Source organism: Streptomyces typhae, from assembly GCF_009755605.1.
Classification (GTDB): domain Bacteria; phylum Actinomycetota; class Actinomycetes; order Streptomycetales; family Streptomycetaceae; genus Streptomyces; species Streptomyces typhae.
Genome location: NZ_WPNZ01000001.1, coordinates 739636 through 797306, shown reverse-complemented (window position 1 = coordinate 797306; position 57671 = coordinate 739636). Strand labels below are relative to the sequence as shown.

The 57671-nt window shown below is 70.8% G+C and carries 48 protein-coding genes (2 of these 48 only partly in view); 42 read left to right on the top strand and 6 right to left on the bottom strand.

The window, feature by feature from the left end:
- Both GPA10_RS03510 and GPA10_RS03505 read right to left on the bottom strand, forming a co-directional pair.
- Window positions 1-1858 carry the start of a type VII secretion EssC family protein gene (locus tag GPA10_RS03510; protein WP_157164064.1) on the bottom strand. Its footprint begins 2648 nt before the window's first position, so 1858 of the gene's 4506 nt are visible here — the first part of the coding sequence; its start codon is at window positions 1856-1858; its stop codon lies off the left edge, out of view.
- 172 nt (window positions 1859-2030) lie between these two features.
- Window positions 2031-2246: a hypothetical protein gene (locus tag GPA10_RS03505; RefSeq protein WP_157164063.1), complete on the bottom strand. Its 216-nt coding sequence runs from the start codon at window positions 2244-2246 to the stop codon at window positions 2031-2033.
- A gap of 516 nt (window positions 2247-2762) precedes the next feature.
- On the opposite strand from GPA10_RS03505, the gene GPA10_RS03500 reads away from it, so the two are divergent.
- From GPA10_RS03500 to GPA10_RS03475, 6 genes are all read left to right on the top strand, one after another.
- On the top strand, window positions 2763-3170 hold the full coding sequence (locus GPA10_RS03500) for a hypothetical protein (RefSeq protein WP_246258642.1): 408 nt from the start codon (window positions 2763-2765) through the stop codon (window positions 3168-3170).
- 20 nt (window positions 3171-3190) lie between these two features.
- Window positions 3191-3994 carry a hypothetical protein gene (locus GPA10_RS03495; protein ID WP_157164061.1) on the top strand — a complete coding sequence of 268 codons (804 nt, stop codon included), beginning with the start codon at window positions 3191-3193 and terminating at the stop codon, window positions 3992-3994.
- A 71-nt stretch (window positions 3995-4065) separates the two neighbouring features.
- On the top strand, window positions 4066-5304 hold the full coding sequence (locus tag GPA10_RS03490) for a mucin-2 (protein ID WP_343040253.1): 1239 nt from the start codon (window positions 4066-4068) through the stop codon (window positions 5302-5304).
- Window positions 5305-5439: 135 nt separating this feature from the next.
- Complete coding sequence (locus tag GPA10_RS03485) at window positions 5440-5922, top strand: hypothetical protein (RefSeq protein ID WP_343040251.1); 483 nt, start codon at window positions 5440-5442, stop codon at window positions 5920-5922.
- 129 nt (window positions 5923-6051) lie between these two features.
- A complete protein-coding gene (locus GPA10_RS03480) occupies window positions 6052-6897 on the top strand; it encodes a hypothetical protein (RefSeq protein ID WP_157164059.1) in 846 nt (281 codons plus the stop codon).
- Window positions 6898-6919: 22 nt separating this feature from the next.
- Window positions 6920-8215 carry a PE-PGRS family protein gene (locus GPA10_RS03475; RefSeq protein ID WP_157164058.1) on the top strand — a complete coding sequence of 432 codons (1296 nt, stop codon included), beginning with the start codon at window positions 6920-6922 and terminating at the stop codon, window positions 8213-8215.
- A 96-nt stretch (window positions 8216-8311) separates the two neighbouring features.
- Here the strand turns inward: GPA10_RS03475 and GPA10_RS03470 are convergent, their stop codons facing one another.
- Window positions 8312-8896: a hypothetical protein gene (locus GPA10_RS03470; RefSeq protein ID WP_157164057.1), complete on the bottom strand. Its 585-nt coding sequence runs from the start codon at window positions 8894-8896 to the stop codon at window positions 8312-8314.
- Between the two features lie 194 nt (window positions 8897-9090).
- Here GPA10_RS03470 and GPA10_RS03465 point away from each other — a divergent pair, with 194 nt between their 5' ends.
- From GPA10_RS03465 to GPA10_RS41590, 21 genes are all read left to right on the top strand, one after another.
- The gene (locus GPA10_RS03465) at window positions 9091-9630 is read left to right on the top strand and encodes a DinB family protein (protein WP_246258639.1); all 540 of its coding nucleotides are present in this window, start codon (window positions 9091-9093) and stop codon (window positions 9628-9630) included.
- A gap of 706 nt (window positions 9631-10336) precedes the next feature.
- Window positions 10337-15934, top strand: a complete 5598-nt coding sequence (locus tag GPA10_RS03460) for a DUF6531 domain-containing protein (RefSeq protein ID WP_157164056.1) — start codon at window positions 10337-10339, stop codon at window positions 15932-15934.
- Between the two features lie 173 nt (window positions 15935-16107).
- Complete coding sequence (locus GPA10_RS03455) at window positions 16108-16434, top strand: hypothetical protein (RefSeq protein WP_157164055.1); 327 nt, start codon at window positions 16108-16110, stop codon at window positions 16432-16434.
- 82 nt (window positions 16435-16516) lie between these two features.
- On the top strand, window positions 16517-16903 hold the full coding sequence (locus GPA10_RS03450; protein ID WP_157164054.1) for a hypothetical protein: 387 nt from the start codon (window positions 16517-16519) through the stop codon (window positions 16901-16903).
- 85 nt (window positions 16904-16988) lie between these two features.
- Window positions 16989-17678, top strand: a complete 690-nt coding sequence (locus GPA10_RS03445) for an ABC transporter ATP-binding protein (protein ID WP_343040249.1) — start codon at window positions 16989-16991, stop codon at window positions 17676-17678.
- 47 nt (window positions 17679-17725) lie between these two features.
- Window positions 17726-19963: a hypothetical protein gene (locus GPA10_RS03440; RefSeq protein ID WP_157164053.1), complete on the top strand. Its 2238-nt coding sequence runs from the start codon at window positions 17726-17728 to the stop codon at window positions 19961-19963.
- A 616-nt stretch (window positions 19964-20579) separates the two neighbouring features.
- Window positions 20580-21305, top strand: a complete 726-nt coding sequence (locus GPA10_RS03435; protein ID WP_343040248.1) for a hypothetical protein — start codon at window positions 20580-20582, stop codon at window positions 21303-21305.
- A 17-nt stretch (window positions 21306-21322) separates the two neighbouring features.
- On the top strand, window positions 21323-22150 hold the full coding sequence (locus GPA10_RS03430; RefSeq protein ID WP_157164052.1) for a hypothetical protein: 828 nt from the start codon (window positions 21323-21325) through the stop codon (window positions 22148-22150).
- Window positions 22147-23454 (top strand): TadA family conjugal transfer-associated ATPase, encoded by a 1308-nt coding sequence (locus GPA10_RS03425; RefSeq protein WP_058848027.1) that lies wholly within the window; start codon window positions 22147-22149, stop codon window positions 23452-23454. Before GPA10_RS03430 ends, GPA10_RS03425 begins: the two co-directional genes overlap by 4 nt.
- Window positions 23455-23462: 8 nt before the next feature.
- On the top strand, window positions 23463-24506 hold the full coding sequence (locus tag GPA10_RS03420) for a type II secretion system F family protein (RefSeq protein WP_425505651.1): 1044 nt from the start codon (window positions 23463-23465) through the stop codon (window positions 24504-24506).
- On the top strand, window positions 24503-25432 hold the full coding sequence (locus tag GPA10_RS03415; RefSeq protein ID WP_058848028.1) for a type II secretion system F family protein: 930 nt from the start codon (window positions 24503-24505) through the stop codon (window positions 25430-25432). Before GPA10_RS03420 ends, GPA10_RS03415 begins: the two co-directional genes overlap by 4 nt.
- 41 nt (window positions 25433-25473) lie before the next feature.
- Window positions 25474-25725 carry a hypothetical protein gene (locus tag GPA10_RS03410; protein ID WP_030565356.1) on the top strand — a complete coding sequence of 84 codons (252 nt, stop codon included), beginning with the start codon at window positions 25474-25476 and terminating at the stop codon, window positions 25723-25725.
- 160 nt (window positions 25726-25885) lie between these two features.
- Window positions 25886-26263 carry a TadE family protein gene (locus tag GPA10_RS03405; RefSeq protein WP_241845019.1) on the top strand — a complete coding sequence of 126 codons (378 nt, stop codon included), beginning with the start codon at window positions 25886-25888 and terminating at the stop codon, window positions 26261-26263.
- A gap of 80 nt (window positions 26264-26343) precedes the next feature.
- A complete protein-coding gene (locus tag GPA10_RS03400; protein ID WP_425505662.1) occupies window positions 26344-26748 on the top strand; it encodes a TadE/TadG family type IV pilus assembly protein in 405 nt (134 codons plus the stop codon).
- Window positions 26745-27212, top strand: coding sequence for a pilus assembly protein TadG-related protein (locus GPA10_RS03395; RefSeq protein WP_343040246.1), 468 nt, complete (start codon window positions 26745-26747; stop codon window positions 27210-27212). Before GPA10_RS03400 ends, GPA10_RS03395 begins: the two co-directional genes overlap by 4 nt.
- Before the next feature lie 214 nt (window positions 27213-27426).
- Window positions 27427-30519, top strand: a complete 3093-nt coding sequence (locus GPA10_RS03390; protein ID WP_157164051.1) for an AfsR/SARP family transcriptional regulator — start codon at window positions 27427-27429, stop codon at window positions 30517-30519.
- Window positions 30520-30727: 208 nt separating this feature from the next.
- Window positions 30728-31459 carry a prepilin peptidase gene (locus GPA10_RS03385; protein WP_157164050.1) on the top strand — a complete coding sequence of 244 codons (732 nt, stop codon included), beginning with the start codon at window positions 30728-30730 and terminating at the stop codon, window positions 31457-31459.
- A 157-nt stretch (window positions 31460-31616) separates the two neighbouring features.
- Window positions 31617-32816: a cyclic dehypoxanthinyl futalosine synthase gene (gene mqnC, locus GPA10_RS03380; protein ID WP_343040245.1), complete on the top strand. Its 1200-nt coding sequence runs from the start codon at window positions 31617-31619 to the stop codon at window positions 32814-32816.
- Window positions 32817-32822: 6 nt separating this feature from the next.
- The gene (locus tag GPA10_RS03375) at window positions 32823-33401 is read left to right on the top strand and encodes an imidazolonepropionase-like domain-containing protein (RefSeq protein WP_157164049.1); all 579 of its coding nucleotides are present in this window, start codon (window positions 32823-32825) and stop codon (window positions 33399-33401) included.
- A gap of 183 nt (window positions 33402-33584) precedes the next feature.
- Complete coding sequence (locus tag GPA10_RS03370; protein WP_058848035.1) at window positions 33585-34280, top strand: demethylmenaquinone methyltransferase; 696 nt, start codon at window positions 33585-33587, stop codon at window positions 34278-34280.
- Window positions 34281-34452: 172 nt separating this feature from the next.
- Complete coding sequence (locus tag GPA10_RS41590; protein ID WP_198351488.1) at window positions 34453-37416, top strand: zinc ribbon domain-containing protein; 2964 nt, start codon at window positions 34453-34455, stop codon at window positions 37414-37416.
- A gap of 51 nt (window positions 37417-37467) precedes the next feature.
- Here GPA10_RS41590 and GPA10_RS03360 read toward each other — a convergent pair whose 3' ends face one another.
- Window positions 37468-37836: a PASTA domain-containing protein gene (locus GPA10_RS03360; RefSeq protein ID WP_343040244.1), complete on the bottom strand. Its 369-nt coding sequence runs from the start codon at window positions 37834-37836 to the stop codon at window positions 37468-37470.
- A 205-nt stretch (window positions 37837-38041) separates the two neighbouring features.
- On the bottom strand, window positions 38042-38563 hold the full coding sequence (locus GPA10_RS03355) for a GNAT family N-acetyltransferase (RefSeq protein WP_343040289.1): 522 nt from the start codon (window positions 38561-38563) through the stop codon (window positions 38042-38044).
- A gap of 175 nt (window positions 38564-38738) precedes the next feature.
- Between GPA10_RS03355 and GPA10_RS03350 the strand changes: the two genes are divergently transcribed.
- Window positions 38739-40022 (top strand): geranylgeranyl reductase family protein, encoded by a 1284-nt coding sequence (locus GPA10_RS03350; RefSeq protein ID WP_058848039.1) that lies wholly within the window; start codon window positions 38739-38741, stop codon window positions 40020-40022.
- Between the two features lie 152 nt (window positions 40023-40174).
- On the opposite strand, the gene GPA10_RS03345 is transcribed toward GPA10_RS03350, so the two are convergent.
- Window positions 40175-41029: a C40 family peptidase gene (locus tag GPA10_RS03345; RefSeq protein WP_058848040.1), complete on the bottom strand. Its 855-nt coding sequence runs from the start codon at window positions 41027-41029 to the stop codon at window positions 40175-40177.
- A gap of 780 nt (window positions 41030-41809) precedes the next feature.
- Between GPA10_RS03345 and GPA10_RS03340 the strand changes: the two genes are divergently transcribed.
- The 14 genes from GPA10_RS03340 to nuoN form a co-directional block, all read left to right on the top strand.
- Complete coding sequence (locus GPA10_RS03340) at window positions 41810-42169, top strand: NADH-quinone oxidoreductase subunit A (protein ID WP_003992243.1); 360 nt, start codon at window positions 41810-41812, stop codon at window positions 42167-42169.
- A 13-nt stretch (window positions 42170-42182) separates the two neighbouring features.
- Complete coding sequence (locus GPA10_RS03335) at window positions 42183-42737, top strand: NuoB/complex I 20 kDa subunit family protein (protein ID WP_058848041.1); 555 nt, start codon at window positions 42183-42185, stop codon at window positions 42735-42737.
- 86 nt (window positions 42738-42823) lie between these two features.
- The gene (locus tag GPA10_RS03330; RefSeq protein ID WP_157164246.1) at window positions 42824-43522 is read left to right on the top strand and encodes an NADH-quinone oxidoreductase subunit C; all 699 of its coding nucleotides are present in this window, start codon (window positions 42824-42826) and stop codon (window positions 43520-43522) included.
- Window positions 43522-44850, top strand: coding sequence for an NADH-quinone oxidoreductase subunit D (locus tag GPA10_RS03325; RefSeq protein WP_058848042.1), 1329 nt, complete (start codon window positions 43522-43524; stop codon window positions 44848-44850). The genes GPA10_RS03330 and GPA10_RS03325 overlap by 1 nt, the downstream gene beginning before the upstream one ends.
- Window positions 44847-45704 (top strand): NADH-quinone oxidoreductase subunit NuoE, encoded by an 858-nt coding sequence (gene nuoE / locus GPA10_RS03320; RefSeq protein WP_343040242.1) that lies wholly within the window; start codon window positions 44847-44849, stop codon window positions 45702-45704. The genes GPA10_RS03325 and nuoE overlap by 4 nt, the downstream gene beginning before the upstream one ends.
- Entirely contained in the window at window positions 45704-47092 is a 1389-nt protein-coding gene (gene nuoF / locus GPA10_RS03315) for an NADH-quinone oxidoreductase subunit NuoF (protein ID WP_157164048.1), read from the top strand. The genes nuoE and nuoF overlap by 1 nt, the downstream gene beginning before the upstream one ends.
- Complete coding sequence (locus GPA10_RS03310; protein ID WP_157164047.1) at window positions 47089-49602, top strand: NADH-quinone oxidoreductase subunit G; 2514 nt, start codon at window positions 47089-47091, stop codon at window positions 49600-49602. The genes nuoF and GPA10_RS03310 overlap by 4 nt, the downstream gene beginning before the upstream one ends.
- Complete coding sequence (nuoH, locus tag GPA10_RS03305) at window positions 49602-50990, top strand: NADH-quinone oxidoreductase subunit NuoH (protein WP_157164244.1); 1389 nt, start codon at window positions 49602-49604, stop codon at window positions 50988-50990. The genes GPA10_RS03310 and nuoH overlap by 1 nt, the downstream gene beginning before the upstream one ends.
- Window positions 50983-51681, top strand: a complete 699-nt coding sequence (gene nuoI, locus GPA10_RS03300; protein WP_157164046.1) for an NADH-quinone oxidoreductase subunit NuoI — start codon at window positions 50983-50985, stop codon at window positions 51679-51681. Before nuoH ends, nuoI begins: the two co-directional genes overlap by 8 nt.
- Entirely contained in the window at window positions 51678-52571 is an 894-nt protein-coding gene (locus GPA10_RS03295) for an NADH-quinone oxidoreductase subunit J (RefSeq protein WP_058848047.1), read from the top strand. The genes nuoI and GPA10_RS03295 overlap by 4 nt, the downstream gene beginning before the upstream one ends.
- Entirely contained in the window at window positions 52568-52867 is a 300-nt protein-coding gene (gene nuoK, locus GPA10_RS03290) for an NADH-quinone oxidoreductase subunit NuoK (RefSeq protein ID WP_016640174.1), read from the top strand. The genes GPA10_RS03295 and nuoK overlap by 4 nt, the downstream gene beginning before the upstream one ends.
- A 15-nt stretch (window positions 52868-52882) precedes the next feature.
- Complete coding sequence (gene nuoL / locus GPA10_RS03285; protein WP_058848049.1) at window positions 52883-54784, top strand: NADH-quinone oxidoreductase subunit L; 1902 nt, start codon at window positions 52883-52885, stop codon at window positions 54782-54784.
- A gap of 5 nt (window positions 54785-54789) precedes the next feature.
- Window positions 54790-56361: an NADH-quinone oxidoreductase subunit M gene (locus GPA10_RS03280; RefSeq protein ID WP_157164045.1), complete on the top strand. Its 1572-nt coding sequence runs from the start codon at window positions 54790-54792 to the stop codon at window positions 56359-56361.
- On the top strand, window positions 56358-57671 hold the 5' portion of the coding sequence (gene nuoN, locus GPA10_RS03275) for an NADH-quinone oxidoreductase subunit NuoN (RefSeq protein WP_058848051.1). It continues 336 nt past the right edge of the window; only the first 1314 of its 1650 coding nucleotides appear in the window; the start codon lies at window positions 56358-56360; its stop codon lies off the right edge, out of view. The genes GPA10_RS03280 and nuoN overlap by 4 nt, the downstream gene beginning before the upstream one ends.

Below are 57671 nucleotides of genomic sequence, written 5' to 3'. Positions count from 1 at the left end.
ACCGGGTCAGAAGCTCGCACCAGGCGCCGGACACCTGGTCGGCGAGGACGTCACCGACGTGTTCGAGGCCGCCGCCGCTGACGCGTACGTGGTGCGGCTGCTCGTGCAGTCCGATGACGGCGGCCTTGCACTCCTCGGGGAGCAGCCGGTCGTCCTCGTCGACGCACACCGCGAAGATGCCGTGCTGCGGGCCCTCCTGGAGCAGCTGCGGAACGCCCGGCATGCGCCGGAGCAGCCGCGCGCCGTCGAGGAGTACGAGTACGAACGGGTCGGGGCGCAGCCGGTTCGCGGCGCCGAAGTCGTTGGCGCTCGCCTTGCGGCGCTCCAGCTCGGCGAGGAGCTCCTGGATGCGGCGGCCCACGACCTCGGGCTCGGAGCCGACCAGGGACATGCAGTCCTGGCCCTGCTGCGGCGCGGTGTGCGGCAGCCAGTGCGCCCAGTCCCAGGCGTCCCGGGCGTCGGCGGCCGCGGAGAGCACGACGAGGGAGAGGTCGCGCGGGCTGTGCAGCCCGGTGGCCTGGGCGAGCAGCCAGCGGGACACGGCGAGGCCGAGGTCGCGCCGTCCCGCCACACCGATGACGCCAAGGTCGGGCAGCGGCAGGGTGACGGGGACGTCGGCGACGACGGGGGGTTCCGGCGGTTCGTCGAAGCTGCTGCTCTTGGCGGCCCGCAGCTCGATCTCCGCGGGCAGCGTGGCGAGGCCCACCCGCAGCTGGAGGACGTCGGGGTCGACGATCCTGCGCTCCCAGAGGCGTCGGCGCGGCCCGGTCGCGTACAGCAGGAGCTCGGCGGGGTCGGGGTGGGCGGCGCGGCGGGCCTGCTGGTCGGCCTTGCCCAACTCGGTGACCTGCGCCTCGTACGCGACGCACGCCCGCTTGTACTCCTTGACGTCCTGCTTGTACTTCTTGCGCTGGTGGCGGGCCTCGCTGAACCAGTACCCGAGCATCATCAGCGGGCTCATCGCGCAGAAGAGCAGCGTGTAGACCTGCCGGGTCATGAAGTACATGCTCAGACCGAACAGGGCCGGTATGAACGACGTGATCAGCTGGAGCCGGGGGCCCTCGCCCTTCACGGGCTCCGCGGGCACCGTCACCCGCGGGCGCTGCCGCAGCGGGGAGAAGCGGGGCGGGCGGTTGTAGGCGTAGCCGCCGTCGTCGGTGGGCGCGAGGTGGGCGTCGGGCGCCTGCGTCTCGGCGAGGATCACCCGGGTGTCGCCGACCGCGAGCAGCAGGCCCGCGGGCCAGGGGCAGTCGGCGGTCACGGGCGTGTCGTCCAGGGTCAGCGGCACGCCGTCCTGGGGGCGGAGCGTGACACTGCCGTCGACGCCCACGGCGAGGCGGAAGGCGAGGCCGGGGACGGTCGGGTCGGCGACGGGCAGCGTGCAGGAGGCGTCGGTGCCGACGCTCACGGTGCCCGCCTGGACGCGGGTGACGCGGCCGGTGTCCGGGCCGCCGCACACGCGCAGCTCGAAGCGGCCGACCGGTTCGCCCGCCCGCAGGAAGGGGCCGATGGAGTCGTCCGCGGTGACGCGGACACCGTCGCGCAGGGCCGTGGAGGCGAGGGCGGCGGGGTCGTGCAGGGTCCCGTCCACCCACAGCCCGGAGGCCTTGGGCCCCAGCGGGTCCTCATGGCCCTTGCCGCCAGGGCCCTTGTCGCCGTGGCACTTGTCGCCGTGGCCCTTACCGCCGTGGCCCTTACCGCCGAGGGAGGCGGGGAAGCGTCCCGTGACCACGTTGCTCGTGTCGGCCGCGACGGTGAGACAGGCCGCCGCGTCGGCGACCGTCGCGTCGTCCTCCACGGTCAGCAGGACGTCCTGCGGGGCGACGCCCTCCCGTACGGCGGTCACCATGACCTGCATGCTGCGTGTTCCTCTCGGCCCTCGACGCGGCGACGCCCGGCCCCCCGGCCCGCTCGCCCCTTGCTGCTCCGCTTGCGCTGCTCCGCTTGCGCTGGTCCGACTGCGCTGCTCCGCTTGCGCTGCTCCGACTGCGCTGCTCCGCTTGCGCTGCGTCGCCTTCGCTGTTGCGTCGCTACTTCTTGTCCTTCTTCGCGTCCTTGACCGCCTGGTCGCAGCTGCGGGCGACATCGCGCAGCGCCTCCGCGACGTTCTCGCATTTGGTCTTCCAGCTCTTCAGGTCGCCGCGCACATCGTCGGCGTGCGGCCCGGCCCATGACTTCATCTGCTGGGTCGAGAAGTCGCGCGTGGCCTTCGGCAGATCCTCGATGTGGTCCGCGAGGCTCCGCAACTGGGAAGCCCTTTTCGTCTGTTCCGCAAGCTCTGGATCCGCCACCTCGACTACCTCCCCGTTGAACTGTCGTCGCCGGCCCGCCTGGCGCGGCGGGGGCCTGCCCCCGGACGCCCGCGTTCGTGGCCAGTCCTGGGACGAGAGTACTCAGGGGCGCTCGGGGGTGTCGAAGTGCGGGACGGTGGCGGGACGGCGGAAGAAAGAATTCCCGTCCCGCTCCGATTCAATTGCTCCCGCAATGCCCGGTGCGTCGGTATCGAGTAGGCATTCTCACGCTGGCACCCGCAGTGAGTTGCCTGCTATGGGGCACTTGACCGCATATCACCATTGGCGGAACTGCGGGACGCATGGATAGCGTCAACCACTCGGACACGCCCCATAACCAGCGGCGAGAACAAGCGGCGAGAACCAACGGTGAGAACCAGCGGTGAGAACCAGCGGTGAGGATGCATGTATTACGTGGAGAGGCCCGCGAAAACGTGGTCGGTCATATGCGTGGTGACCTACCTTGCCGGTATGGCGTACATGGGCGTGGGCGCGCTGCCCGACGACCTCGGTGTCTGGCTCGGCCTGGGCGCGCTGTTCTTGCTGCCTCTCGGGGGCTGCCTCGCCGTCCCGTTGTCGAAGCTGGTCCACCACCGCATCGACCTGGACGCGCGGACCCTGCGGGTGGGCCGTGAACGCCTCCCGCTGGACACGCTCGACCCCGGCTCCGTGCGGGCGGCCCTGACCGGGACCGCGCCGGACCCTGGCCGCCCCGCGCGGCTCGTCGGCGGGGCCTGGGGTGTGCCGCTGGGCATGGACGGCGTGGTGCTCGCCACCCGCGGCGGCGAACACCTCACCATCGCCACCCGCGACCGGACCGCCTTCCTCACCGCCCTGTCCCGGGCGACCGCCGCCGCCCCCCACCACCACCACCTCTAGGGAGTACGAAGATGCCTGCCATGGATCCGACCCGGCGACGGCTGCGGCTGTCGGACGCGCACATCAGTGTGCTGGGGCTGCTGGTGGAGGAGGGGGAGGTGCCGGGGGAGTTGGGGGAGGCGCGCTCGCAACTGCGGTCCGCAGGAATCCTCGACGACGACGACAAGATCGCCTCCGAACTCTTCCCGCTTGTCTCCACCTTGCTGGAGCCGCATGTCATCGCCCGCGTGGAACTGACAGGGCGGCATGGCGTGTCCACCAGTGGTGCCGTCGTCGGTAATGAGTTCGTCTTCGCCCACGAGGCATGGCCGGGGGAGGCGGAGTCGGAGTACGTCCCGGTCCAACCCGAGATGCTGGTCTTCGAGCTGTCCCGAATGGTGGACCTGCATCAGGACGACACCGACGCCGAGGCCGTCGGCGAGGAGATCGTCTCGACGATGGGCGTCCTCGACGCGATCGTCGACCGCATGGAGTCCGAGGGCGCCGAGGAAACCGACGCCATCACCGAAGCAGTGAACGCACCGCCCCGCTTGACGGAGATCTTGGCGCAACTCAACTGCATGTGGCGGATGACCGTGGTCTGGCCCAGGAATGAGGCGCGGCCGGACGACCTCGGCTTGGCCGGCCTCGCTGTCTGGGACTGCGGCCTGGAGGGCTACTGGGTACGGGAGCTTCCGGCTGAGCCGATCCAGGAGGGTCAGGTCGATGCGAGCAGTGAGCTCAAAGTACGCCGTGTCACGGCCAAGGAGATCTGGGGGCGCATCACGGACCTTCTGCCCGATCAGGACCAGCTCCTCGTCGACGCGCCCGCATCGGCTTCCTAGAACCCGGCAGCCATCCGAGTGGGAGCCGAACCAGCAACCGCGATCAAGTCGAGTCGGACTCAGGGGGACAAGTGACCGACGACTCCATGCGCCTCGCCAAACCGACGGACCTCGAGCAGCTCGCCAAGCTGATCGATGGCAGAGGTAATTTGCAGGACCGCCTGGACGAGGCGTTCACACGCGCCTCGAACCTGGGTGTACGGGACAAGCTCGCACCCATCAGCCCGATGACGTCATGGGTGACGAAGACGGCGCCGGACCTGCGGAAGCGGGCAGCCATCATCCGGGCGGGCGACGGCGACCCGCTGGCAGCCGCGTTGTATGCGGGTTTTACGCCCGAGCAGCTGAAGGGCGTGGACCTGCCACCGGACACGATGCTCATCGCGAACGCTTCCGTGGCCAACGGCGACAAATTCGATCCTGGCTGGCTGAAACGACAGGACGGCGAGACGCTCAATGACTGGTTGACCAGGATCAAGGGTGAGGCCGTCGCTAAGGTCACGAACAACAAGAACGCGGGCGAAGTAGTCAGCGACTACATCGAGTTGACGGCGCTGGCCTCGACCATGCCGCAAGTGTTCAAGATGTCGGTTCTCGGCACGATGAAACTCATCAAGCATTTCAAGCATGGAGAATTTCTCAAGGCGCCCGGCACCACGCTTTCGCAGCTTCTCCGCGGGCAGTCACCGTCCAAGTTCACTCCGGCGAGTGTCGTCAGGATGGGAGCCAGGATCGGGGCCAGGATTCCCGCGCCGATTCTCGATGCGCTTGCGGGCAAGAACAGCCTCGCGATCCTGGACGGCAAGCGGTGGGCTTGGGAGGCCAACCTTCTCAAGGTGGGCAAGAACGCGTCCAATCTGCAGCGGATCGGTGGCGCAGGAAGGCTTGCCGCCTTCACGACCGGAGCCGGCACCGCTCTCCGTACGGGTGGCTTCTGGCGGGTCGCCGGTGTCGGCGGCGGTGTGGTGTCGACGGCCATGGGCGCGTTCGACGTCGTACAGCAAGGAAATCCCGTCGAGGCATTCAAGCGGGACAAGGCCGGATACGTGTCCGACGTGTCCGGCACGCTCTTCAATGCCTCGCTGACCGCTGCGATGGTCGCGCCCACTCCTTGGACCCTCGGAGCAGCCGCGGTGACAGGAGCCGTTTACGGGGTGTCCTCCATCATCGACAACTGGGACAAGGTGAAGAAGTTCCCCGGCAAGGTCGCCGATGCCGGACGCTGGGCGGGCAAGAAGGTCGGGGAGGGTGTGGACAAGCTCAAGGAGGGCGGCAAGAAATTGGTAAGCGGGCTGAACCCCTTCGACTGACCGCGGCACGGGAAAGGCGAGCAGGCAGGTATGGGCGCATCTTCGTTTGAACTACGGCACAGGTATTCCACCGGACACGCGAGTCCGCGGGAGCGTATTTCTTTCTGGGGCGGTGAGGTGAGCGGCCTTGGGGCCGTGGAACTTGTTGTCCCGGCGCTGGAGCTGGTCCATGTCCAGGATCGGACGACGCATATCGGTGCGCTGGTGACGGGCGACAGCATCCCACCGTCGTCATTCGTCGGGTGGCCGTACTCCGGAAGGCCGAGGCTCGCCCGTGGGAAGTTGCGCGTCGCCGGACGTGACGCCGCCTTCTCCAGGAAGTCCTGGGGGACGGGCAAGGAGGAACGGGGGCTTCGCATCTGGGCCGTCGGGCGTGAGTACACCTATGTGGAGAAGCAGGACAAGCGGCATCACGCGCTGATGCGTGATGAAGCAAGGGTCGATATGGAGCGCTCCAGTTGGAGGGATCCCAACGTGATCTCGGGCAGCGTCCAGGGTGCGGCCGACTCGGTGGACATCAGTATCGCCATCCTGTTCGAGGGCGTGTACGCGCGAAACCTCTCATTGCGCGGCGCGTTGGTCTCGGCGCCGGGAAGGTTCATGGACAGGCTGTCGTAGCGTCGAGGGCTGCGGGCGCCCTAGGTCGAGGCTGAGGCCGCGCGCACGCCGGTCGCCCATCGCGGGGATGGCCGCTCCCCCTGCTCCCCCCTGCGCGATAGCGAATCAGTGTAGGCGACACTGATCCGCATGCCTTCCTTCGACAGCTCCCGCGGCCGTTTCAAGTTCGCCGAACGCCACCTCGCCGTCTTCGCCCACCTCCTGGACAAGGAGACCCCGCCCGCCGAGCTGTACCACTCGCTCGGTGAGTTGCAGCAGATCGGCCTGGTGGGGCCGGAGGGGGAGCTGTCCCCGCTTCTCCGGGAGTTCCTGACGGCCCTGGCGCGGCCGCTCGTGATGATCCAGGCGGAGGTGACCGGGCAGCACGGGTCCCTCGCCCACGGCCTGGTCGTGGGGCAGGACGCCGTGTTCTCGCACGACGCCTGGCCGGGCGAGGAGGAGTCGGAGTACGTGCCGATCGAGCCGGGGACCCTGGTGTGGGAGATGGCCCGCAAGGTCAAGCTGCGGCGGGAGGAGCGGGCGGCCGCCGAGAACTCCGCAAGCGTCTCGGTCACGTCCATCACCTCGACCATGGGCGCGCTCGACGCCCTCTTCGCCGCCCTGGAAGACGTCACCGACGAGCACGCGGACCTGCGGGACGTGGCCCGTACCGCACTCTCCGCGGCAGCCGGCGACCTCGCCGAGCCCGAGCTGACCGCGCTCGTCGACCTGACGCTGAACCTCGACGCCACGTGGCGCATGACCACGGCATGGGGCGCGGAGAACGCCCAGTCGGTGCGCTCCATAGCGGTGTGGGACTGCGGGGTCCACGGGTACTGGCTGCGGGTTCAGCCCGAGGAGCCGATCCAGGAGGGCCAGGTCGGTCCCGGGAGCACGCTGCGGCTCGTCCGCTCCAGCGCGGGCGAGGTCTGGGACAAGCTCGCGGACCTCCTGCCGGAGAAGGACGAACTGCTCGCAGCCGCGGCGTCGGCGTAGCACCCGCGGTAGGGGGAACGACATGCGGAACGTCAATCCGGACGACCTCGACCAGCTCGCCAAGCTCATCGACGGCAAGGGCGGCCTGGAGGACAAACTTGACGAGGCCTTCACCCGGGCGTCCAACCTCGGGGTCACCGACAAGCTGGGCCCCATCAAGCCGATGCGTTCCTGGGTCACCACCACGGCGCCGGACCTGCGCAAGCGGGCGACGCTCGTACGCGGCGACCAGCTCTTCGAACGCGGTGACCGGGAGACGTACAGCGACTGGCTGGCGCGTATCGAGGCGCATTACCTGGCGAAGGTGCCGGGGCTGAAGGGAGTCGGCGAGAAGAACATCGAGGAGGGGCTCAAGGACTTCAGCGAGGTTCTTGGGATGATCAAGGTCGGTGGTGTGACCACCGTGGCGGCCACGGCCATGACCACCGTCTTCGCCCAGAACTCCTGGCACAGCGGACTCCTCAGGAAGGCCGTCAACGCCGAGTGGTGGGCGCGCGGAGGGAGCGTGCGCGCCTGGGCGGGCGCCCGCCTGCTGGGCCTCCCCGCGGGGGAGCTGCGCTCGCTGGCCGCCCCGGGCAGCTGGCTCCCCGGCCAGCTGGGCAACCTGTTCGCCCGGAACAGGCTCTACCAGCAGGCCACGCGGATCCCGTTCACCACCACGCTCCGGGGCACCTTGCTGGGGCGGGCCTGGGACGGCTTCCGGACGTTGCCGGTCGTGCGTTCCCCGCTGGTGACCAGAGGTGTCAACTTCCTCGTCGGATCCGACGCGCTGGCGGCACGGTACGGAGGCCTCACGCACTCGGGGGCGCTGGTCGCCCGCGCCGGGCAGGCGAACCTGTTCAAGGTCGGACGTACGGCGGCCTACTTCCAGAAGCTCAACAACGCGCGGCCCGGCGTCATCGCCGCGGGCAAGACGGCCTCCCCGTTCCTCAAGGGCCTCGGCGCGGCGTCCAAGACGGGAGGCTTCCTGCGCGTCGCCGGCATCGGCGGGAGCGCCCTGTCCACGGGCGTCAGCGCCGCCAACGTGTGGGCGCAGGGAAATCCGAAGGAAGCCTTCAAGAAGAAGGGCGCCGGATACGTCGCGGACGTGGCGGAGGTCGGCTTCAACGCGTCCTTGACGTCCGCGATGATCGCGCCGAATCCCTTCACCATCGGCGCCACCGTGGTCACCGGCGCCGTGTACGGCGGGGCCAAGGTGGTCGAGCACTGGGACGACATCAAGCACGGTGCCGGAAAGGCCAAGGACTGGGTCGGGAACAAAGCGCGCGATCTGGGGAAGGGCGTCGCCAAATCCAAACTCAATCCGATGAATTGGTGAATGAGTCGCCGTCCGGTGCATGAATCGACGGACAGTAGGCAAGCCTGTGATCGGTAGGGAAGGTAGGCAAGCCCGCGGCCGGAGGCGAGCCGGCAGCTACTCCGCGCCGCCCTCGTTCCGCCCCGGGAACAGCAGCCGATTGACGGTGCTGGAGATCGCCCCACCGGCGGTGAGTTCGCCCGTGTCGATTTCCTCGAAGGCCACGGCAAGGGCGAGATCGACGGCGTCCGCCTCTCCGGTCACGCTGCCGAAACTGCTCATGCCCTTCTTCGCCGGGCTCGGGCCCCGGGTCAGGGAAACCGTCACGCCGGGACGGCTCAGCGAGGCCGACTTCCTGGCGCGCGTCACCACGTACTCGTACGAACGGTCCTGGTAGTCGAGGTGCAGCGCCCGCGCGGTGGTGCGGTAGGCCTTGTCGTCGAAGTGGAGCCGGACGGGTTGACCGGCGAGGGTGAGGCGTGCGTTCTTCAGCGTCGGCTCGCCGGGGCCCACCGTCTGGTAAAGGAGGTCGGGCATCTTCTCGCCGTACACGCGCACGTCCATGTGGACGCCGGTGGTCCGGGCGAACCCTTTACGGCGCTCCGCCTCCACCGTCACTTCTTCGAAGGCGCCCACGAAGCCTTTGCGGCCCCGGATCTTCTTCTGGAAGTAGGGCCGCAGCTCGAACTGGTAATCCGTCATCTGTACGCCGAGTCCTTCTCTCGCCCGTTTCCTTGCGGCCGGGTGTTTTCCGGCTCGGCCGCGACCGTGGCATCGCCTCTTCGACCCTAACCGCAGGCGATCGCGGTTCCGGCGGCGGGCCTCGGGTGGAGGAGGCTCCGGGAAGGCGCGTTCGGGTACTGGTGGGGCGGCTGTGCCCTCGGCATCATGGGGCGATGTCGACGCCGATGCCGATGCCGAGTGATGACCGTCACGGAGACACCCGGACCGAACCCCCGGGCGAGGCCGACGAGCGCACCATGCTCACCGCCTTCCTCGATTTCCAGCGCGAGACGCTCGCGGTCAAGTGCGCGGGGCTGACGCCGATTCAGCTCCGGCAGTGGGCGGTGCCGCCCTCCTCGCTGAGTCTGCTCGGCCTGGTCCGGCACCTCGCCGAGGTCGAGCGGGGCTGGTTCCGGTGCGTGCTGCTCGGGGAGGCGGACAAGCCCCACTGGGTGGGGCCCCGGGGGGAGGACGACGCGCAGTGGGACGTCGACGACGCCGATGTGGAGGAGGCGTTCCGGGTGTGGCGGGCGGAGTGCGACCGCTCCCGCGCGATCGTCGCGGCCGCTGCCTCCCTCGACGCCGCCGGATCCCACGACGGCACGACGTACTCCCTGCGGCACATCCTCACGCACATGATCGAGGAGTACGCCCGCCACAACGGCCACGCCGATCTGCTGCGGGAGCGGATCGACGGGGTGACGGGGGAGTAGCCGGGGCGGGAGCGCCCCGGCGAACAGGGCAGGACCCGCCCCGGCGAACAGGGCAGGACCCGCCCCGGCGAACAGAGCAGGACCCGCCCCGGCGAACAGAGCAGGACCCGCCCCGGCCGACCCGCCCCGGCCCACGGGCGGCTCTGCAACCGCCTGCACGCGACCGGGGCGGACCCACCCTCAGGCCAGAGTTCCTCAGCGCCGTCCCAGCCGCTGCTTCACGCGCTTCGCTTCGCCTCAGCCGAACCCCCCAGCGTCTTCCCCAGCTTGTCCGAGCTGGTGGACGGTGTCCGTAGGCGTCGTTCGGTGCACGGGTGCCGCCGATGACGGCGTTGGCGGCGGGGGCGTTGGCGGCTACGAGCGCGAGCGCCGTGGTGTCCGTGACGGCGGCGAGCACGGCGCGCACCGCGCGGGGCGGCGGTAGGGAAAGGAAAGCCTCATGGGGGTCGAACTTCTCTTTCGTCGGTCGGAGTTGCTCCGGCGCGCTGTCCGACGGTGCGTGGGGCGCGGGGGTTCATCCCCGGTTTGCTGCTAGTTCGCCCGTTGTTGCGGATCGGTAAAGACTGCTGGACGTATCTGGCGCGAGACATGGCAAACCCCCTCTTTGCGCCCTTGCCTTTCGATGGCCCATGCATCAAAGATCCTCACGACCTGTACACAACTGACCACGGTTGTGCAGGTATTCGGGGGGTGGGTCGTGCTGGCGATGGCGTCTGCGCGCTTGCGCGTGCTGATGGTCGTACTCGTGCTGTCCGTGGTGGCGGGCGGCGGGTGGCTGGTCGAGGTGCCGGTCGACGACACCGGGCCCGTCATGCGGCCGGCCGGGAGTGCGGGACGCATGCCCGAACCCGCGGCGGTGCAGAAGCCCGTGACGCCCGCGGAGCGGCGCGCGCAGACGGCGATCCGCGGTGCGGGTGCGAAGCCGCACGGCCTGCCGACGACGAAGAGCCGTCCCGCGACCGCCCGGCAGATGGAGCTTCTCGAACGCGATCAGCGTGCGGTGAAGCCGGGCGCCCGCGGTCAGCGTGCGGTGAAGCCGGGCGCCCGCAAACGGCGTGCGGTCGAGCCGGACGCCCGCCAACGGCATGCGGTGACATCAGGTGCCCCCGACCGGCGGGCCGCCGGGCCGCCGGTCGGCCGGGCGGGGGCAGTTGCGGCCGCGCCCTCGTACTCCAGCGGATCGCTCTACCAGTACACCGTGGACCCGTTCGGGAACACGGCCGCCCAGCAGGGCGGCTGGCTGATGGCGCTCGGCAACCACGTCGGCGCCGCGGTGCCGGGCGAACCGCTCCAGGTGTCGGCGGCGATCTGGCAGACCGGGGGCGCGGACGACGAGGTGCACCCCGTCAAGGTGCGCTGGCAGATCACGGACTACTGCGCGGGCACGCCGGACAGGTTCCTGGACTTCGGGCAGACCGTGCAGGCACCGACGCTCAACACGGGCCGGACGTTCCCCGTCGTGAACGCGTCCATCACGCTGCCGACGACCGCGTGCACCACCTCGAACCCGTCGTACTTCGTCTATGTCTGCACGACCGTGGCCGACGACCCCACGGACAAGGAGTCGTGCGGGTCGTACAACCTCTTCCACATGGTCCCGGCCCTGCCGGAAGGGGCTGCCTGCGCCGCGCTGTGCGGTGACGCGAGCGGCGCGGTGGGAACGACGGTGCAGCGCGCGGATCCGGTGAACACCGCGACGGGCGCGTTCACGGAACCCTTCACCGACGCCCACGTGGCAGCTCCGGGCGTGCCCCTGAGCGTGCGGCGCGTGTACTCCTCGGACCACACGGGTTCCGGAGCGCTCGGCAAGGGCTGGCAGTTGCCGTGGGAGACGCGGCTCGCCGTCCAGGCCGACGGTGATGTCACGCTCATCGGCGAGGGCGGCGCCCGGCATACCTACGCGAAGAAGAGCGGGGGAGCGTACGCGGCCCCGGGCCAGGCCCGTTCCACGCTGTCCGCCGACGGCAGCGGCTACAGGCTGACCACGGCCGACCACCGGGTCTACTCCTACACCGCCGAGGGCCGCCTCTCCGCGCTGAAGGACCGGACCGGACGCGGTCTGACACTGGAGTACACCGGCGGCAGGCCCACGAAGATCACGGACGCTGCCGGGCGCGCTGCCACGCTCTCCTACTCCGGTGACCGCCTGGACCGGTTGACGCTGGCCGACGGGCGCTTCGTCGACTACGACCACACCGACGGCCGGCTCACCGCGGTGCGGGCCCTCGACGGCACCACCGAGAGGTACGGCTACGACGCAGGCGGCTTCCTGGACGAGGTCACCGCAGCCGACGGCAAGGTCGTCACGGAGAACGTGTACGACGACAAGGGGCGGGTGACGGCCCAGACCGACGGGGTCAAGGAGGAGACCCGCTTCGCGTACCGCAGGAACGGCGAGTTCGACCAGACGGACACGACGGCTCCCGACGGGGGTGTCTGGACGGACATCTACTACAAGAACGTCCTGTTCACCCAGATCGACCCGCTCGGGAACAAGAGCTACTACCGCTACGACCAGCGCTTCAACCGCACCAGCGCCGTGGACGCGGAGATCCGCGAGACGCAGTGGGACTTCGACACGTCGGGTCGGATGAAGCGGCGTTCGTCCGGTGCCTCCGACGAGTCGTGGACCTACGACAAGGCCGGGAACGTCGAGTCGTACACGGACGGCGAGTCGAACAAGACGGTCTTCGGGTACAACGCGAAGAACCAGCTGACCTCGGTCGACGGACCGCTGACCAAGCCGGTGACGTACGGGTACGACGCCACGACGGGCCTCATCGAGTCGGCCACGTCCGCGCGCGGGAAGATCACGCACTACGGGCACGACGGCGACGGCAACCTGAAGTCCGTCACCGCGCCCGAGGGCGGCAGCAGCACCTTCACCCACGACGCCTCCGGACGCCTGCGGACGGCCGTCGACCCGCGGGGCAACGAGACCGGCGCCGATCCGGCGAAGTACACCACCGCCTACACCTACGACGCGGCCGACCGCGTCGAGACGGTCACGGACGCGCGCGGAAACGTCACGGCGTACGGCTACGACCAGGCAGGACGCCTCTACACCCGCACCGACGCGAAGAAGCGCGTCACGACGTACGGGTACGACGACGCGGGCCGCCCGACGACGGTCACCGACCCCGTGGGGAAGAAGCGGGTCACCGGCTACGACAAGGTGGGCCGCGTCGCGTCGGTCACCGACCGCACCGGTGGCACCACCTCGTACGTGTACGACAAGGCGGGCCGCCAGTCGGAGCTGGTGACCGCGCGCGGCAACGTCGAGGGCGCCAAGAAGTCCGAGCACACCTGGAAGTTCGGCTACGACAAGGTCGGCAACCGTAAGTCGGTCACCGACCCGCAGGGCAGGACCAGCGGCTTCGCCTGGGACGCCGACGACCGCCCGCTGTCGACGACCGACCCGCTCGGCCACACCCGCTCGGTCACGTACGACGACAACGGCTCCGTCACCAGCACGTCCGACGGCCTCGGCCACGGCACGACGCTCGCCTACGACGACGAGGGCCGCCTGGAGTCCGCCAAGACGTGGTCGAAGCACGTCACCCGGTACGAGTACGACGACGACAGCAATCTGACCGCGGAGATCTCCCCGGCCAAGGAACGCACCACCCACACCTACGACGGTGACGGCCGCCTCGCCACGTCGGTGGACCCGCGCGGCAACGCCGTCGGCGCCGACCCCGCCAAGTACACGTGGACGTACGGCTACGACACGGCGGGCCACACCACGTCCGTCACCGACCCGCTCGGACACAGAGCGACGACGGAGTACGACGCCGTCGGCAATGTCACCGCGGTGGCCGAGCCCGGCGGCAAGCCCACGGTGTACGCCCACGACGAGCTGAACCGCGTCGACCTCGTCACCCACCCCGACGGCGGCACGACGGAACCGACCTACGACAAGGCCGGGTTCCTGGACACCAGCAAGGACGCGAACTCCCGCGTCACGCGCTACGGCTACGACGCCGAAGGCCGGATGACGTCCGTCGCGAACCCGCGGGGCGAGACCGTCGGCTACGCCTACGACGCCGAGGGCAACCGCACCACGGTCACCAACGCGCGCCGCCAGACCATCACCACGACGGTGGACGCCCGGCTCCTGCCGACCAAGGTCACCTACTCCGACGGCACGCCGACGCAGTCGTACACCTACGACGACGCGGGCCGTCCCGTCACGGTCAAGGACGCCACCGGCTCCCGCACACTCACCTACGACAACGACGACAAGGTCGAGACGATCACGTCGCCGGGCGCGGCCAAGCCCTTCACCTACCGGTGGAACACCGACGACACCCTCAAGTCCCGCACCTATCCGGACGGCAGGGCCACCTCCTACGCCTACGACGACAACGGCCGGGTCAGGACCCAGACGACCGACGGCAAGGACACCGGCTACGCGTACGACGCCGCGGGCAACCTCACCTCGGTGACGCTGCCGACGACGACGGCGCGCACCGAGAGCCGCACCTACGACGAGGCGGGCCGCCCGGCCTCCCTGACGACACCGTCGGGGAGCAACTCCTTCGCGTACGACGACGCGGGCCGGATCATCACGGACACGCCCAAGGGCGGCAAGCCCACGCGGTACGCGTACGACGCCGCGGGCCGGATGAAGCGGGCGTGCACCGACACGGGCACCGCGTCCTGCCTGCCGGGCACCGGCGGCGACACGTACACGTACGACAAGGTCGGCAACCTCAAGTCGGCGAAGGCGTCGGGCACCACCACGACGTACGAGCACGACGAGGCCGACCGGCTCAGCTCCGAGACGAAGGGGACGGCGACCACCAAGTACGGCTACGACGCGGACGGCAACCAGACCAAGGACGGCGCGGACACCTACGCGTACGATCCGCTGGGCCGGGTCAAGACGGCCACGATCGGCTCCGACGCCTACGCGTTCCTGTACGACGCGGACGGCAACCGCACCGGCAGCAACAAGAACGGCAAGCTCGCCCGCACCTCCCGCTGGGACATCAACAACCCGCTGCCGCAGATAGCCACCGACACCGACAGTGCCGGCGCGCTGATGGCGGACTACCGCTACGACCCCGACGGCACGGCGCGGTCCATGGACCGCACGAAGGGCACGTTCCACTTCACCCAGGACCGGCAGAACTCCGTCAGCACGGTCTTCGACGCGGCGGGCAAGGACAACTACCGCTACACCTACGGCCCCTGGGGCAAGTCCACCGGCAAGGCCACCATCAGCGGCGGCCAGACGAGCATCTTCGGGTACACCGGGCAGTACAAGGACCAGTACCTGCCGGACCGCCTTCTGCTGCGGGCCCGCTCCTACGACACCGAGCAGAGCCGCTTCACGACCGTGGACCCGGTCCCGGCGGCCCTCGACAACTCCAGCAAGTCCTCGTACGCGTACGTCAACGACGACCCGGCGAACCTCGCCGACCCGTCGGGCGCGTGCCCGTGGTGCATCGGCGGCGCCATCGGGGGTGTCATCGGCGGGGGCGTCTACGCCCTGACACACCGGGACGACTTCGACTGGGGGGACTTCGCGGGGGCCACCGCCAAGGGCGCGGTGATCGGCGCGGGCGCCGGGTTCCTCGCCCCCGCGGGGATGGGATTCGCCACCTCGCTCGGTCTTTCCGGGGGGCGGGCCCTGGCGACCGCGGCGGTCACGGACGCCGCCATCGGCGCGGCCTACACGTACGCCGTCAACTCGGTGCAGTGCCAGCCGACCAGCCCGTCCGACCTGCTCCTCGGGGCCGCGGGCGGGGCGCTCGCCCCGCTCCTCGGACCGGCGCTGCGCTACGGCAAGGGGCTCTTCGGGAAGTCGGGCGCCTCGGCCGACGACCTGTCGCAGTTCTCGCTCCAGCTTCCGGGAAACCGGGGCTGGGCGGGTCAGAAGAAGCCACCGGCCGCACTGGAGGTGCACTCCCCACCGGCCAACTGGACCATCGAGGGGCAGCTCGCGCAGGCCGACAGCATGGTCGACGACTTCGCGCTGAAGAACCACACGCGCAAGGGGTCCGGCCGTGCCTACGTGGGCGGAGTCAACACGGAGACCGGTGAGATCGCCCTCGGGTCCTCCGGCGGCAGATACCCGGGCGCGAGTTTCTGCGCGGAGGGCAATGTGTGCTTCGCCCTCGGGGGCGACGCCTCGAAGATCAAGTTCACGAACGCCAAGCACGTCGTCAAGGACGGCGCCGCCAAGGTCACCAAGAACAAGCCGGTCTGCGTGAACTGCCAGCACGACTACGATCCACCTCAGTTCATCGATGGTGTGCGGCACGTCAAGGGTGGCCGTTGGGACAGGTTGGGATGACGGCAGTGAATTCTTTTGATCTCTTGCGGCTGGAAATCTCGCGGCATCATTGGGCGGGTATGACGTGCGGGTGCCTCAGGTCGGCCGAGCACATTCCCCGGGACTTCCTCCGCTCCCTGGGCGGTCCGCCTCCGGAGGACCCGGGGGAGGGCTGGGCGGACCAGCACGCCTTGGTGCAGTCGAACCTCATGCGGCCCGCCGTGGCCACGGCCTCCATGGTCATGGCGGCGCTCGCGGCGGGCGCCCCGCACGCGCACCGGCACCAGCTCATGTGGGTCCTGCACGCTCTGGTCCACGGCGAGCAGGACGACATCGCCGAGGAGTGCCTCGACGTGGTCCGCGGCGGCTCCTGGATCCTCTACGAGGAAATCTGCTCGGGCCGTTCCATCGAGGCGGCGTCCTACGCCTACGAAATGCTCGAACTCTTCCCGGAAGAGGACGCCAGGCTCAAAAGCGTCCAGCGGGTGGCACGCGAAAACCTTTCGTACGACCTCCGCTGACGGAATCCCACCCCATCGGGGGTGCGGACGATTTGCTACACATGATGATTTGCTACACATGATGATGGGGGAATTGAACGCAATGTCGATACGCAGCAGGTCCGTCTCGCGGATCGCCGTGGTGGCTGCCGGTATGGCGATAGCGGCGGGGTCGACCCTGGCCGTCGCGCAGGACATCTCCGTGGAGTCCTCGAACGGCGGTTACGCCGCCGCGTGGAGCTACGGCACCAACAGCAAGATCGGTCTGGCCGACCGCAAGGCCGACGGGCGGTCCGTGAAGGCGGAGTACAACCGCGCGGCCCACGGCACCAAGAAGTTCACCCTCTGGAACAAGAAGGGGGCCGGGAAGAAGACCTACAGCGGCGTCGGCAGCAAGGTCTGGGACGCCCGCGCCTGCGTCGTCATCAACAACTGGCCCGACGACTGCGGGCGCTGGTGGAGCGACGACCACATCGTCACCGGCGACTGACCGAGCCGGTCGGTCCGATGTGACCTGCCCGGGGCGCACGAGAGCCCCGGGCAGCTCTGTATCCCAAGAAGGCAGACAAGAATCCGTGACACCCCCCTCCTCGACACTCTCCTCCCCGCCGCTGGACATCGCAGGTCTCACCTACGAGATCGACAACAGAACGCTCCTGGACCGCGTGGACCTGGCGGTGCCGGCCGGTGAGTCCGTCGCCGTCACCGGGCCCTCCGGATCGGGCAAGAGTTCCCTGTTGTCCCTCGTGCTCGGACTGCTCCCGCCGACAGCGGGAAAGGTCCTGGTGGCGGGCGAGGACATGGCCGGGATGAGAGGCCGACGGCTCTCCCGGCACCGCCGGCAGAACATCGGAATGGTCTTCCAGTTCGGTGAGCTGCTGCCGGAGCTGTCCCCGGTGGAGAACGTCGCGATCGCCGCGCTCCTCGACGGCGTCCCGCGCGAGGACGCCTACCGGCGCGGCGGTGAACTCCTCGCGCAGCTCGGCGTGCGGGCCGATGGCGTGCTCACCGGTGAACTGTCCGGCGGTGAACGCCAGCGCGTCGCGGTCGCCCGTGCGCTGATCGGCGAACCGGCGCTGCTCCTTGCCGACGAACCGACCGGAGCACTGGACGCAGGGAACCGGGACCACGTCGCAGACCTCCTCTTCGACCTGCCCAGGGCCCGGAACTGCGCCCTGCTCGTCGTCACCCACGACCCCGAGACGGCCCGGCGCGCGGACCGCACGCTGAAGCTGGCCGACGGCAGCCTGACGGCGGCGCCGTGACGGGCGGCAGCACGGGAACGCGCGGCGGGGACGCGGGAACGCACGGCATGGACGCGGGAACGCGCGATCAGGGCTCGGGAGCGCGCGGCGCGGTGCCGGGCGGGCGGCGTCTCGCCTGGCAGTTGCTGCGCCTGGGGCACGCGTCCCACAAGGGCGCCGAGGCGGGACGTACGCGCTTCGGCGCGCTGCTGCTCGCCTCCGCGGTACTCGCTCTCACCTTCTGCTCGTTCGTCCTCGCGTCGGCGGCCTGGGACGGCCGCGAGGCACGCGGCGCCGCCCGGACCCCGGCCCTCGCCGAGCGGGGTGAGCAGGCGAAAGCCCTGTGGAGCCGCTACTGGGACTCCTACGGGGGCCGTCAGTTCACCGTGGTGGTGATCGCACCGCTGACGGACGACGCGCCGCTGCCGCCGGGCGTCGGCCACTGGCCCGCTCCCGGCGAGGTCCTGCTGTCCCCTGCGCTGGCCGAGGCGCCGCGTGCCGAGGACCTCGCCCACCGGTACGGGAAGGTGGCCGGGAGGATCGACGGCGCGGGCCTGGCGTCCCCCGGCGAGCGCCTCGCGTACGTCAGGCCCACGGCCGACCTGCTCCGGACGGCGGACCTGGAGAGGATCACCGGCTACGGCGGGCACTGGATCCCCTTCGGCGACCTGCGGGTCGTCGGTGAGAGGACGGCGATGTGGGCCCTGCTCGCCGTGCTGCTCGGGCTGCCCGCGCTGGCCCTGGTCGTCGCGGCCGCCCGTACCGGCGCCGCGGGCAGGGACCGCAGGGACGCCCTCCTCGACGCACTGGGAGCAGGCCGCGGCGCCCGGCTGTGCGTGGATCTCGGGGGCGCCGCGCTTCCCGTCGCGCTCGGGACGCTGCTCGCCGGAGCAGCACTCGTACCGGCGCTCCTGTACGACGTCCGACTGCCGTGGATCGGCTACACCTTGGCCGCGGCGGACGCCCGTGCGGGAACCGCGGCCCTCTCCGCGGCCATGGGGCTCGCGGCGCTGACGGCACTCGGCCTGGTCCTGCTGCTGCGGCCCGCCCCCACCCGCCGCTCCGGGGCGCGGTCGAACCGACCCACGAGCGCGCAGGCGGGCCCGCTGCGGCTCCTCGCCCTCGGCGCGTTCCCCGTCTTCGTGCTCCTGGCGATGTTCTCGGGTCCGCTCCTCGGCGGGGCGCAGCGCTCGGCCGTCGCCTACCTCTTCGCGGTGGCAGGAGTGTGGGCGACGCTCCCGTGGGTCCTCGGCTGGGGCGCGGGGCGGTGGAGCAGGAAGGCCGCGGGCTCCGCGCGGCACCAGGGCAACCCCGCCCTCCTGATCGCCGTGCGGACCATGGCCGCGCGACCGGCCGCCGTGGTCCGTCTGGTGGCGGTGCTCGTGGTCGCCGTCGGCGTCCTCGGGCAGGCGCAGATCCTGTCCAGCCTGCTGTCCGTCATGCCCGGTCACGAGCGGACGCCGGGCACGGCCGCCGAGAGCGCGGCCCTCGTCCAGTCGACCCACGCGGGCGAACTGCCCCCGGCGTTCCGGTCCTCGCTGCCCCGGACGGCGCGGGTCGTCGCCCTGGGGCAGGAGGGCGAGGGGCCGGAGACGGTGCGTGTCATGCAGGCGCCGTGCCGTGACCTGGCCCTCCTCGACCTGCCGTGTCCGCCGCGGGGCAAGCAGCGGCAGGTGGCCCTCGGCGATCTCGAACGGCGGGTGCGCGGCGCGGGTCCGGGGCCCGCCGGGGAGCCCGTCCTCGTGCGGTCCGGGCCCGTTCAGCCGCTCACCCGGGGCGAAGGGCTGCGGGCGCTGGTCTTCGCACCCGGTGGCTCCCGCCTCGACCTGCCGGCCGTCAAGCGCGCCGCACACCTGCACCTGTCCGCGAAGGCCGCCGTGCAAGGGCTGCGCGAGAGTACGGAACAGCCCTCCGAACTCAGCCACCAGTCACGGTGGATCCCGTTCCTCGGAGCCCTCGGTGCCGCGGTCCTGCTCCTGGCCATGGCGGTCGCGGCCACCGCGCAGTTCCTGCGGCTGGCCCGGACACTGGCGCCGCTGAACGTCCTCACCGGGGACCGGCGGGTGTTCCACCGGACCGCGGTGTGGGCCGTGGGCGCACCGCTCTGCGCGGCGGGCACCGTCGGCGTCGGCGTCCATCTCGTCCTGGTCCAGCCGGTGACGGGCGGAGCCTACGGCGGTGAGGTGTCCTGGCCGCTGCTGGCGGCCATGTCGGCGGGCACGGTACTGACCGCCCTGATCGCCACGCTCGTCGGCGGGGCCGTCGCCGCCGGACGCGCGGCCTCGTGGGTGCCGCGACCCGATTGAGAAGGGTGGGGCGCCCTGTCGGAAGAGGGGGCCGCCGCCCGATCGGCAAGGGCCCCGCTCCCTGATCGGCAAGGGCCTCGCTCCCCGATCGGCAAGGCCACCGCTCCCCGATTGGGAAGGCGCAAATTTGTGCGGAGATTCTGCGAAGGTGTGGCGTTCCCGCGGTGTACCTCCCGGTGCGTGGGCCCCTTCCCTCCCGGCGCACCCGGGGCGCGACTCCCGTCACGGGAACCACCCGCGCCCCGTCTGACGTCGTCCTGATGTCCGACGGATCGCCGTACGGGGTCGCGGTCCGGGACGACACGGGGGAGAGGATGGCGTGAAGTCGTCGCATGGCGTGTTGCACGCAAAGGCAGTTGGTTCGCTAGTGCACACGCAGAGGTGGAGTGGGGTGCTCTCGGTGACGTGGGAACCGAGGGCCTCGTATTGCGTGTGAGTAACGATGAAGCGGCTGTGCTTCGCGATCCATAACGCGCCTTGAGGGCCTTATGTGCTGCTGATACGGTGCGATGGCTTGACACTGCGCCTGGGGCCGACGGGCCGATGGAACCCCGGCCGAGGCGGATTCATGTGTCTCAAATGACGGATTTTTCTTGGTCGTACGGGGAGCGGTTGCGTGAAGATCCAGGAGCGTACGGGGGCGGGCGCCAACCGTTCCGCCGTGCCGGTTCAGGCCGGGGTCGGTGAACGTCTTCCCACCGCGCCTCGCGAGCGCAAACCCGCGCTGGCGGCACTCGCCGTTCTGCTCATCCTGGTCGGCGCGCTCGGCGCCACCGTGCTCGTGCTGCGCGCGGGGGACCGCATCGAGGTCCTGAAGGTGACGCAGAAGATCTCGGCCGGTGAGTCGGTGACGCGTGACAAGGTCAGCACGGTCATGGTCAACGAGGACTCCGGACTGCACTACATCAAGGAGTCGCAGTTCGGCGCGCTGAAGAAGCTCAAGGCCAAGAGCAGCCTCTACCCGGGCACGGTCATCGTCGGCGAGATGTTCGACGACAAGGGCGGCCTGCCCACCGGCAAGGCCTCCGTGGGCCTCGCCCTGAAGGAGGGCCAGTACCCCTCCACTCTGAAGCAGGGCGACACGGTCGCCCTCTACCGCGTCGCCGCCAACGGCTCCAGCTCCAGCAGCGACAAGGGCAGTGGCACCGGCAGCTCCTCCGGGCGGACCCCGCTGGTCGCGGACGCACGCGTCGGCCTCGTGAACAACAAGGCGGACGCCACCATCAGCACCGGCAACCTGAGCATCACCGTGCTCGTCGACAACGACGACGTCGCCGCGGTCACCAGCTCCGCCTCGCTCGGCGAGGTGGCCGTGGCGATCGTTCCCGGCAACGGCAACTAGAGGCGAGCAGAGCAGACATGGCCCTCATCGCTCTCGCCGCCGACAAAGGCTCCCCCGGCGTCACCACCGCGGCCGTCGCGCTCGCGGCGGTGTGGCCGCGGCGCGTGCTCGTCGCGGAGACCGACCCCGCGGGCGGCGACCTCGTCTACCGCAGCGCCGCCGCGCACGGCGGCCCGCTCAACCCGAACACCGGCATGCTGTCCATCGCCGCGACCGCGCGCCGCGGCCTCGTACCGGATCAGCTGTGGGACCACGCCCAGCCGCTGTCCGGCGGCCTCGAAGTGCTCGTGGGCCTCGGCATGTCCGAGCAGGCCGCGGGGATCGCCGGGATCTGGCCCACCCTCGGCCGCGCCTTCGCGCAGCTCGCCGAGTCCCCGAACGCCCCGGCCGACGTCATAGCCGACTGCGGCCGGATCGCGGGGGACAGCCCGGCCGTCGAACTGTTCCCGCACGCCGCGCTCGTCCTGCTGATCTCGCGTACGGAGCCCGAGGCCATCGCCCGCGTACGGGACCGGGCCGCGGCCCTCGCCACCCGGCTGCACGGCGGCCCGCGTGGCGCCGCCGCCCTCGCGACCCCGCTCGTCGGCGTCGTCCTGATCGCCGACCCGGCGAACTCCGGCAAGCTGATACACCAGGTCGACGAGATGCTCATGGCCGCGCAGACCGGAGCCCGGGTCGTCGGCACGCTCGCCGACGACCCGGCGGGCGCCGACCAGCTCGCGGGCCGTAAGCGCGGCAGGCTCGACAAGTCGATGCTCATCCGCTCCGCGCGCAAGGTCACCGCCGACCTGTACCAGCAGTACGGCGCCGCCTGGGCGAGCCCGACGGCGGGGTCCGGGCGATGAGCGCCGTCGACCACCAGCTGGTGAAGCGGTTCCGGCAGGACGCCGGTGACCGCATCGCCGAGCAGCGCCGCCTCGACCAGGTCTCCGGCGTCACCCCGATGTCCAGCGAGGACGAGCGGCAGTACGCCCGCGCCGTCATCGCCCAGATCCTGGAGGAGTACGCCCGTACGGAGATCAACTCCGGGCGCACCCCGCTGGACGCCGAGACCGAGGAGCAGTACGCGGCCGCCGTGCACGCCGCGCTCTTCGGCGTCGGCCGCCTCCAGCCGCTCCTGGACGACCCCGAGGTCGAGAACATCGACATCAACGGGTGCGACCAGGTCTTCGTGGGCTACGCCGACGGACGCGAGACCAAGGCCGAGCCGGTCGCCGAGACCGACGAGGAACTGATCGAGCTCATCCAGATCCTCGGCGCCTACTCGGGGCTGTCGTCGCGCCCCTTCGACTCCGCCAATCCGCAGCTCGACCTGCGCCTTCCGGACGGGTCCCGGCTCTCCGCCGTCATGGACGTGGCCCGGCGGCCCGCCCTGTCCATCCGCCGCGCGCGCATGGGCAAGGTGTTCATGTCCGACCTGGTCGGCAACGGCACGCTCACCCCGGACGTCGCCCACTTCCTCGCCTGCGCCGTACGGGCCCGCAAGAACATCATGATCGCGGGCGCCACCAACGCCGGGAAGACCACGCTGCTGCGCGCCCTCGCCAACGAGATCCCGCCGCACGAACGCCTCATCACCGTCGAGCGCGCCCTGGAACTCGGCCTCGACACCTTCGCCGACCTGCACCCCAACGTCGTGGCGTTCGAGGAGCGGCTGCCCAACTCCGAGGGCCAGGGCACCATCTCCATGGCGGAACTCGTACGCCGCTCGCTGCGCATGAACCCCTCCCGCGTCATCGTCGGCGAGGTGCTCGGCGACGAGATCGTGACCATGCTGAACGCGATGTCGCAGGGCAACGACGGCTCGCTGTCCACGATCCACGCCAACAGCTCCAGCGAGGTCTTCAACAGGATCTCGACGTACGCGCTCCAGGCCGCCGAACGGCTGCCCATCGAGGCCAGCCAGATGCTGGTCGCGGGCGCGGTGAACTTCGTCGTCTTCATCCAGCGGCGCAACAACTACCAGACCGGCGGCAAGCTCCAGCGCATGGTGACCTCCGTCCGCGAGGTCAACGGCGTCGACGGCCGGGTCCTGTCCAGCGAGGTGTTCGCCGAGGCACCGGACGGCAGCGTCGTCCCGCACGCCCCGATCGCCTGCATGGACGACCTCGCCGCCTTCGGCTACCGGCCCGCCGGGCAGTGGGGGTGACGCACGGCATGAACACACTCAGTGTGCACGCGGACGGCATGCACGCACTCAGCATGGGTTCCCTCGGTTCGATGGGAGGCCTGTTCTCCCTTCCCGTCCTGTACGGGCTCGCCTGCGGCGTCGCCGTCGGCGGCGGCCTCGCGCTGCTCGCGGTCGCCGTACGCGGACTTCCCGCCAGGCCCGCCCACGAGAAGCAGCGCGCCGGCGAGCGGATGAGCGAACTCGTCCGGTTCGTCGGCCGGCGCGGCTCGATCGCCATCGGCGTCGGCCTGGTCGTCCTGCTGCTCACCCGGTGGGCGGTGGCGGGCCTCGCGTCCGGCGTCCTCGTCTTCTTCTGGGACAAGCTGTTCGGCGGCGCCGCCGAGGAGCGCCTCCAGATGAAGCGCGTGGAGGCCCTCGCCGCCTGGACCGAGTCGCTGCGTGACACCATCGCGGGCGCCGTCGGCCTGGAACAGGCCATTCCGGCTTCCGCGCGCGCGGCGGCACCCGTCCTGCGGCCGCACCTCGACGCCCTCGTCGACCGGCTGCGGGCCCGTACGCCGCTGCCCGAGGCCCTGCAGATCCTCGCCGACGAGATCGACGACGCCTCCGCCGACATCATCGTCGCGGCACTGATCCTCAACGCGAAGCTGCGCGGGCCCGGCCTGCGGCAGGTCCTCGGCGCGCTCGCCAAGTCGGCGCGCGAAGAGGTCGACATGCGCCAGCGCGTGATGGCGCAGCGCGCCTCGACCCGGCGCTCCGTGCAGATCGTGGTCGCCGTCTCCATCGCCTTCGTGCTCGGCCTCTCCATCTTCAACCGCGAGTTCGTCTCGCCGTACGGCACACCCGTCGGCCAGCTCGTGCTCGCCTGCGTGTGCGGCCTGTTCGCGCTCGGCTTCTGGTGGCTGCGCAAGCTGTCCACGGTCGAGACGCCGGACCGTTTCCTCGTACGCGACGAGCCCGGGGTCCAGTTCGTACGGCCTCAGGCCCCGGGCACCACGGGCACGCCGGGTGTCCCGGGCGTCTCGGGTGTGCCGGGCGCCCCGGGCGTCACCGAGGGGGTACACCGATGAACCTGACCCTGCCGATAGTCATCGGCGCCACCCTCGGCCTCGGCATCTTCGCCCTCGTACGGGCCCTGATGCCGTCCAGGCGCAGCGCGGTCGCCACGGTCGCCCGCATCGACGCGATGCGCGCACGAGGAGCGGCGTACGAGTCCGCGCACCGCACCGCCGACACGGCGGACACGGGACGGCTCGGCGCGCTGCGCGGCCGGGTGGGCGCGCGGGTCGCCGAGTTCTACCTCCAGCAGGGCTGGGAGCTCAGGTCGCTGCGGGCGGACCTCGCCGTGCTCGACCGGAGCTGGGAGAAGTTCCTCGCCACGAAGGTGCTGCTCGCGGCCGTCGGTGTCTTCTTCGGCCCGTTCCTCTTCGTCGTCATCTACACCCTCAACTTCGGCCGCAGCCCCATCATCCCGGTGTGGCTCGCCCTGATGTTCGGCGTGCTCTTCTTCTTCCTGCCGGACCTGGAGGTGCGGCGTGACGCCCAGGACAAGCGGCGGGACCTGCGCCGCGTCATCGGCGCCTACCTGGACCTGGTCTCCATGAGCCTCGCCGGCGGCCGCGGTCTGCCCGAGGCGCTGATGGCGGCGGCCGAGGTCTCCGACGGCTGGGCGACGCAGCGGATCCGCAACGCGCTCGCGGACGCCCGGATCACCGGCATCAGCCAGTGGCAGGCCCTCGGCGCGCTCGGCGAGCAACTGGGCGTCGAGGAGCTCAAGGACCTCTCCGCGTCCCTCGCGCTCGTCGCGGACGACGGCGCGAAGGTGCGTGAGTCGCTCGCCTCCCGTGCGGAGACGATGCGCCATCGCGAGCTCGCCGAGATCGAGGGCAGCGCGGGCGAGAAGTCACAGTCGATGCTGGTGGCACAGCTGTTGCTGTGTGCGGGATTCCTGGTGTTCCTCATCTTTCCGGCGGCGATGCGCGTGTTCCAGGCCTGAACCTTCCGAGACGCAACACCTTTTTGAAGGGACAACTCACCATGAACGGTCGGAACTTCAGCTCCGGCATCCCGGCAGTCGACTTCCTCGTGACCTTCCTGCAGACCCGGGTGCGGCGCGCCCGCTCCGGCGAGCTCGACCGCGGCGCGTCCGCCGTCGAGTGGGTGATCATCTCGGCGGTCGTGGTGGCGATCGTCGGCGTGGTCGCCGCGATCATCAACAACGCGCTCAAGGGCGGCGCCGACAAGGTCAGCGACTGCATCGAGGGCGCCGACGCCAGCAAGACCTGCTGACCGGGCGGCTGTCGACGTCATGAGGGACAACGGGGGCGAAAGCGGGAGAGGGACCGGCAGCGGGGCGTGCAGCGGGGCGTGCAGCGGGGCGTGCCGTGACCGGTTGCCGGGATTCGTGCGCCGCAGGGTGGAGGCAGCCTCCGCCCGCGGCGAGTCCGGCATGACCGCGATCGAGTTCGTGCTGCTCACCCCGGTGCTCTTCTTCCTGATCTTCGCGACCGTGCAGTTCGCGCTGTACTTCTTCGCGGACCACGTCGCCCAGGCCGCGGCCCAGGCCGGCGCGCGCAAGGCCCGCGCCACGGCCGACGAGAACCCCGGCGGCTGGCGGGGCGGGGCGACCGACGTCGTCGACGCCTACATCCGCCAGCTCGGCCCGAAGCTCGTGCTCCGCCCCGACGTGCAGACCGTCCAGCCGGAGCGGAACACGGTCGGCGTGGAGATCACGGCCGATGTGCCCACGGTGTTCCCCGGGCTCGACTTCAAGGTGCACGCGCAGTCGTCGGGGCCGGTGGAGCGGTTCGTGGAGGAGGGGGAGTGATGCGGACGCCACGGGGGGACCGGGGGCTGTCGGCCGTGGGAGGTGACCCGGGCCTGTCGGCTGTGAAAGGTGACCGGGGTCTGTCGGCCGTGGGAGGTGACCGGGGTCTGTCGACCGTCGAAGTGGTCATCCTGGCGCCGGTGATGATCCTCTTCATCCTGGTCCTTGTGGCCTTCGGGCAGCTCGTCGAGGGCCGGGGCGCCGTCGACGGGGCGGCGCGCGACGCCGCCCGCGCCGGGTCGATCCAGAAGGACCAGGGCACGGCGATGGCTGAGGCGCGCAAGGCGGCCAAGGCGGACCTGGAGGACGTCTGCTCGGGTCCGGTGCACGTCGTGCAGAAGAGCGCGGGCTTCGAGCCGGACACGCTCTTCACGGTAGAGGTGAGCTGCGAGGTGCGCGGCCTGGAGATGCTCGGCCTGGACATCCCGACGACGCTGGAGGCGAGCTTCAGCTCCCCGCTCGATCCGTACCGGAGGTCGGCGTGAGCACCGTGGTGGTGAGAGTGCGTGCGTGGGCGGGCGCCCGCCGGGCGCGTCTGGACGACCGGGGTTCGGGCGCGGGCGCCGTCATCGTCTTCGCGCTCGTCTTCCTCACCCTGTCCGCGTTCGTGATCGACGGCGGCCTGTCCATCTCCAAGCGTGAACGCGCCGCCGACATCGCCGAACAGGCCGCCCGCTACGCCGCCCAGGACCTCGACACGGAGGGTCTGTACGAGGGCGCGAAGGGGGCTCCCATCAATTACGAGAACTGCGGCGCCCGGGTCCAGAAGTTCGCCCGGGAGATGGGGCTCAACGGCCCCGACGTGGCGGCCACGCACTGCGTCACCGCCACCGCCGAACAGGTCGAGGTCGAGGTGCAGATGACGTACAGCCCCGTTTTCACCGGGATGTTCTTCGGCGGTGACGTGACGGTGCACGGCCGGGCGGCGGCGGAGAACGAAGTGGGGTAGCCGGAGGCCGGGGGGTTATCCACAGGCCCCCGTCGGGTGACCCGCATTTCCGTAACATCGCTGAGTACGCACGTGAACGACGCCGAGTACGCACCTGAACGACGCCGAGTACGCACCTACGAACCGCCCCTGCATACGAACCATCCCTGCACACGCACCACCCCTGCGTACGAGACATACGAGCCCACCAAGGATCAGGACCAGGAAACCCGCCATGGCGCGACGTACCACCCCAAGCTCGACGGGTCCGAGGAACCGGACTCCTCAGCCCCTGCCGGGGCGCCGGCGTTCGGCAGGGGACTTCGTCAAGGCGTTCCTCGCCTTCGTCGCCCTCACCGCGCTGCTCGTCGGCGTGCCCGGGGCCCTCGCCTACTTCGTGGGGTGGCCGCTGCCCGGCGGAGCGCCGTCCCTGGACTGGCTTCAGCAGGAGATCACGGTCACCACGTTCGTCAACGTGCTGACCGTCGTGGTCTGGCTGGCCTGGGCCCAGTTCACCGCGTGTGTGCTCGTGGAGGTCAAGGCCGCGCTCTCCGGTGTGGGCATGCCGGGGCGGGTGCCGGGGGCGGGGCCGAGCCAGGTGCTCGCCCGGCAGCTCGTCGCGGCGCTCCTCCTCGTCGGTGCCACGGCGGCCGGCTTCGCGCCGGGCCTTTCGAACTTCGGGCAGGCCGCGGAGGACAACCACAAGCCGACCGCCGCCACCGCCCAGCAGACCCCCGGCGTCCTCGGCCAGGACCAGCGGCATGCCGCGGCGAGCGCCGCGGACGCCCTCGCCGAGCAGGCAGGCCACGCGGCGGACCGTGCGGGCAAGGAGGGGGACACGAAGTTCTACCGCATCCAGCCCCCGGAGGGCCGCCACCACGACTCCCTCTGGGAGATAGCGGAGCGCCACCTCGGCGACGGACGGCGGTACAAGGAGATCTACCAGCTCAACAAGGACCGTGAGCAGCCCGACGGCTCCCGGCTCTCCGAGGCCAGCCTCATCCGGCCGGGCTGGATCATGGAGATGCCCGCCGACGCGCACGGCGGCGACCTGGTGGAGATGCCCGACGAGGCCCCCGAGGTGTCGAAGGAGGTCCGCGAGCAGATCGCCGACTACGCCAAGTCCGGGGACCAGCGGCAGGGCGGCGGCGCCCAGGAGACGGGCGGCGACCGCAAGGGCGGGGGGTCCATCGACCGCGACACGGCCCACATCGCACTGCCCGAGCAGCGGCCGGGCGGCAGCGAGCGGGGCAGCGGACAGGGCACCGACCGCGGACAGGATGACGACCGCGGAAAGGGCACCGACCGCGGCAAGGGCGACGACCGCGGCAAGGGCGACGACCGCGGCAAGGGCGACGACCGCGGAAAGGAGTCCGCATCCACCGCTTCCGATGGCTCCTCCTCGGACTCCTCCTCGGACTCCTCCTTCGGCCTGCCCGAGGCGCTCATCGGCGCGCCCCTGCTCGCCGCCGGACTGCTCGGAGCCCTCGGCCGCCGACGGCGGCAGGCGCTGTGGCAGTCGGCGATGGGCGCCGTCGGCCTGCGCCGCGGCATGGAGCCGCCGACGCCGACGGGCGCCGCGGCCGACGCCCAGGACGCCCTGCTCGTCGGCGCCGACCCCGAGGGCGTGCGGATCCTCGACCGCTCGCTGCGGGGCCTCGCCGCCGCCCTCACCGAGGAGTCCCGCCCCCTGCCCACGGTGTACGCGGCCTGGCTCACCGGCGGCGACCTGCACCTTCAGTTGGCACAGGCCGCCGGACGGCCGCCCGCGCCCTGGCAGTTGGGCCAGGACGACACGTTCTGGACGCTCGCCCGCACGGACGCCGAGCGGTACGGCGACGTGGACGCGGCCGCCCCCTACCCGGGCCTGGTCTGTCTGGGCACCATGGACGACGACTCGCGGCTGCTGCTGAACCTGGAGGCCGTGCCCGGCATCGTGTCGCTCGCCGGTGCGGCGGCCGACCGGACGGCCGTGTTCGCCTCCCTCGCGGCGGAGCTCGCCACCAACGGCTGGTCGGACCGCATGACCATCACCCTCGTCGGCTTCGGCGACGACCTGACGCCGCTCGCCCCGAACCGGCTGCGGCACCTGGAGGACGTCGAGGCGCTCATCGAGACGATGGACGCCGAGACCCGGCAGCGCCGCGGCGCGCTCGGCGCCGCCGGGCACGACTCGGTGCTCACCGGCCGCACAGGACCCGCCCAGCACACCCGCTGGGCTCCGCACCTGGTGCTGCTCGCGGCGCAGCCGAGCCCCGAGGACGCCGTGGCCCTCGCCGAGCTGGCCGCCGACGCGAGCCGCCTCGGCATCGGTTACGTGGTCGGCTCCGACACCGGCGAACTGCCCGGCGCCGCCTGGGAGATGCAGATCACCGGTGAGGGCACGCTGCGCGCCCCGCTCCTCGGCCTCGAACTGGTGGCACAGCAGTTGCCGGAGCCGCTGCGGCGTGCCGTGGTCGAACTGTTCGTCGCCGCCGACCCCCGACCCGGGGGCGGCGACGGCGGCGACGGCTCGGACGGCGGGGCCGCGGTCGCGCCGCCGTTCCTCGTCGACGTCAGCGAGCAGGGCCGCCCCGCGGTGTACGCACGGCTCGTCGGCAGCTACGAGATCATCGGCCTCGACAGCCCGGACGGCGAGCGCAGCCCGCTCCTGCACGAGGCCCTGGCGCTGCTGTTGCTGCACCGCGAGGGCGTGCACCCGCGGGTCCTCGCCTCCGCGCTGTGGCCGCGCGGGGTCACCGACGACGTCCGTGACGCCCTGGTCGACCGGCTTCGGGGCTGGCTCGGCAGCGATCCGGACGGCTCGCCGCGGCTGACCGCCGACGCCGGTGGCCGGCTCACGCTGGCCAAGTCCGTCGTCTCCGACCTGGACGTCCTGCGGTCGCTGTACCACGAGGCGACGCAGGGCCGCGGGTCCGGCAACCGGGCCGTGCGGGGGCGGATGCTCACCGACGCCCTCGTCCTGGTGCGCGGTCCGCTCCTCGCGGACCGACCGCAAGGGCGGTACGGCTGGCTCACCCACGAGATAGTCGACGCGCAACTGCCGCTCCTCGTCGCGGACATCGGGCTCGCGCTGTCCGAGTTCCACCTGGAGAAGGACCGCGCCGAGAAGGCCATCGAGGCGCTGAACGCGGCCCTCGGGTCCGCCCCCACCGACGAGCGCCTGTGGCACGAACTGCTGCGGGCCACCCACGCGACGGGTGACCCGGCGAGGCTGCGGACCCTCGCGGCGGACCTGGTCGGACGGAGCGGGGCGCGGGGGTTGCCTCCGCGTACGGAGGCGTTGCTGGACGAGTTGTCGCCGGGGTGGCGGGCGGGCGCCGCGTAGGGGCACCGCCGGGGGCGGCAACCGCCCACCCCCGCTCCGCGGCGGCTTTCCCCACCCGCCCACCCGTTACTGTCGGCCTCGGCGCACCGCGGCCTGGGCCTGGTTCATCGGCCGGTTACCGTCCACCACCGCTCCGCGGCGGCTTTCCCCACCCGCCCACCCATTACTGCCAGCCCGAAGAACCGAACACCGACCGAAGCGGAGCGCCATGCAGCAGACCCTGATCGTCATCGGGGCCACCCTCTGGGGCGCCGCCACGGGCTTCCTGCTGCCCCGAGCGGCCTACCGCTTCTCGGTCCCGCCGGAGCGACCCTGGCGGGACCGCTGCCCGAGCGGCGAGCACCAGCTCAAGGGCTGGCTGGGCCCGGCACCGGACGAGTGCGGGGACGCGCGAGCGGCCCGCACCCGCGCCGTACTGACCGCCCTGATCACCGCCGCGGCCTGCGCGGCCCTCGCCGCCACCACGGGCCCCCGCCCGGAACTCGTGGTGTGGCTGCTCCTCACCCCGCCCGGCGTCGTCCTGGCGATCGTCGACTTCGCCGTCATGCGCCTGCCGGACGTCCTGACCCTGCCGATGGCGGCGGCGGCCCTCGGGCTACTCGCCGCGGCCGCGGCCCTGCCGGAGCACGGCGGGTCCTGGACGACGGCGGCGCTCGGCACGGTCATCCTCAGCGGCGGCTACTTCGTCCTCTTCCTGATCAATCCGAACGGCATGGCGTTCGGCGACGTCAAGCTCGCGCTGGCGCTCGGCGCGGCCCTCGGCTGGTACGGCTGGGGCGTCCTGCTGCTGGGCACGTTCACGGGCTTCGTGCTCGCGGCGGTGTACGGGGGCTGGCTCGTCGCCGTGCGCAAGGCGGGCCGCAGAACGGCGATCGCGTTCGGCCCGTTCCTGCTGACCGGGGCGTTCGCGGGAGTCCTGCTCGGCGCGTACGCGGCGTGAGCGACACCTCCGCCGCAGCCCGCGCTCCTCGCGGCAGCGGCGCTCCCCTGCGCGGCGGCGGCTCCGGCCGGGGCGGCGGCTCCCCACCGCAGCGGCCCCCGGCCCCTGGCGTACGCTGAAGAAGATCTGTCCGCCCCCTGACGAAAGGGACGCCCCGGTGACCGAGAAGGCCGACCTTCAGTCCGTCCTCGACCGCGCCGCAGCAGGCGGACGGATCAGCGCCGAAGAGGCGCTCGACCTGTACCGCGACGCCCCGCTGCACGCACTCGGCGCCGCCGCCGACGCCGTACGCCGCCGCCGCTACGCGGGCACCGAGCACATCGCGACGTACATCATCGAGCGCAACATCAACTACACGAACGTCTGCGTGACGGCGTGCAAGTTCTGTGCCTTCTACGCGGCCCCGAAGGACACCAAGAAGGGCTGGACGCGCGACCTCGACGACATCCTGCGCCGCTGCGCGGAGACCGTCGAGCTGGGTGGCACGCAGATCATGTTCCAGGGCGGCCACCACCCGGACTTCGGCGTCGAGTACTACGAGGAACACTTCTCGGCGATCAAGAAGAACTTCCCCCAGCTGGTCATCCACTCCCTCGGCGCCTCCGAGGTCGAGCACATGGCCCGCATCTCCAAGGTCACGGTGGAGGAGGCGATCCAGCGGATCAACGCCGCCGGACTCGACTCGTTCGCGGGCGCGGGCGCCGAGCTGCTGCCCGAGCGGCCGCGCAAGGCCATCGCGCCGCTCAAGGAGTCCGGCGAGCGCTGGCTGGAGATCATGGAGACGGCGCACAACCTGGGAGTGGAGTCGACCTCCACGATGCTCATGGGCACCGGTGAGACGAACGCCGAGCGCATCGAGCACCTGCGCATGATCCGTGACGTGCAGGACCGTACGGGCGGCTTCCGCGCCTTCATCCCGTACACGTACCAGCCCGAGAACAACCACCTCAAGGGCCGCACGCAGGCCTCGGTGTTCGAGTACCTGCGCATGATCGCGATCGCCCGGATCTTCCTCGACAACGTCGCGCACATCCAGGGCTCCTGGCTGACCACCGGCAAGGAGGCCGGCCAGCTCACGCTGCACTACGGGGCGGACGACCTCGGCTCGGTGATGCTGGAGGAGAACGTGGTCTCCTCCGCCGGTGCCAAGCACCGCTCCAACCTGCGCGAGATGATCGACATGATCCGCACTGCGGACCGGGTCCCGGCCCAGCGCGCCACGACGTACGAGCACCTCGTCGTGCACGACGACCCGGCTCACGACCCCGTCGACGAGCGGGTCGCCTCGCACATCTCGTCCACGGCCCTGGAGGGCGGCACGGCGCACCCGGAGCTGAAGCTCCTGGCCGCGAACTAGCGCGCCTTGCTCACGCTGCACCGGGTACGAGGAGTCGGGCCGCCGCCCGGGGACGAGGCCGCCGGGGGCGATGTCGTCGCAGGGCACGCCGTCGTCGCAGGGCACGCCGTCGTCGTCGACGGCACCCGCTTCGCGGCCGTCGGCCCGTACGAGGAGCTGCTCGCCGCGTACGGAGAGCGGGCGCGCGTACGGGAGTGGGGCGACGGCATCCTGACCCCCGGCCGCTTCGAGCCCGACGCCGTCGCCCTCCTCGAATCCGCGTACTGGCCCGACCCCCGCGAAGCCGACGACCTCGGCACCGAACCCCTGACGGGCCTGGCCCTGGCCGCCCTGGACATGACGGACACCCGTTGGGGCGCGAGCGCGAGACGCGGCGTCCAACGCCTCCTGGCGACGGGCACCACGGCCCTGGCGGGCCCGTTCACCCACCCCACGGTCCGCACGGCGGTCGCCCGCTCGGGCTTCCGCGACCGCCCGGTGGCCCCGCCCCGCACCGGGGGAGAAGCGGACTTCACCGTGCTGACCCCGGACGGCACCTGCCTGGCGACGGCGATCGGCGGCCGCCTGGTGTACCGCCGCCGCTGAGGCGTACGGCAGGCCGAGGCGCGCGGCAAGGTGGCGCCCCGAAGGGGCGCGGGGAACTGCGCGAGCAACCACAGAACTCCCGCACTCGCCAGGGATCAGAACCGGGCAGACGCCCCCGCGAACAGTCCGCCGCAGGCGAAGGCCACCGCCGAGGCAGAAGACCGGCCTGACACAATAGGCAGGGTGACCCGAGCCTCCTTGGACAAGCAGCCGCACGAAGTCGCCTCCATGTTCGACGACGTGGCGGAACGGTACGACCTGACCAACGACGTGATCTCGCTCGGGCAGGCCCGGCTCTGGCGCAAGGAGGTCGCCCGCGCGGTGGACGCCCGTCCCGCGCAGAAGGTCCTCGACCTGGCCGCCGGGACCGCCACCTCGTCGGGCCCCTTCGCGCAGGCGGGCGCGTACGTCGTCCCGTGCGACTTCTCGCTCGGCATGCTGCGCGTGGGCAAGCAGCGCCACCCGTGGATGCCGTTCACCGCGGGCGACGCGATGAAGCTGCCGTTCAAGGACGACACCTTCGACGCCGTCACGATCTCCTTCGGCCTGCGCAACGTCCAGGACACCGACGCCGCGCTGCGCGAGATGTACCGCGTGACCCGGCCCGGCGGACGCGTCGTCATCTGCGAGTTCTCCGAGCCCACGTGGGGGCCGTTCCGCACGGTCTACATCGAGTACCTGATGCGCGCGCTGCCGCCCGTCGCGCGCACGGTCTGCTCCAACCCGGACGCGTACGTCTATCTCGCCGAGTCCATCCGCTCCTGGCCCAACCAGCCCCAGCTCGCCGCGCGGCTGCAAGGCGCCGGCTGGTCGAAGGTGGCCTACCGCAATCTCACGGGCGGGGTCGTCGCGCTGCACCGGGGGTTCAAGCAGAGTTAGCTCCGCGCAAGGGAGTTGACGGGAACCGTTTGGCGGAGAAGATGTGTCAGTTGCTATGTCCCAGCCACGCGCAGTGGCCGGGACATGACGGTCGGCGTTCGTCGGCCGCGTCCCCACATCGTTCTTCGCACATTCCCCATTCTGCTCATTCTCCCCATAACGGAGCTATCCGATGGCGTCGAACTGCCCCGGTTGCGGGGCTCCAGCTCCCGACGAGGCCCGCTTCTGCATGAGATGCGGGCGTGAACGCCCACCGGTCGAGGACGCGGCACCGCCCGCCGCCGCCGAACCGGGCGCCGCCTCCGGCACCGCCCCGGCCGTCGATTCGGCCGCCGTTCCGGCTGCCGACCTGGCCGTCGATTCGGTCGCCGACACCGCGACCGATTCGGCCGCCGACACCGCGACCGATTCGGCCGCCGAGCGTCGGGACGAGGCGGAGTCGAAGGCTCCGCCCGGCTCCGCAGCCCCGGCGCACCCCGCGACCCTGGTGGACCCCCCAGCCGCCGAACCGTCGCCCGCGCCGCCCCCCGCTCCCGCCGCCGCTCCGGCACCCGCGCCTCCGCCCCCGGAGGCCGCCCCCGCGACTCCCGCGTACGCGGCGCCGCTCGCCGCCCCACCGCCTCCCGGGCATCTGCCCCCGCCCCCGAAGCCCTCGCCCGTGGGCGCCTTCCTCGGGCGCGCCCTGCGGGGCGACTGGGCCGGGTCGGTGCGGGCCGCGCTGTGGCCGCTCGCGTTGCTGCTGGTCACGGCCGTGGCGTGGGCTCTTCCCTCGTACGGTCAGGACGGCGAGGACGGCGAGAACGTCGTCGGCTTCGTCGGACGGCTGCGGCTCGCGCTCGCCGTCACGCTGCAAGCGGTGGGCGGGGACCTGGAGCTCAGCGGCCGTGAGGAGCGCAGCTTCACCGGCTCCACCACGGAGTCCGCGATCGACGGCAGCATGTCGATACACCTGGTGCCGCTGACGGTCACGGCCCTGTTCGTCGGGGCGCTGTTCATCGGCGCACGCACCCTCAGGAACCGTCTGCGCGACCGTGCCGCCGCGTACGGGGACCAGCACGCGGGACCGACGGCGGGGCTCGAAGCCGCCCTGCGCGTCGGCCTGGTGACCGCCGTCGGCGTACTGGCGCTCGGGCTCTTCGCGCAGCCGGAGATCGAGGGCGTCGAGGTGTCGTCGGGGCCGTTCCTCGCCATGCTCGGCGCGCTGCTGCTCGCTCTGGCCGTCACGGGCGGCCTGCTGTACCGCGAAGGCGCACCGCACCAAGGGGCGACCGCGCTCTGGCCCGCCGGGCGCCCTGGCGCGCAGGCGTTCCTGCGCGCCGCCGGGGTAGCGCTGCGCGCCCTCGCCGTCGTGCTGGTCGTGGCGTCCGCGGTCGGCTACCTCGCCCTCACCCAGATCGACGAACTGGCCGACGCGGCCGACACGGACGACGCCGGTGTGTCGCCGTACGTCGTCGCCCTGCTCGTCCTGCCGAACCTGGGCCTCGCCGCCCTCGGCGTCGGCTGGGGCGCGCCGCTGGAGGCGGAGGCGACCGGGCGGCGTACGACGTCGTACGGAGGTGAGCGCGAGAGCCAGTCGTTCGGGTTCTCCGAACTCGGTGACCTGTTCAACTCCGGTGCCGTGGTGGGCGCGTTGGCGCTCGGCCTGGTGTGCGCGCTGACGATCGGTGTGCTGGCCGCGCGCCGGTGCGCGGGCCGCGGCGAACAGGTCCTCGCCGCGGGACTCTTCTTCGGGATGTTCCTGCTGCTCGCGGCGGTCGGCGGCTTCAACGTCGAGACCTCGGCGAGCGAGGTCGGGTTCGGCGGCAGTGGCAACTCGGCGAAGGCCACCGTCGAGGGCGGCGTGAGTCTGCCGGAAGCGCTGCTGTTCGGGTTGCTGTGGGTGGCGGGAGCGGTCGTCGTGGGGCCGTTCGTGGCACGGACGGCGGGACAGGGAGGCGGGGTGGGCGGACCGCCCATGCCACCCGGGCCACCCGGCCCCTCCGGCCCGCCCGGCCCTGCCGGTTCATTCCGTCCCGCCGGTTCTTCCGCGCCGTCCGCGCCCTCCGTGCCCTCTGGGATGTCCGCGCCGTCCGCGCCCTCCGTGCCCTCTGGGACGTCCGTGCCGTCCGCGTCCTCCGCGCTGTCAGGTTCGGGCGGGGCCCCCGGGCCGGGGCCGGGTCAGGCTCCGGTTCCGGACGCGCACGCCGTGCCGACGCAGAGCGCCCTGCCGGTTCCGCCGCCCCCGCCGCACGGCGCGGGCCACGACCCGTACCCCCCGGCGCCCGCCTTCCAACTCGGCCACCCCCAGGCACCGCGGCGCGCCCCCGGCGGGGCACGTGGCCGCGCGGGCATCTGGGTGGCCACGCTCGTCGGCGCCCTGGTCGTCGGCGGCGGTGTCGCGGCGGGCGTCCTGCTCTGGCAGCAGTCGGGCGACGACACGGACGCCAAGGGCAAGAACGGGAGCCCGTCCGTCAGCAGCAGCGAGCAGCCGTCCGACGCGCCCTCGTCGGACGACGCGTCGACCGCGGGCGCCGCACAGCCCACGCCCGCCGGCTCACCGTCGGACACCGGCAGCACGGACGGCGGCACCGGCGGCGGCACGGAAGACGGCGTCAACGACGGCACAGACGACGGCACGGACGAAGGAGCGGACGCCGAGGTCGACGACGGGTCGGCCGACAGCGCGGGCGGCGCCGCGGTGCCCTCGGGCTCGCAGCGCGTGACCGACACGATGGGTTTCTCCTTCGCGGTCCCTGACGGCTGGAGCCGCGAGATCGGCGACAACCCGACCCAGATCGTGTACGCGGGGGTGACGGGACCGGAGAACTTCCAGATCGGCGTCATCGACAACGCCGACTACACCTCGTACGGGAACCTCAGGAACATGGAGGTGCACGCCAAGAAGGACCCGGACAAGTCGGACTACCGGCGCATCCGCCTCGCGGACACGACGTTCAGGGGGCGACCGGCCGCGGTGTGGGAGTACACCTACGAGGACCGGGCGGGCCGCACGATCCACGCCATCGACCACAGCTACATCGCGGGGAACGGCACCGAGTACGCCCTCCAGCTGTCCTGGCGCGAGGACTTCTGGCCGGCCGGGCACGGCGCGGAGACGCACCGGACGGCGCTCAACACCTGGCGCCTCATCGGGTAGCGCGCGGGCGGACGGCGCAAGAGGCGGCGCACGCCTGGGGTGCGCGCCGCCTCAGCCGATTCCGACGCCCACCTCGGGCTGCCGCTGCCCGCATGCGTCCGGTGGGTCGAGCGCGCGCCGCATCCCGCCGCCCGGCGGCACCGGGCACCGGGGTTCGCGCACTCCGGCGCCGCCCTCGCCCTCCTGCGGCCCGAGGTCGAACCACACCGTCACGACGGCGCCGCGCGGAACCTCGGCCTCGGGCACCGGGAACTGGCGGACGACGTAGTCCACAACGAGGTCGGGGAAGTCGGGCCGGTCGGGCGCCGCGAGCCGCACTCCGTACGCGGCTGCCGTCTCGCGCGCGTCCATCGCCATCAGCCCCACCAGGCGCGGCACGCGCACCTCCGGCGGCCCGGCGGCCCCGGGTGTCCTCGGCACAGGCGTCACCCCCCAGCGGTATGGGCAGGGTAGCTCCACCGCCCACGACCACAACCCCACCGACCGGGACCTGACGCGGCCCCCGGTCCCGGCGAGGTCCCGGTCCCAGCGAGGTCCTGGTCCCGGCCGTGTCCCGGACCCGACACGGCCCGGCCCCGACACAGCCCCAGCGCCACCCCCCAGCCCGAGCCAAGAGCACAGCCCGCTAAAGCACCAACCGGAAGCACTGAGCCGACTGCCCCGACCGGGGCGAGACGTACGTCTCAGCGGGTTCCATGCCGAGGCCCCGGGCCACCGCGACCGAGCGCGCGTTGCGCGGGTCGACCATTGCCACCACCGCGGGCACACCCGCGGCCCGCACCCGCTCGACGGTGGCGCGGGCCGCCGCGCTCGCGTAGCCCCGGCCCCACGCCGCTCGCGCGAGGCGCCAGCCGATCTCTGTCTCGCCCGTCGGGCCCCACGGGCGCGGCCACGGCTGGGCGCCGGTGAAGCCGATGGGGTCGCCCGCCGGGTCGAGCAGGGTCCACAGGCAGAAGCCGTGCTCGGCGTCGTGCCGGCGCTGCCGGGCGGTCAGCTCCTCGTACACGGACAGCTCCGCCGAAGCGCCCCCGAGGAAGTCCATGACCTCCGGGTCGTCGAAGAGCCGGTGCCAGACGAAGGCGTCCTCGTGCGTGGGCACGCGCAGCCGCACGGCGGGGCCGTCGACGACGGAACCGGCCGGGGACACGGCCGTGGATCCGGCCACGGTGGTGACGGCCGAAGAAGCGGCCACGGTAACGGGGCTTACGTCGCTCACATCGCTCACAAGTGGCCCTTCGCCTGGTTGATCGGTACCGCCTCATAGACTGCCCATATCCCGTGCCCGTCGGCACACATATTTCGAGCCTTGGGGAGAACCCGCCGTGACCGAGCCCCTCTCCGAAAACACCGCTGACGTCATCGTGGTCGGGGCCGGGCCAGCCGGTTCCACCACGGCGTACTACCTGGCGAAGGCCGGACTCGACGTACTCCTCCTCGAAAAGACCGCGTTCCCGCGGGAGAAGGTCTGCGGCGACGGGCTCACGCCCCGCGCCACCAAGCAGCTCGTGTCGATGGGCATCGACATCTCCGAAGAGGCCGGCTGGTTGCGGAACAAAGGACTCCGCATCATCGGGGGCGGCGTACGGCTCCAGCTGGATTGGCCGGAACTCGCCTCCTTCCCCGACTACGGCCTCGTACGGAAGCGCGACGACTTCGACGAGCAGCTGGCGCGCCAGGCCCAGAAGGCGGGCGCGCGGCTGCACGAGCGCTGCAACGTGGGCGCCCCGATCGTCGACGACCGCACCGGCCGCATCACCGGCGTGCACGCCAAGATGGGCGAGGACAAGACGCCGGTGACCTTCCACGCGCCGCTGGTGGTGGCCGCGGACGGCAACTCCACGCGCCTGTCGCTCGCGATGGGCCTGCACCGCCGCGAGGACCGCCCGATGGGTGTCGCGGTGCGTACGTACTTCACGTCGCCGCGCCACGACGACGACTACCTGGAGTCCTGGCTGGAGCTGTGGGACCGCCGCGGCGCCCAGGACCGGCTGCTGCCCGGCTACGGCTGGATCTTCGGCATGGGCGACGGCACGTCGAACGTCGGCCTCGGCGTCCTGAACACCTCCGCCGCCTTCAAGGAGCTCGACTGGCGCGAGATCCTCAAGGCCTGGTGCGCCTCGATGCCCGAGGACTGGGGCTACACGCCCGAGAACATGACCATGCCCATCCGCGGCGCGGCCCTGCCGATGGCGTTCAACCGCCAGCCGCACTACACCAAGGGCCTGCTCCTCGTCGGCGACGCGGGCGGCCTCGTCAACCCGTTCAACGGCGAGGGCATCGCGTACGCCATGGAGTCCGGCCAGATCGCGGCCGACGTCATCGTGCAGGCGCACGCCCGCGCCACGCCCGCCCAGCGCGAACTGGCCCTGCACGACTACCCGAAGACGCTCAAGGAGGTCTACGGCGGCTACTACACGCTCGGCCGCGCCTTCGTGAAGCTCATCGGCAACCCGAAGGTCATGAAGATCGCCGCCCAGCGGGGCCTCACCCACCCGATGCTGATGAAGTTCACCCTGAAGATGCTGGCGAACCTCACGGACCCGCGGGGCGGCGACGCGATGGACCGCATCATCAACGGCCTCAGCAAGGTGGCCCCGAAGGCCTGACCGGGCCCCCGGGCCCCGGGCCACCACGAACGGCAGAAGGGCCGGAACCCCGCGCGGGGTTCCGGCCCTTCCTGTGTACGTGTGTACGTGCGTACGTGGTGGACGTACGCGAAGCCGTAAGAGGCTGCGAAGCCGTCAGAGGACGCGAGCCGTCAGAGGACGCGCACGGCACCCGAGGCGGGGTAGCCGGACAGGTCCTGGATCACGACGCCCTTGCCGGGGTTCGCGGCGTCCAGGTACTGGCCGCCGCCGATGTACACGCCCACGTGGTACGCGGACCCGGCGCCACCCCAGTAGACGATGTCGCCCACCTGGAGGTTGGACAGCGAGACGGGCGTGCCCGCCGTCGACTGGGCCTGCGAGGTGCGCGGCAGGTCGACGCCCGCCTGCTTGAAGGCGGCCTGCACGAGGCCCGAGCAGTCCCACGAGTTGGGGCCCGTGCCGCCCATGACGTAGGCGTCGCCGACCTGCGCCTTGAGGAAGCTGATGACGCTCGCCACGCTGCCGCTGGAGGGCGTCGACACGTTCGACGAGCCCGAGGAGTCCGAGGCGGAGGTGGAGGAGCCGCCGCCGGAGGGCGCGGACTGCGTGCTGAGCCGGGTGCGCTCGGCGTCGCGCGCGGCGCGCTTCTCCGCGGCCTTGCGCTCGGCCTCGGCCTCGGCGGCGGCCTTCTTCTTGGCCTCCGCCTTCTTGGCGGCCTCGACCTGGTCCTTGGCGGCCTGCTTGGCCGCCTTCGTGGCCGCGGCGTCCTGCTGGGCGCGCGCCTCGTAGCTGTCGGCCGCCTGCGCGGTGGCGTCCGCGGACTGGGCGATCTGCGCGGACAGGTCAGCCGTCAGGGTGGGCAGCTCGATGGTCTCGGTCACCGGCTCGGCGGCGGTCGCCGTACCAGCGGCGCCTGCCACTGCCAGGGTGCTGAGGACGCCACCGGCAACTCCGGCGCGCAGAGCCATCTTCGACGCGCTGCGGCGGGGCTTCCGGTGGCTGGGTATGTGAGCGGTGTGGGACATGAGAACAACCGCTATCAGGGACACACGGTTCCCTTCAAGAAACGTGTGCTGCGCCACAGTTGCCCCTCCGACGGCTGAATCCCGGGCGTGTCGCTTCTTATTGACGCCGTAACGGGCAATGCGGACAGTCGTGATCACGCCTGTGATCATGGGTTTTCCGCTTTACGTCCGAATTGCCCGTGGAATACCACCCGGCGAGGCGGTTGGCCAAGCCCGGTTGTTCGGCCGGGAGTTCGGGTGTGGTGCAGGTCACTCGGGCGCGGCGACTGGATCTCGTCGAGACCTGGCCGAGATCAGTCCGAGATCTTCCGGTTGTGCGGTGTGACGGGTCCACGCGGGTGAGGTGACGGGCCCCCGGCGAACTCGTGAAGCGATGCACGCATCGGCCGCCGTCCACGCACCCGTCCACACCTCCGCGCCTCTCGCGCCAAAGTGTGAACGCCCGCCTCTATCAAGTGATCCGGTCCAGCGCCAATTTGCCTGTAGTGGCTTGGCCTTGATAGTGCAACCGCGCCTCGACCAGGCCTGATGGGTCAGGATGTCACCTCTGGTGATCACTCAGGTGCTTCGCGTGTGAAGATCACCGCTCATCCGACTTCATGATCCTTCGTCAGGTGGTGGAGATCACAAAGCCGTTGTCGTACCCCGTGTCGCAGATCACAGACCGGCAGGCATAAGATGCGGGGCAGTCGGGCTTGTGACCTGCTTCACATGTAAGCGATCTTCGTGGGCCCGACGCAACCGCCAGCAGTCAGCGCCGACTGAGAGGAGCGAGGAGCGGTGAACGCCTATGCGCCCATCCTCGTACTGGGAGCCCTCGGGGCAGGCTTTGCGATCTTCTCCGTGGTCATGGCCACGCTTATCGGGCCGAAGCGGTACAACCGCGCGAAGCTCGAGGCCTACGAGTGCGGTATCGAGCCGACCCCCACGCCGGCCGGCGGCGGGCGCTTCCCCATCAAGTACTACCTGACGGCGATGCTCTTCATCGTCTTCGACATCGAGATCGTCTTTCTCTACCCCTGGGCCGTCACGTTCGACGCCCTGGGGATTTTCGGGCTCGTGGAGATGCTGCTCTTCGTGCTCACCGTCTTCGTCGCCTACGCGTACGTATGGCGGCGCGGCGGCCTGGAATGGGACTGAGGGGCCACAGAGCATGGGACTCGAAGAGAAACTGCCGAGCGGATTCCTGCTGACCACCGTCGAGCAGGCCGCAGGGTGGGTGCGCAAGTCATCCGTCTTCCCCGCCACGTTCGGACTCGCGTGCTGCGCCATCGAGATGATGACGACCGGCGCCGGGCGCTACGACCTGGCGCGCTTCGGCATGGAGGTGTTCCGCGGCTCGCCGCGGCAGGCGGATCTGATGATCGTCGCCGGACGCGTGAGCCAGAAGATGGCGCCCGTCCTGCGCCAGGTCTACGACCAGATGCCCAACCCCAAGTGGGTCATCTCCATGGGGGTCTGCGCCTCGTCGGGCGGGATGTTCAACAATTACGCGATTGTGCAGGGTGTGGATCATGTCGTCCCGGTCGACATCTATCTGCCCGGTTGTCCGCCCCGGCCCGAGATGCTGATGGACGCGATCCTCAAGCTGCACCAGAAGATCCAGTCCTCCAAGCTCGGCGTGAACGCGGAAGAAGCGGCCCGAGAGGCGGAGGAGGCGGCCCGCAAGGCGCTCCCCACCATTGAGATGAAGGGGCTGCTGCGGTGACCGACAAGCACCCGAACGGCGAGAAGCACCCGAACGGCGAGAAGCACCCGGGCGGCGAGAAGCCCCCGGGCGGCGGGGGCGAGCACCTGAACGGCACCGGCGTGCCGTCGCCGCGCGACACCTCGGGCGAGGTCATCGGCGTACGCAGGGGCATGTTCGGCGCCAACAATGGCGGCGACACCTCCGGCTACGGCGGTCTCGTCCGCACCATCACGCTGCCCGGCGCCTCCGCGCGCCCCTACGGCGGCTGGTTCGACGAGGTCGCCGACGAACTCGAAGGGGCCCTGGAAGAGCAGGGACTCGTCCCCGAGAACGCCATCGAGAAGACCGTCGTCGACCGCGACGAGCTCACCTTCCACATCGCGCGCGAGCACCTGGTCCGGGTCGCCCGCACCCTGCGCGACGACCCGGCGCTGCGCTTCGAGCTGTGCACCGGCGTCTCCGGCGTGCACTTCCCCGGCGACAAGGGCCGCGAGCTGCACGCCGTCTACCACCTGCGGTCGATCACCCACAACCGCCTGCTCCGCCTGGAAGTCGGCGTCCCGGACGCCGACCCGCACGTCCCCTCGCTGGTCCCCGTCTATCCGACGAACGACTGGCACGAGCGCGAGACGTACGACTTCTTCGGCCTGGTCTTCGACGGCCACCCGGCTCTCACGCGGATCATGATGCCGGACGACTGGCAGGGCTTCCCGCAGCGCAAGGACTACCCCCTCGGCGGCATCCCCGTCGAGTACAAGGGCGCCCAGATCCCGGCTCCGGACCAGCGGAGGTCGTACAGCTGATGAGCACTTCTTCTGCCTCTGCCTCGGCACGCGAGACCACCGAAGGGACCGTCTACACGGTCACCGGCGGGGACTGGGACGAGGTCGTCCAGTCCGCGGCGAAAGCCGACGACGAGCGCATCGTCGTCAACATGGGCCCCCAGCACCCCTCCACGCACGGCGTGCTCCGGCTCATCCTGGAGATCGAGGGCGAGACGGTCTCCGAGGCCCGCTGCGGCATCGGCTATCTGCACACGGGCATCGAGAAGAACCTGGAGTACCGCACCTGGACCCAGGGCACCACCTTCGTCACGCGCATGGACTATCTGACGCCGTTCTTCAACGAGACGGCGTACTGCCTGGGCGTGGAGAAGCTGCTCGGTATCGAGGACCAGATCCCCGACCGCGCGACGATCCTGCGGGTGCTCCTGATGGAGCTCAACCGGATGTCCTCGCACCTGGTGTGCATCGCCACCGGCGGCATGGAACTCGGCGCGACGACGATCATGATCTACGGCTTCCGTGATCGTGAACTGATTCTCGACATCTACGAGCTGATCACCGGCCTGCGCATGAACCACGCGTACATCCGGCCCGGCGGACTCGCCCAGGACCTGCCCCCCGGCGCGGTGGACCAGATCCGCGAGTTCGTGAAGAAGATGCACAAGAACCTCCCGGAGTACGACAAGCTCGCCACCGGGAACCCCATCTTCAAGGCCCGTATGCAGGACGTCGGCCACCTCGACCTGGCCGGCTGCATGGCCCTCGGCGCGACCGGCCCGGTGCTGCGCTCCGCGGGCCTCCCGCACGACCTGCGCAAGGCGCAGCCCTACTGCGGCTACGAGACGTACGACTTCGACGTCCCCACGGCCGACACCTGTGACTCCTACGGACGGTTCCTGATCCGCCTGGAGGAGATGCGGCAGTCGCTGCGCATCATCGAGCAGTGCCTCGACCGCCTGGAGCCGGGGCCGGTCATGGTCGCCGACAAGAAGATCGCCTGGCCCGCCCAGCTGGCCCTCGGCCCCGACGGCCTCGGCAACTCGCTCGACCACATCAAGAAGATCATGGGTACCTCGATGGAGGCCCTGATCCACCACTTCAAGCTGGTGACGGAGGGCTTCCGGGTACCACCGGGACAGGCCTACGCCGCCGTGGAGTCGCCCAAGGGCGAACTGGGCGTGCATGTCGTCTCCGACGGAGGCACCCGCCCCTACCGGGTCCACTTCCGCGACCCGTCCTTCACCAACCTTCAGGCCATGGCGGCGATGTGCGAGGGCGGCCAGGTCGCCGACGTCATCGTCGCCGTCGCGTCCATCGACCCCGTGATGGGAGGCGTCGACCGGTGACCACCAGTTCCCCCGAGGGCGTCAGCCTGGGCATGCCCCAACTGCCCCCGCCGGACTACCCGGCCGACGTCCGCGCCCGCCTGGAGGCCGACGCGCGCGAGGTCGTCGCCCGCTACCCGGACTCCCGCTCGGCGCTCCTGCCGCTGCTGCACCTCGTGCAGTCGGAGGAGGGCCACGTGACGCGCACCGGCATGCAGTTCTGCGCGGACGTGCTCGATCTGACCACCGCGGAGGTGACGGCGGTCGCGACCTTCTACACCATGTACCGCCGCAAGCCCTCCGGCGACTACCAGGTCGGCGTCTGCACCAACACGCTGTGCGCCGTCATGGGCGGCGACGCCATCTTCGAGACGCTCCAGGAGCACCTGGGCGTCGGCAACGGCGGGACCACCGAGGACGGGAAGGTGACGCTGGAGCACATCGAGTGCAACGCCGCCTGCGACTTCGCTCCCGTGGTGATGGTCAACTGGGAGTTCTTCGACAACCAGACGCCGGCCAGCGCCAAGCGCCTCGTCGACGACCTGCGCGCGGGCACCCAGGTCGAGCCGACCCGCGGCGCCCCCCTGTGCACCTTCAAGGAGACGGCCAGGATCCTCGCGGGCTTCCCCGACGAGCGCGCGGGCGCCGTCGAGGCGAGCGGCGGCGCGGGCCCCGCCTCGCTGATCGGGCTGCGCCTGGCCAAGGGCGAGGCACTGCCCGCACGCGTGGTCCACCCGCGCGCGGGCGGCCCCGAGGGGAGCCAGCCGCACGACCCGTCGCCCAGTGAGCACCTCAGCTCGCACGACGCGCCGCAGCAGACCTCGGCATCCGACCCGGCCCACCCGGCCGGTCCGTCCGCCGAGGAGGGGGAGTGATGACGTTGGCCGCCGAGATCGACAACGAGACCAGCCCGGAGAAGCTCCTCGCGCCGGTGCTCTCGGCCTTCTGGGACGACGAGAAGTCCTGGACCCTGGACACCTACCGCCGCCACGACGGCTACGAGGGGCTGCGCAAGGCCCTCGCCATGGCACCCGACGACCTGATCGCCTATGTGAAGGACTCGGGTCTGCGCGGCCGGGGCGGCGCGGGCTTCCCGACCGGCATGAAGTGGCAGTTCATCCCGCAGGGCGACGGCAAACCGCACTATCTAGTTGTCAACGCCGACGAGTCGGAGCCAGGGACCTGCAAGGACATCCCGCTCCTCTTCGCGAACCCGCATTCCCTCATCGAGGGGATCGCGATCGCTTGTCACGCGATCAGGTCCGAACATGCCTTCATCTATCTGCGTGGCGAAGTCGTCCCCGTGCTGCGACGGCTGCACGAGGCCGTACGTGAGGCCTACGCGGCGGGCTTCCTCGGCAAGGCCGAACATCGTCAGAAGCATGGTCTGGGCAGCGGACTCGACCTGGAACTCACCGTGCACGCGGGCGCGGGCGCGTACATCTGCGGTGAGGAGACCGCGCTGCTCGACTCGCTCGAAGGCCGCCGTGGCCAGCCGCGACTCCGTCCCCCTTTCCCTGCGGTCGCGGGCCTCTATGCGTGCCCCACTGTTGTCAACAACGTCGAATCCATCGCGTCGGTTCCCGCGATCCTCAATCGCGGAAAAGACTGGTTCAAGTCGATGGGGAGCGAGAAGTCGCCCGGCTTCACGCTGTACTCGCTCAGCGGGCACGTGACCTCGCCGGGGCAGTACGAGGCGCCGCTCGGCATCACGCTGCGCCAGCTCCTCGACATGAGCGGCGGCATGCGGGCCGGGCACCGGCTGAAGTTCTGGACGCCGGGCGGCTCCTCCACGCCGATGTTCACCGACGAGCACCTCGACGTGCCCCTCGACTACGAGGGCGTGGGCGCCGCCGGATCGATGCTCGGCACCAAGGCCCTCCAGTGCTTCGACGAGACGACCTGCGTGGTGCGGGCCGTGACCCGCTGGACCGAGTTCTACGCCCACGAGTCCTGCGGCAAGTGCACGCCCTGCCGCGAAGGGACCTACTGGCTCGTGCAGTTGCTGCGCGACATCGAGGCCGGCAAGGGTGTCATGTCCGACCTCGACAAGCTGAACGACATCGCCGACAACATCAACGGCAAGTCCTTCTGCGCCCTCGGCGACGGCGCCGCCTCGCCGATCTTCTCCTCGCTCAAGTACTTCCGTACGGAGTACGAGCAGCACATCACCGGCCGGGGCTGCCCCTTCGACCCCGCCAAGTCCACGCTCTGGGCCGACCGGGGCGGCAGGACCGACACGCACACGGAGGTGAACGCATGACAGTGACCACTAGTAGCGCTCCCTCCGGAGGCGGGGAGGCGGCGGTTCCGCCGGAAGACCTGGTCTCACTGACGATCGACGGCATCGAGATCAGCGTCCCCAAGGGCACCCTGGTGATCCGCGCCGCCGAACTCCTCGGCATCGAGATCCCGCGCTTCTGCGACCATCCGCTCCTCGACCCGGCGGGCGCCTGCCGGCAGTGCATCGTGGAGGTCGAGGGCCAGCGCAAGCCGATGGCCTCCTGCACCATCACGTGCACGGACGGCATGGTGGTGAAGTCGCAGCTCACGTCGCCCGTCGCGGAGAAGTCGCAGCGCGGCGTGATGGAGCTGCTCCTCATCAACCACCCGCTGGACTGCCCGGTCTGCGACAAGGGCGGCGAGTGCCCGCTGCAGAACCAGGCGATGCAGGTCGGCGACCCGGACACCCGCTTCGAGGGCAAGAAGCGCACGTTCGAGAAGCCGGTGCCGATCTCCACGCAGGTGCTGCTCGACCGCGAGCGGTGCGTGCTGTGCGCGCGCTGCACCCGCTTCTCCAACCAGATCGCGGGCGACCCGATGATCGAGCTCCTGGAGCGCGGGGCGCTCCAGCAGGTCGGCACCGGCGACGGCGACCCCTTCGAGTCGTACTTCTCCGGCAACACCATCCAGATCTGCCCGGTGGGCGCGCTCACCTCGGCGGCGTACCGCTTCCGGTCGCGCCCCTTCGACCTGGTGTCGTCGCCGTCGGTGTGCGAGCACTGCGCGGGCGGCTGCGCCACGCGTACGGACCACCGGCGCGGCAAGGTCATGCGGCGGCTCGCGCAGAACGACCCCGAGGTCAACGAGGAGTGGATCTGCGACAAGGGGCGCTTCGGCTTCCGGTACGCGCAGAAGCCGGACCGGCTCACCACGCCGCTGGTGCGCGACGCCGACTCCGGTGACCTGGTGCCCGCCTCCTGGCCCGAGGCCCTGGAGGCGGCGGCCAAGGGTCTCGCGGCCGCGCGCGGGCGCGCCGGAGTGCTGACCGGCGGGCGCCTCACCCTGGAGGACGCCTACGCGTACAGCAAGTACGCGCGCGTGGCGCTCGACACCAACGACATCGACTTCCGCGCGCGCGTGCACTCCAGCGAGGAGGCCGACTTCCTCGCGGCCCGCGTCGCCGGACGCGGCCGTGACCTCGACGGCGACGGCGTCACGTACACCGTCCTTGAGCAGGCGCCCGCCGTGCTGCTCGCCGGCATCGAGGCGGAGGAGGAGGCGCCCGGCGTCTTCCTGCGGCTCCGCAAGGCCTGGCGCAAGCGGGGCCAGCGCACCTACGCGCTCGCGCCGTACGCGACGCGGGGCCTGGAGAAGGCGGGCGGCACGCTGCTCGCCGCCGCGCCCGGCACCGAGACGGAGTGGCTCGACGCTCTCGCCGCCAACGTCGGTCTGGTCGACGACGGTGTGCGGGCCGCCGAGGCGCTGCGCTCCGAAGGCGCCGTGATCGTCGTCGGTGAGCGGCTCGCGGCCGTTCCCGGCGCCCTCACGGCCGTCGTACGGACCGCTGCCGCGACCGGTGCCCGCCTGGTGTGGATTCCGCGCCGCGCGGGTGAGCGGGCCGCGATCGAGGCCGGCGCGCTGCCGTCGCTGCTGCCCGGCGGCCGTCCGGCGACCGACCCGCGCGCGCGGGACCAGGTCGCCACCGCCTGGTCCGTCGCCGAACTCCCGCACCGCTACGGCCGCGACACCGGGCAGATCATCGAGGCCGCCGCGACCGGTGAGCTGAGGGCACTGCTCGTAGCCGGTGTGGAAGTCGCCGACCTGCCCGACCCGGCACGCGCGCGTGCGGCGCTCGACGAGGTCGGCTTCCTGGTCTCCCTGGAGCTGCGGCCGAGCGAGGTGACGGAACGTGCCGACGTGGTGCTTCCGGTCGCCGCCGTCGCCGAGAAGCCGGGCACCTTCCTCAACTGGGAAGGCAGGGCCCGGCTTTTCGAGGCGGCCCTCAAGCCGGACCAGATGACCCGCAGGCTCGCCCCGACCGACGCCCGCGTCCTGCACATGCTGGCCGACGCGGGCGACATCCACCTCGGCCTGCCGGACCTCCTGACGATCCGGCGCGAACTGGACCGGCTCGGCGGCTGGGACGGCCCGCACGCGACGGAGCCCCTGGAGACCGGAGCCCAGCCGCAACGGCCCGCCGCAGGTGAGGCCGTCCTCGCGGGCCACCGGCTGCTGCTCGATCAAGGCCGTCTCCAGGAGGGCGACGACGCGCTCGCCGGGACGCGGCACGCGGCGGTGGCCCGGCTCTCCGCGGCCACCGCGGCCGAGGCGGGCGTCAAGGACGGCGACCTGCTCGCCGTCACCGGGCTCGCGGGCGCGGTGACGCTGCCGCTGCTCGTCACGCGGATGCCCGACCGGGTGGTCTGGCTCCCCCTGAACTCGTCCGGGGGAGGCGTCACGTCGGACACCGGCGCCCGCCCCGGCGACCTCGTCCGCATCGGCCCGGCCGTCCTGCCGGAGCCCGCGGGGGCCACGGAGGTGACGTCGTGATGCTCCAGGCAGTGCACACCGCGCAGACCGCGGTGCCCCTGGCGGCCGAGGACCTGTCGATGTTCGGCAGGGACCCCTGGTGGCTCGTCGTCGTCAAGGCCGTCTTCTGCTTCGCGTTCCTGATGCTCACCGTGCTGTTCTCCATCGTGTGGGAGCGCAAGGTCGTCGCCTGGATGCAGCTGCGCATCGGCCCCAACCGGCACGGCCCCTGGGGCATGCTCCAGTCCCTCGCGGACGGCATGAAGCTGATGCTCAAGGAAGACGTGATCGTCAAGCGCGCGGACAAGGTCGTCTACGTCCTCGCACCGATCGTCGCCGCCATCCCGGCCTTCATGGCGATCGCGGTGATCCCCTTCGGTCCCGCGGGCAACGAGATCTCGATCTTCGGGCACCGCACCACGATGCAGCTCACCGACCTGCCGATCGCGATGCTCTACATCCTCGCGGTCGCCTCCGTCGGCATCTACGGCATCGTCCTCGCGGGCTGGAGCTCCGGCTCGACCTACCCGCTGCTCGGCGGACTGCGCTCGTGCGCGCAGATGATCTCGTACGAGATCGCCATGGGCGCCGCGTTCGCCTCGGTGTTCCTCTACTCCGGGTCGATGTCGACGTCGCGCATCGTCGAGGCGCAGGAAGGGCGCTGGTACGTCCTGCTGCTCCCGGTGTCGTTCCTCATCTACATCGTGACGATGATCGGTGAGACCAACCGTGCGCCGTTCGACATGCCGGAGTCCGAGGGCGACCTCGTCGGCGGCTTCAACACCGAGTACTCGTCGATCAAGTTCGCGATGTTCATGCTCGCCGAGTACGTCAACATGGTCACCGTCTCGGCCGTCTCCGTGACGCTGTTCCTGGGCGGCTGGCGGGCACCGTGGCCGGTGAGCACCTTCTGGGAGGGCGCGAACCACGGCTGGTGGCCGATGGCGTGGTTCACCCTCAAGGTGCAGTTGCTGCTGTTCTTCTTCATCTGGCTGCGCGGCACCCTGCCACGCGTGCGCTACGACCAGCTGATGAAGCTCGGCTGGAAGGTCCTCATCCCCGTGTCCGTGGTCTGGCTGATGCTCGTCGCCACCGTCCGGGCACTGCGCAACGAGGACTACGACTTCAGCGAGATCGCGCTCTACGTAGGCGGCGGTGTACTCGCCCTGTTGTTGCTCTCCGTGCTCGTGGACATCTTCCGCGACAAGCGTGAGAAGGACGCGGCCGCGGCCGAACCGCCCGCCGAGGACGCCGCCTTCGACCCGATGGCCGGTGGTTTCCCGGTGCCGCCGCTGCCCGGACAGACCCTGCCGCCCGTGCCGCGCCGACGCCCCCGGCACGAGCGGGAGTTGATTGTCAGTGGTGGGCCCGATACTCAAAGTGACGGAAAGGAGGCGTCCGATGGCTGAGCAGCCGAACATGCCGGACCGGCCCGAGCGCTCGCAGCCGCCCGAGCAGCAGCAGGCGGCCGACCCGCAGCAGTCGAACCAGTCGGATCAGGGGTTCCAGAACCCCGTCGCGGGCTTCGGCGTGACCTTCAAGGCCATGTTCAAGAAGCGGCTGACCGAGCAGTATCCGGAGCAGCAGAAGACCACAGCTCCCCGCTTCCACGGCAGGCACCAGCTCAACCGCCATCCGGACGGCCTGGAGAAGTGCGTCGGCTGCGAGCTGTGCGCCTGGGCCTGTCCCGCGGACGCCATCTATGTGGAAGGCGCGGACAACACGGAGGAGGAGCGGTACTCCCCGGGTGAGCGGTACGGCCGCGTCTATCAGATCAACTACGCCCGCTGCATCTTCTGCGGACTGTGCATCGAGGCGTGCCCCACGCGCGCGTTGACGATGACGAACGAGTTCGAGCTCGCCGACAGCAGCCGGGCGAACCTGATCTACACCAAGGAGCAGCTGCTCGCCGGCCTCGACGAAGGCATGGTCGACGCGCCGCACGCGATCTACCCCGGCATGGACGAGGGCGACTACTACCGCGGCCTGGTCACCGAGGCCGCTCCCGGCACGGTCCCGCAGCCCGCCGTCTCCAAGGGAGAGAAGCCCGCCTCCGAAGAAGGGGCCGAGGCCTCCCGCGAGCAGGGGGTGGACGTATGACCGCCCTCGCGGCCTACACCACGTCCACGGGCGAGGCCTTCCAGTTCTGGGTGCTCGGCACGGTCGCCGTGATCGGCGCGCTGTGCACGATCCTGATGCGGAAGGCGGTGCACAGCGCGCTCTGCCTGGCCGGAACCATGATCATCCTCGCGGTGTTCTACCTGGCCAACGGCGCCTACTTCCTCGGCATCGTGCAGATCGTGGTGTACACCGGCGCGATCATGATGCTGTTCCTCTTCGTGGTCATGCTCGTCGGCGTCACCGCGGCGGACTCGCTGAAGGAGACCATCAAGGGCCAGCGCTGGCTGGCCCTGCTCTGCGGCCTCGGCTTCGCCATCCTGCTGTTCGCGGGCATCGGCAACGCCTCCCTGAAGGACTTCAACGGCCTCGCCAAGGCCAACGAGAACGGCAACGTGGAGGGCCTCGCGACCCTCATCTTCACGAAGTACGTCTTCGCCTTCGAGATCACCGGAGCGCTGCTCATCACGGCGACGGTCGGCGCGATGGTCCTCACCCACCGCGAGCGCACGGAGCGCGCCAAGACCCAGCGCGAACTGGCCGAGGAGCGCGTGCGCGAGGGCAAGCACCTGCCGCCGCTGCCCGCCCCGGGCGTGTACGCCAGGCACAACGCGGTCGACATCGCGGGCCTGCTCCCCGACGGCACGCCGTCGGAGCTCACGGTCAGCAGGACCCTGCGCGAGCGCGGCCAGATCCGCGACGTGTCCACCGAGGCGCTGAACGACCTGCGGGCCCTGGAACAGCGCGCCACGGACCGTCTGGAGCGCCCGGACCTGCGGCGCACGGACCCCGGCCGGAACGGCGACGGCGACCCGGCGGCCGAGCGCGCCGCCGCCGTCGCGGGCGAGCAGACCGAGGAGGCGTCGAAGTGAATCCGGTCAACTACCTGTATCTGGCGGCCCTGCTGTTCGCGATCGGCGCCACCGGCGTACTGATCAGGCGGAACGCGATCGTCGTCTTCATGTGCATCGAGCTGATGCTGAACGCCTGCAACCTGGCCTTCGTCGCGTTCTCCCGGCTGCACGGCAATCTGGACGGCCAGATCATCGCCTTCTTCACGATGGTCGTCGCCGCCGCCGAAGTCGTGGTCGGGCTCGCGATCATCGTGTCGCTGTTCCGCTCCCGTCACTCGGCCTCGGTCGACGACGCCAGCCTGATGAAGCTGTAAGGGGTCGTTAGCACCGTGAACACAGAGAACTTGATCGCGCTGCTGGTCGCGGCGCCTCTGCTCGGAGCGGCCGTCCTGCTGTGCGGCGGCCGGCGCCTGGACCGGGTGGGGCACTGGATCGGCACGCTGCTCTCGGCCCTGTCCTTCGTGATCGGCCTGGTCCTCTTCACCGACATGCTGGGCAAGGGCGCCGAGGAGCGCTCCCTGCACCAGCACCTGTTCAGCTGGATCCCCGTCGAGGGCTTCCAGGCGGACGTCGCCTTCCAGCTCGACCAGCTGTCGATGACGTTCGTCCTGCTGATCTCCGGCGTCGGCACGCTCATCCACCTGTACTCGATCGGGTACATGGAGCACGACGAGCGCCGCCGCCGCTTCTTCGGCTATCTGAACCTGTTCCTCGCGGCGATGCTGCTCCTGGTCCTCGCCGACAACTACCTCCTCCTGTACGTCGGCTGGGAGGGCGTCGGTCTCGCCTCGTACCTCCTGATCGGCTTCTGGCAGCACAAGCCCAGCGCGGCCACCGCGGCCAAGAAGGCCTTCCTGGTCAACCGCGTCGGCGACATGGGCCTTTCCATCGCCATCATGCTGATGTTCACCACCTTCGGGACGTTCGCCTTCGGGCCCGTCCTGGAGTCGACCGGTGAGACGAGCGAGGGCAAGCTCACGGCGATCGGCCTGATGCTGCTGCTCGCGGCGTGCGGCAAGTCCGCCCAGGTGCCGCTCCAGTCCTGGCTCGGGGACGCGATGGAGGGCCCGACCCCGGTCTCGGCCCTCATCCACGCGGCGACGATGGTCACCGCCGGTGTCTATCTCATCGTCCGCTCCGGGGAGATCTTCAACGCCGCCCCCGACGCACAGCTCGCCGTCACCGTGGTGGGCGCCGTGACGCTCCTCTTCGGTGCGATCGTCGGTTGCGCGAAGGACGACATCAAGAAGGCGCTCGCCGGTTCGACGATGTCGCAGATCGGCTACATGATCCTGGCCGCGGGCCTGGGCCCGATCGGCTACGTCTTCGCGATCATGCACCTGGTGACGCACGGCTTCTTCAAGGCCGGACTGTTCCTCGGCGCCGGTTCGGTCATGCACGGCATGAACGACGAGGTCGACATGCGCAAGTACGGCGGCCTCAGGAAGTACATGCCGGTGACGTTCGTGACCTTCGGGCTCGGCTATCTCGCGATCATCGGCTTCCCGGGTCTTTCCGGCTTCTTCTCCAAGGACAAGATCATCGAGGCGGCGTTCGCCAAGGGCGGCACGGAGGGCTGGATCCTCGGCTCGGTGGCGCTCCTCGGCGCGGCCATCACGGCGTACTACATGACGCGCGTGATGCTCCTGACCTTCTTCGGGGAGAAGCGCTGGCAGCCCGACGCGGACGGCAACGCGCCGCATCCGCACGAGTCGCCGAGGTCCATGACGATTCCGATGATCCTGCTCGCCGTCGGATCGGTGTTCGCGGGTGGCTTCTTCAGCATCGGCGACCGCTTCATGCACTGGCTGGAGCCCGTCACGCACCACGACCACGGCGACTCCCCGCTGAGCGCCGCCACGGTCACGGGCGCCACCATGGTGGTCCTGGTAGTCGGTGTGACCCTGGCCTGGTTCCAGTACGGCCGCCGCCCGGTGCCGGTCGTCGCCCCGCGCGGCTCCCTGCTGACCCGCGCGGCCCGCAAGGACCTGCTCCAGGACGACTTCAACCACGTGGTCCTGGTGCGCGGCGGCGAGCACCTCACGCGCTCCCTGGTCTACGTCGACCACACTTTGGTGGACGGCGTCGTCAACGGCACGGCGGCCTCGGTCGGCGGGCTCTCCGGGCGGCTGCGGAAGCTGCAGAACGGCTACGCACGCAGTTACGCGGTCTCGATGTTCGGCGGCGCGGCGGTCCTCATCGTCGCGACGCTGCTGATGAGGGCGGTCTGATACCGATGTCCTTTCCTCTCCTGACAGCGACGGCCGCGCTCCCCGCGGTCGGCGCGATCGCCACGGCAGCCGTCCCGGCCGCCCGGCGAACCGCCGCCAAGTGGCTCGCGCTGCTCTTCTCGCTGGCCACACTCGCGCTGGCCGTCGTGGTGGCCGTCCGGTTCGACCCGGACGGCGACCGCTACCAACTGACCGAGTCGCGCTCCTGGATCGCGGACTTCGGGGTGCGGTACGAACTCGGGGTCGACGGCATCGGCGTCGCCCTGATCGCGCTCACCGCACTGCTGATCCCCTTCATCATCCTGGCGGGATGGCACGACGCCGATCCCCTGGAGACGAAGTCGTCGCGCTGGCGGCCCACACAAGGCTTCTTCGCCCTCATCCTGGCCGTCGAAGCGATGGTGATCATCTCCTTCGAGGCCACCGACGTCTTCCTCTTCTACATCTTCTTCGAAGCCATGCTCATCCCGATGTACTTCCTCATCGGCGGCTTCGGAGACCGCGCCCACACGGGCAGCGACGAGAACGCCTCCGCGCAGCGCTCGTACGCGGCGGTGAAGTTCCTGCTCTACAACCTGGTCGGCGGCCTCATCATGCTGGCCGCGGTGATCGGGCTCTACGTGGTCGCCGGGAACTTCTCGCTCCAGGAGATCGCCGAGGCGCGCGCCAACGGTTCGCTGGACATGGCGACCAACACCGAGCGCTGGCTGTTCCTCGGCTTCTTCTTCGCCTTCGCGGTGAAGGCGCCGCTGTGGCCGCTGCACACGTGGCTGCCGAACGCGATGGGCGAGGCCACCGCCCCGGTCGCCGTGCTGATCACAGCGGTGGTCGACAAGGTCGGTACGTTCGCGATGCTGCGCTTCTGCCTCGGGCTCTTCCCCGAGGCGAGCAAGTGGGCGACACCGGCGATCCTGGTGCTCGCGCTGATCAGCATCGTCTACGGCGCGCTGCTCGCCGTCGGCCAGCGGGACATCAAGCGCCTGGTGGCGTACGCGTCGATCTCGCACTTCGGGTTCATCATCCTCGGCATCTTCGCGATGACGTCCCAGGGCCAGTCCGGCGCCACGCTCTACATGGTCAACCACGGCATCTCCACGGCCGCCCTGATGCTGGTCGCCGGCTTCCTCATCTCGCGCCGCGGCTCGCGTCTGATCGCGGACTACGGAGGCGTGCAGAAGGTGGCTCCGGTGCTCGCGGGCACCTTCCTGATCGGCGGTCTCGCCACCCTGTCGCTGCCGGGGCTCGCACCGTTCGTGAGTGAGTTCCTGGTCCTGGTGGGCACGTTCGCGCGCTATCCGGCGGTCGGGATCATCGCGACCTTCGGCATCGTGCTCGCCGCGCTCTACACCCTCGTCCTCTACCAGCGGACGATGACAGGCCCCGTGAAGCCCGAGGTCGCGGCGATGCCCGACCTGAAGGTGCGCGAACTGGCCGTGGTGGCCCCGCTGATCGCGCTCCTGATCGTCCTCGGCGTCTACCCGAAGCCGGTGACCGAGCTGGTGAACCCGGCGGTCAAGCACACCATGTCCGACGTCCAGAAGAAGGACCCCCAGCCCGAGGTGGAGGCCGTCAAGTGAGTGCGACAGCCGTCCACAGCCTGTGGACAACGGCGGCCGATCCGATCGACAAGATCGACGCGCCGAAGATCGAGTACGGCCAGCTCGCGCCGACCCTGATCATCATCGGCGCGGCCGTCCTCGGAGTGCTCATCGAAGCCTTCGTGCCGCGCAAGTTCCGCTACTACGTCCAGCTCTTCGTGTCCGTCGTCGCCCTCGCCGCCGCCTTCGCCGCGGTCGTCGCCCTCGCGGCCGGCGACTACGGCACCACGAAGGCGAGGATCGCGGCGATGGGCGCGATCGCGGTCGACGGCCCCGCCCTCTTCCTCCAGGGCACCATTCTGCTCGCGGGCCTCGTCGCGATCTTCACCTTCGCGGAGCGCAGGCTCGACCCGGTGGCGCACGGCAACCGCGTCGACTCCTTCGTCGCGCAGGCCGGTTCCGTACCCGGAAGCGCGGGCGAACAGGCCGCCACCAAGGCCGGGTTCACCACCACCGAGGTGTTCCCGCTGGCCCTTTTCGCCATCGGCGGCATGCTGGTCTTCCCCGCGGCGAACGACCTGCTGACCCTCTTCATCGCCCTGGAAGTCTTCTCCCTGCCGCTGTACCTGCTGTGCGCCCTGGCCCGCCGCAAGCGGCTCATGTCGCAGGAAGCGGCCGTGAAGTACTTCCTCCTCGGCGCCTTCGCCTCCGCGTTCACGCTGTTCGGCATCGCGCTGATCTACGGCTACGCGGGCTCGGTGTCGTACGGCACGGTCGCGAAGGTCGTCGACGGCACGGTCACCACCGTCGACCCGGCCCTCGCGGGCACGATGGGCAACGACGCGCTGCTCCTGATCGGCGGCGCCATGATCGTCATGGGTCTGCTCTTCAAGGTGGGCGCGGTGCCGTTCCACATGTGGACGCCCGACGTCTACCAGGGCGCGCCCACGCCGGTCACGGGCTTCATGGCGGCGGCGACGAAGGTGGCCGCGTTCGGCGCGCTGCTCCGGCTCCTGTACGTGGTGCTGCCGGGCCTGCGCTGGGACTGGCGGCCGGTGATGATGGGCGTCGCCGTGATCACGATGCTGGGCGGCGCGATCGTCGCCATCACCCAGACCGACATCAAGCGGCTCCTCGCCTACTCCTCGATCGCGCACGCGGGCTTCATCCTCGCCGGTGTCATCGCGACCACGGAGGAGGGCATCTCGTCGGTGCTGTTCTACCTGGCCGCGTACTCGTTCGTGACGATCGGCGCGTTCGCGGTGGTCACGCTGGTACGGGACGCGGGCGGCGAGGCGACGCACCTGTCCAAGTGGGCGGGGCTCGGCCGCCGCTCCCCGCTGGTCGCC

Bases quoted from the DNA above. Each gene is read 5' to 3' on its own strand.
- GPA10_RS03405 (WP_241845019.1), top strand. From the start codon at position 25,886: ATGACCGCGATCGAGTTCGTGCTGCTCACCCCGGTGCTCTTCTTCCTG.
- GPA10_RS03440 (WP_157164053.1), top strand. From the start codon at position 17,726: ATGGACGCGGGAACGCGCGATCAGGGCTCGGGAGCGCGCGGCGCGGTG.
- GPA10_RS03465 (WP_246258639.1), top strand. From the start codon at position 9,091: ATGTCGACGCCGATGCCGATGCCGAGTGATGACCGTCACGGAGACACC.
- GPA10_RS03415 (WP_058848028.1), top strand. From the start codon at position 24,503: ATGAACCTGACCCTGCCGATAGTCATCGGCGCCACCCTCGGCCTCGGC.
- GPA10_RS03385 (WP_157164050.1), top strand. From the start codon at position 30,728: ATGCAGCAGACCCTGATCGTCATCGGGGCCACCCTCTGGGGCGCCGCC.
- GPA10_RS03475 (WP_157164058.1), top strand. From the start codon at position 6,920: ATGCGGAACGTCAATCCGGACGACCTCGACCAGCTCGCCAAGCTCATC.
- GPA10_RS03470 (WP_157164057.1), bottom strand. From the start codon at position 8,896: ATGACGGATTACCAGTTCGAGCTGCGGCCCTACTTCCAGAAGAAGATC.
- GPA10_RS03310 (WP_157164047.1), top strand. From the start codon at position 47,089: ATGACAGTGACCACTAGTAGCGCTCCCTCCGGAGGCGGGGAGGCGGCG.
- GPA10_RS03280 (WP_157164045.1), top strand. From the start codon at position 54,790: ATGTCCTTTCCTCTCCTGACAGCGACGGCCGCGCTCCCCGCGGTCGGC.
- GPA10_RS03480 (WP_157164059.1), top strand. From the start codon at position 6,052: ATGCCTTCCTTCGACAGCTCCCGCGGCCGTTTCAAGTTCGCCGAACGC.
- GPA10_RS03495 (WP_157164061.1), top strand. From the start codon at position 3,191: ATGGATCCGACCCGGCGACGGCTGCGGCTGTCGGACGCGCACATCAGT.
- nuoI (WP_157164046.1), top strand. From the start codon at position 50,983: ATGGCTGAGCAGCCGAACATGCCGGACCGGCCCGAGCGCTCGCAGCCG.
- nuoH (WP_157164244.1), top strand. From the start codon at position 49,602: ATGCTCCAGGCAGTGCACACCGCGCAGACCGCGGTGCCCCTGGCGGCC.
- GPA10_RS03325 (WP_058848042.1), top strand. From the start codon at position 43,522: ATGAGCACTTCTTCTGCCTCTGCCTCGGCACGCGAGACCACCGAAGGG.
- GPA10_RS03450 (WP_157164054.1), top strand. From the start codon at position 16,517: ATGTCGATACGCAGCAGGTCCGTCTCGCGGATCGCCGTGGTGGCTGCC.
- GPA10_RS03500 (WP_246258642.1), top strand. From the start codon at position 2,763: ATGGCGTACATGGGCGTGGGCGCGCTGCCCGACGACCTCGGTGTCTGG.
- GPA10_RS03345 (WP_058848040.1), bottom strand. From the start codon at position 41,029: ATGTCCCACACCGCTCACATACCCAGCCACCGGAAGCCCCGCCGCAGC.
- GPA10_RS03460 (WP_157164056.1), top strand. From the start codon at position 10,337: ATGGCGTCTGCGCGCTTGCGCGTGCTGATGGTCGTACTCGTGCTGTCC.
- GPA10_RS03295 (WP_058848047.1), top strand. From the start codon at position 51,678: ATGACCGCCCTCGCGGCCTACACCACGTCCACGGGCGAGGCCTTCCAG.
- GPA10_RS03335 (WP_058848041.1), top strand. From the start codon at position 42,183: ATGGGACTCGAAGAGAAACTGCCGAGCGGATTCCTGCTGACCACCGTC.
- GPA10_RS03390 (WP_157164051.1), top strand. From the start codon at position 27,427: ATGGCGCGACGTACCACCCCAAGCTCGACGGGTCCGAGGAACCGGACT.
- GPA10_RS41590 (WP_198351488.1), top strand. From the start codon at position 34,453: ATGGCGTCGAACTGCCCCGGTTGCGGGGCTCCAGCTCCCGACGAGGCC.
- GPA10_RS03420 (WP_425505651.1), top strand. From the start codon at position 23,463: ATGAACACACTCAGTGTGCACGCGGACGGCATGCACGCACTCAGCATG.
- GPA10_RS03430 (WP_157164052.1), top strand. From the start codon at position 21,323: ATGGCCCTCATCGCTCTCGCCGCCGACAAAGGCTCCCCCGGCGTCACC.
- nuoF (WP_157164048.1), top strand. From the start codon at position 45,704: ATGACGTTGGCCGCCGAGATCGACAACGAGACCAGCCCGGAGAAGCTC.
- GPA10_RS03410 (WP_030565356.1), top strand. From the start codon at position 25,474: ATGAACGGTCGGAACTTCAGCTCCGGCATCCCGGCAGTCGACTTCCTC.
- GPA10_RS03425 (WP_058848027.1), top strand. From the start codon at position 22,147: ATGAGCGCCGTCGACCACCAGCTGGTGAAGCGGTTCCGGCAGGACGCC.